Origin of the sequence: Janthinobacterium agaricidamnosum (assembly GCF_003667705.1) — a bacterium.
In the GTDB taxonomy this organism is placed as follows: Bacteria; Pseudomonadota; Gammaproteobacteria; order Burkholderiales; family Burkholderiaceae_D; genus Janthinobacterium.
The window spans coordinates 5,893,741-5,950,673 of record NZ_CP033019.1; the positions used below are offsets into that span (position 1 = coordinate 5,893,741).

General features: G+C 64.7%; 51 protein-coding genes (2 of these 51 only partly in view). 29 read left to right on the top strand and 22 right to left on the bottom strand.

The window, feature by feature from the left end; genetic code table 11:
* From D9M09_RS26600 to D9M09_RS26610, 3 genes are all read left to right on the top strand, one after another.
* A protein-coding gene (locus D9M09_RS26600) for a DUF808 domain-containing protein (protein ID WP_121670757.1) crosses the window boundary here: on the top strand, positions 1-651 show its 3' portion. It extends 297 nt beyond the left edge of the window; the window shows 651 of its 948 coding nt (coding positions 298-948); the start codon falls outside the window, past its left edge; its stop codon occupies positions 649-651.
* An 84-nt stretch (positions 652-735) separates the two neighbouring features.
* Positions 736-1,167, top strand: coding sequence for an inner membrane protein YiaA (gene yiaA, locus D9M09_RS26605; protein ID WP_121670758.1), 432 nt, complete (start codon positions 736-738; stop codon positions 1,165-1,167).
* A 72-nt stretch (positions 1,168-1,239) separates the two neighbouring features.
* The gene (locus D9M09_RS26610) at positions 1,240-3,321 is read left to right on the top strand and encodes an EAL domain-containing protein (protein ID WP_227742158.1); all 2,082 of its coding nucleotides are present in this window, start codon (positions 1,240-1,242) and stop codon (positions 3,319-3,321) included.
* A gap of 9 nt (positions 3,322-3,330) precedes the next feature.
* Here the strand turns inward: D9M09_RS26610 and D9M09_RS26615 are convergent, their stop codons facing one another.
* Complete coding sequence (locus D9M09_RS26615) at positions 3,331-4,548, bottom strand: hypothetical protein (protein WP_121670759.1); 1,218 nt, start codon at positions 4,546-4,548, stop codon at positions 3,331-3,333.
* Between the two features lie 264 nt (positions 4,549-4,812).
* On the opposite strand from D9M09_RS26615, the gene D9M09_RS26620 reads away from it, so the two are divergent.
* The 11 genes from D9M09_RS26620 (at position 4,813) to D9M09_RS26670 (ending at position 16,815) form a co-directional block, all read left to right on the top strand.
* The gene (locus D9M09_RS26620; RefSeq protein ID WP_070223242.1) at positions 4,813-6,471 is read left to right on the top strand and encodes a methyl-accepting chemotaxis protein; all 1,659 of its coding nucleotides are present in this window, start codon (positions 4,813-4,815) and stop codon (positions 6,469-6,471) included.
* A 25-nt stretch (positions 6,472-6,496) separates the two neighbouring features.
* Positions 6,497-7,945, top strand: a complete 1,449-nt coding sequence (gene hemN, locus D9M09_RS26625) for an oxygen-independent coproporphyrinogen III oxidase (protein WP_099408217.1) — start codon at positions 6,497-6,499, stop codon at positions 7,943-7,945.
* 9 nt (positions 7,946-7,954) lie between these two features.
* On the top strand, positions 7,955-8,725 hold the full coding sequence (locus D9M09_RS26630; protein ID WP_121670760.1) for a sulfite exporter TauE/SafE family protein: 771 nt from the start codon (positions 7,955-7,957) through the stop codon (positions 8,723-8,725).
* Between the two features lie 22 nt (positions 8,726-8,747).
* Positions 8,748-11,177 carry a heavy metal translocating P-type ATPase gene (locus D9M09_RS26635; RefSeq protein ID WP_070312676.1) on the top strand — a complete coding sequence of 810 codons (2,430 nt, stop codon included), beginning with the start codon at positions 8,748-8,750 and terminating at the stop codon, positions 11,175-11,177.
* A gap of 2 nt (positions 11,178-11,179) precedes the next feature.
* Positions 11,180-11,356, top strand: coding sequence for a cbb3-type cytochrome oxidase assembly protein CcoS (gene ccoS, locus D9M09_RS26640; RefSeq protein ID WP_046681774.1), 177 nt, complete (start codon positions 11,180-11,182; stop codon positions 11,354-11,356).
* A 228-nt stretch (positions 11,357-11,584) separates the two neighbouring features.
* Entirely contained in the window at positions 11,585-13,012 is a 1,428-nt protein-coding gene (gene ccoN / locus D9M09_RS26645) for a cytochrome-c oxidase, cbb3-type subunit I (RefSeq protein WP_046681775.1), read from the top strand.
* A 15-nt stretch (positions 13,013-13,027) separates the two neighbouring features.
* The gene (gene ccoO, locus D9M09_RS26650) at positions 13,028-13,642 is read left to right on the top strand and encodes a cytochrome-c oxidase, cbb3-type subunit II (RefSeq protein WP_070223252.1); all 615 of its coding nucleotides are present in this window, start codon (positions 13,028-13,030) and stop codon (positions 13,640-13,642) included.
* Between the two features lies 1 nt (position 13,643).
* Positions 13,644-13,844: a cbb3-type cytochrome oxidase subunit 3 gene (locus D9M09_RS26655; RefSeq protein ID WP_070223255.1), complete on the top strand. Its 201-nt coding sequence runs from the start codon at positions 13,644-13,646 to the stop codon at positions 13,842-13,844.
* On the top strand, positions 13,837-14,757 hold the full coding sequence (gene ccoP / locus D9M09_RS26660) for a cytochrome-c oxidase, cbb3-type subunit III (RefSeq protein WP_046681778.1): 921 nt from the start codon (positions 13,837-13,839) through the stop codon (positions 14,755-14,757). Before D9M09_RS26655 ends, ccoP begins: the two co-directional genes overlap by 8 nt.
* A 4-nt stretch (positions 14,758-14,761) precedes the next feature.
* Positions 14,762-16,144, top strand: coding sequence for a cytochrome c oxidase accessory protein CcoG (gene ccoG, locus D9M09_RS26665; protein ID WP_121670761.1), 1,383 nt, complete (start codon positions 14,762-14,764; stop codon positions 16,142-16,144).
* A gap of 146 nt (positions 16,145-16,290) precedes the next feature.
* Positions 16,291-16,815 (top strand): FixH family protein, encoded by a 525-nt coding sequence (locus D9M09_RS26670; protein ID WP_070223257.1) that lies wholly within the window; start codon positions 16,291-16,293, stop codon positions 16,813-16,815.
* Between the two features lie 126 nt (positions 16,816-16,941).
* Here the strand turns inward: D9M09_RS26670 and fnr are convergent, their stop codons facing one another.
* The gene (gene fnr / locus D9M09_RS26675; protein ID WP_070223259.1) at positions 16,942-17,700 is read right to left on the bottom strand and encodes a fumarate/nitrate reduction transcriptional regulator Fnr; all 759 of its coding nucleotides are present in this window, start codon (positions 17,698-17,700) and stop codon (positions 16,942-16,944) included.
* Positions 17,701-17,939: 239 nt separating this feature from the next.
* Here fnr and D9M09_RS26680 point away from each other — a divergent pair, with 239 nt between their 5' ends.
* Positions 17,940-21,014, top strand: coding sequence for a response regulator (locus D9M09_RS26680; protein WP_121670762.1), 3,075 nt, complete (start codon positions 17,940-17,942; stop codon positions 21,012-21,014).
* A gap of 78 nt (positions 21,015-21,092) precedes the next feature.
* Here the strand turns inward: D9M09_RS26680 and D9M09_RS26685 are convergent, their stop codons facing one another.
* The 4 genes from D9M09_RS26685 to modA are packed head-to-tail and all read right to left on the bottom strand — an operon-like array spanning position 21,093 to position 24,078.
* A complete protein-coding gene (locus D9M09_RS26685) occupies positions 21,093-21,860 on the bottom strand; it encodes a TOBE domain-containing protein (protein WP_070223263.1) in 768 nt (255 codons plus the stop codon).
* A 40-nt stretch (positions 21,861-21,900) separates the two neighbouring features.
* Positions 21,901-22,602 (bottom strand): ABC transporter ATP-binding protein, encoded by a 702-nt coding sequence (locus D9M09_RS26690; protein WP_121671254.1) that lies wholly within the window; start codon positions 22,600-22,602, stop codon positions 21,901-21,903.
* A 17-nt stretch (positions 22,603-22,619) separates the two neighbouring features.
* Complete coding sequence (modB, locus tag D9M09_RS26695) at positions 22,620-23,291, bottom strand: molybdate ABC transporter permease subunit (RefSeq protein WP_121670763.1); 672 nt, start codon at positions 23,289-23,291, stop codon at positions 22,620-22,622.
* Between the two features lie 16 nt (positions 23,292-23,307).
* Positions 23,308-24,078, bottom strand: coding sequence for a molybdate ABC transporter substrate-binding protein (modA, locus tag D9M09_RS26700; RefSeq protein WP_070223268.1), 771 nt, complete (start codon positions 24,076-24,078; stop codon positions 23,308-23,310).
* Between the two features lie 137 nt (positions 24,079-24,215).
* Here modA and D9M09_RS26705 point away from each other — a divergent pair, with 137 nt between their 5' ends.
* Together D9M09_RS26705 and D9M09_RS26710 are read left to right on the top strand one after the other, a co-directional pair.
* Positions 24,216-25,448 (top strand): putative DNA modification/repair radical SAM protein, encoded by a 1,233-nt coding sequence (locus tag D9M09_RS26705; RefSeq protein WP_070223270.1) that lies wholly within the window; start codon positions 24,216-24,218, stop codon positions 25,446-25,448.
* Positions 25,445-26,908, top strand: coding sequence for a UdgX family uracil-DNA binding protein (locus tag D9M09_RS26710; RefSeq protein WP_070223272.1), 1,464 nt, complete (start codon positions 25,445-25,447; stop codon positions 26,906-26,908). The genes D9M09_RS26705 and D9M09_RS26710 overlap by 4 nt, the downstream gene beginning before the upstream one ends.
* Here the strand turns inward: D9M09_RS26710 and D9M09_RS26715 are convergent.
* The 5 genes from D9M09_RS26715 to D9M09_RS26735 form a co-directional block, all read right to left on the bottom strand.
* On the bottom strand, positions 26,860-27,873 hold the full coding sequence (locus tag D9M09_RS26715; RefSeq protein WP_121670764.1) for a bile acid:sodium symporter family protein: 1,014 nt from the start codon (positions 27,871-27,873) through the stop codon (positions 26,860-26,862). The genes D9M09_RS26710 and D9M09_RS26715 overlap by 49 nt on opposite strands.
* Positions 27,874-28,074: 201 nt before the next feature.
* Positions 28,075-28,437 (bottom strand): BON domain-containing protein, encoded by a 363-nt coding sequence (locus tag D9M09_RS26720; protein ID WP_034752546.1) that lies wholly within the window; start codon positions 28,435-28,437, stop codon positions 28,075-28,077.
* Positions 28,438-28,704: 267 nt separating this feature from the next.
* Positions 28,705-30,072, bottom strand: a complete 1,368-nt coding sequence (locus D9M09_RS26725; protein ID WP_121670765.1) for a sigma 54-interacting transcriptional regulator — start codon at positions 30,070-30,072, stop codon at positions 28,705-28,707.
* Positions 30,069-30,611 carry a hypothetical protein gene (locus D9M09_RS26730; protein ID WP_240453491.1) on the bottom strand — a complete coding sequence of 181 codons (543 nt, stop codon included), beginning with the start codon at positions 30,609-30,611 and terminating at the stop codon, positions 30,069-30,071. Before D9M09_RS26730 ends, D9M09_RS26725 begins: the two co-directional genes overlap by 4 nt.
* Positions 30,608-32,020: a HAMP domain-containing sensor histidine kinase gene (locus tag D9M09_RS26735; protein ID WP_121670766.1), complete on the bottom strand. Its 1,413-nt coding sequence runs from the start codon at positions 32,018-32,020 to the stop codon at positions 30,608-30,610. Before D9M09_RS26735 ends, D9M09_RS26730 begins: the two co-directional genes overlap by 4 nt.
* Before the next feature lie 284 nt (positions 32,021-32,304).
* Between D9M09_RS26735 and D9M09_RS26740 the strand changes: the two genes are divergently transcribed.
* Positions 32,305-35,175 (top strand): insulinase family protein, encoded by a 2,871-nt coding sequence (locus D9M09_RS26740; protein WP_121670767.1) that lies wholly within the window; start codon positions 32,305-32,307, stop codon positions 35,173-35,175.
* A 124-nt stretch (positions 35,176-35,299) separates the two neighbouring features.
* On the opposite strand, the gene D9M09_RS26745 is transcribed toward D9M09_RS26740, so the two are convergent.
* The gene (locus D9M09_RS26745; RefSeq protein WP_070223284.1) at positions 35,300-35,704 is read right to left on the bottom strand and encodes a VOC family protein; all 405 of its coding nucleotides are present in this window, start codon (positions 35,702-35,704) and stop codon (positions 35,300-35,302) included.
* Between the two features lie 57 nt (positions 35,705-35,761).
* Positions 35,762-36,652: a helix-turn-helix domain-containing protein gene (locus D9M09_RS26750; protein ID WP_121670768.1), complete on the bottom strand. Its 891-nt coding sequence runs from the start codon at positions 36,650-36,652 to the stop codon at positions 35,762-35,764.
* Positions 36,653-36,781: 129 nt separating this feature from the next.
* Here D9M09_RS26750 and D9M09_RS26755 point away from each other — a divergent pair, with 129 nt between their 5' ends.
* Together D9M09_RS26755 and D9M09_RS26760 are read left to right on the top strand one after the other, a co-directional pair.
* Complete coding sequence (locus D9M09_RS26755; protein WP_121670769.1) at positions 36,782-37,825, top strand: methyltransferase domain-containing protein; 1,044 nt, start codon at positions 36,782-36,784, stop codon at positions 37,823-37,825.
* Positions 37,826-37,942: 117 nt separating this feature from the next.
* Positions 37,943-38,695 (top strand): SDR family oxidoreductase, encoded by a 753-nt coding sequence (locus tag D9M09_RS26760; RefSeq protein WP_121670770.1) that lies wholly within the window; start codon positions 37,943-37,945, stop codon positions 38,693-38,695.
* Here D9M09_RS26760 and D9M09_RS26765 read toward each other — a convergent pair.
* A complete protein-coding gene (locus D9M09_RS26765) occupies positions 38,692-39,591 on the bottom strand; it encodes a LysR substrate-binding domain-containing protein (RefSeq protein ID WP_070223293.1) in 900 nt (299 codons plus the stop codon). The two genes, D9M09_RS26760 and D9M09_RS26765, sit on opposite strands and share 4 nt — an antisense overlap.
* Before the next feature lie 112 nt (positions 39,592-39,703).
* Between D9M09_RS26765 and D9M09_RS26770 the strand changes: the two genes are divergently transcribed.
* Positions 39,704-40,969 carry an MFS transporter gene (locus D9M09_RS26770; RefSeq protein ID WP_099408201.1) on the top strand — a complete coding sequence of 422 codons (1,266 nt, stop codon included), beginning with the start codon at positions 39,704-39,706 and terminating at the stop codon, positions 40,967-40,969.
* On the opposite strand, the gene D9M09_RS26775 is transcribed toward D9M09_RS26770, so the two are convergent.
* A complete protein-coding gene (locus D9M09_RS26775; RefSeq protein WP_070223362.1) occupies positions 40,966-41,625 on the bottom strand; it encodes a helix-turn-helix transcriptional regulator in 660 nt (219 codons plus the stop codon). The genes D9M09_RS26770 and D9M09_RS26775 overlap by 4 nt on opposite strands.
* A gap of 125 nt (positions 41,626-41,750) precedes the next feature.
* Here D9M09_RS26775 and D9M09_RS26780 point away from each other — a divergent pair, with 125 nt between their 5' ends.
* From D9M09_RS26780 to D9M09_RS26800, 5 genes are all read left to right on the top strand, one after another.
* On the top strand, positions 41,751-42,233 hold the full coding sequence (locus D9M09_RS26780) for a DUF2165 family protein (RefSeq protein WP_070312690.1): 483 nt from the start codon (positions 41,751-41,753) through the stop codon (positions 42,231-42,233).
* 83 nt (positions 42,234-42,316) lie between these two features.
* A complete protein-coding gene (locus tag D9M09_RS26785) occupies positions 42,317-43,417 on the top strand; it encodes an efflux RND transporter periplasmic adaptor subunit (RefSeq protein ID WP_099408200.1) in 1,101 nt (366 codons plus the stop codon).
* 12 nt (positions 43,418-43,429) lie between these two features.
* Complete coding sequence (locus D9M09_RS26790) at positions 43,430-46,528, top strand: MexW/MexI family multidrug efflux RND transporter permease subunit (protein ID WP_099408199.1); 3,099 nt, start codon at positions 43,430-43,432, stop codon at positions 46,526-46,528.
* The gene (locus D9M09_RS26795) at positions 46,525-47,913 is read left to right on the top strand and encodes an efflux transporter outer membrane subunit (protein WP_121670771.1); all 1,389 of its coding nucleotides are present in this window, start codon (positions 46,525-46,527) and stop codon (positions 47,911-47,913) included. Before D9M09_RS26790 ends, D9M09_RS26795 begins: the two co-directional genes overlap by 4 nt.
* A gap of 25 nt (positions 47,914-47,938) precedes the next feature.
* Complete coding sequence (locus tag D9M09_RS26800) at positions 47,939-48,514, top strand: DUF1349 domain-containing protein (protein WP_121670772.1); 576 nt, start codon at positions 47,939-47,941, stop codon at positions 48,512-48,514.
* A 25-nt stretch (positions 48,515-48,539) separates the two neighbouring features.
* Here D9M09_RS26800 and D9M09_RS26805 read toward each other — a convergent pair whose 3' ends face one another.
* From D9M09_RS26805 to D9M09_RS26815, 3 genes are all read right to left on the bottom strand, one after another.
* Complete coding sequence (locus D9M09_RS26805; protein ID WP_099408196.1) at positions 48,540-48,884, bottom strand: hypothetical protein; 345 nt, start codon at positions 48,882-48,884, stop codon at positions 48,540-48,542.
* Positions 48,885-48,996: 112 nt separating this feature from the next.
* Positions 48,997-49,407 (bottom strand): DUF4440 domain-containing protein, encoded by a 411-nt coding sequence (locus D9M09_RS26810; RefSeq protein ID WP_121670773.1) that lies wholly within the window; start codon positions 49,405-49,407, stop codon positions 48,997-48,999.
* Positions 49,404-50,825: an MFS transporter gene (locus D9M09_RS26815; RefSeq protein WP_121670774.1), complete on the bottom strand. Its 1,422-nt coding sequence runs from the start codon at positions 50,823-50,825 to the stop codon at positions 49,404-49,406. Before D9M09_RS26815 ends, D9M09_RS26810 begins: the two co-directional genes overlap by 4 nt.
* A gap of 121 nt (positions 50,826-50,946) precedes the next feature.
* On the opposite strand from D9M09_RS26815, the gene D9M09_RS26820 reads away from it, so the two are divergent.
* Positions 50,947-51,849 (top strand): LysR family transcriptional regulator, encoded by a 903-nt coding sequence (locus D9M09_RS26820; RefSeq protein ID WP_121670775.1) that lies wholly within the window; start codon positions 50,947-50,949, stop codon positions 51,847-51,849.
* Positions 51,850-51,964: 115 nt separating this feature from the next.
* A complete protein-coding gene (locus D9M09_RS26825) occupies positions 51,965-52,798 on the top strand; it encodes a hypothetical protein (protein WP_162995800.1) in 834 nt (277 codons plus the stop codon).
* Between the two features lie 22 nt (positions 52,799-52,820).
* Here D9M09_RS26825 and D9M09_RS26830 read toward each other — a convergent pair whose 3' ends face one another.
* From D9M09_RS26830 to D9M09_RS26845, 4 genes are all read right to left on the bottom strand, one after another.
* Positions 52,821-53,876: a bifunctional nicotinamide-nucleotide adenylyltransferase/Nudix hydroxylase gene (locus tag D9M09_RS26830; protein ID WP_121670777.1), complete on the bottom strand. Its 1,056-nt coding sequence runs from the start codon at positions 53,874-53,876 to the stop codon at positions 52,821-52,823.
* On the bottom strand, positions 53,873-55,588 hold the full coding sequence (locus D9M09_RS26835; protein ID WP_121670778.1) for an NAD+ synthase: 1,716 nt from the start codon (positions 55,586-55,588) through the stop codon (positions 53,873-53,875). Before D9M09_RS26835 ends, D9M09_RS26830 begins: the two co-directional genes overlap by 4 nt.
* A 96-nt stretch (positions 55,589-55,684) precedes the next feature.
* Positions 55,685-56,200, bottom strand: a complete 516-nt coding sequence (locus D9M09_RS26840) for a ClbS/DfsB family four-helix bundle protein (protein ID WP_276208664.1) — start codon at positions 56,198-56,200, stop codon at positions 55,685-55,687.
* A complete protein-coding gene (locus D9M09_RS26845) occupies positions 56,197-56,841 on the bottom strand; it encodes an ArsR/SmtB family transcription factor (RefSeq protein WP_121670780.1) in 645 nt (214 codons plus the stop codon). Before D9M09_RS26845 ends, D9M09_RS26840 begins: the two co-directional genes overlap by 4 nt.
* A 63-nt stretch (positions 56,842-56,904) precedes the next feature.
* Between D9M09_RS26845 and D9M09_RS26850 the strand changes: the two genes are divergently transcribed.
* Positions 56,905-56,933 carry the 5' portion of a DUF2938 domain-containing protein gene (locus D9M09_RS26850; protein WP_070223321.1) on the top strand. It continues 460 nt past the right edge of the window, so the window shows 29 of its 489 coding nt (coding positions 1-29); the start codon lies at positions 56,905-56,907; its stop codon lies off the right edge, out of view.

Here is a 56,933-nt window from a genome sequence, read left to right on the forward strand (position 1 = left end):
TTCGAAGGTTTCGAAAAGATTGCCCACAAGTATTTGCATCCGGACGACAGCCACAAGGCCGAGCTGGCGCAGGCGCTGCGCGACCCGCAGGTCGACCTCGTCGCCCTGGAAAAGGACAAGATCAAGGGCGCCATCCGCACCGACTTCATTTTGTCGGCGGAAATCATCGTCATCGCGCTGGGCACCGTGGCCGCGGCCACCTTTGCCGAGCAGGTGGCCGTCGTCGTCGGCATTGCCATCATCATGACGGTGGGCGTGTACGGCCTGGTGGCCGGCATCGTCAAGCTCGATGACGCGGGCTTTTATTTGTCCGCGCGCAAGGGTGCAGGCGCGCTGATGGACGGCGTGCGCGGCTTGGGCCGCATGCTCGTGTCGGCGGCGCCGAAACTGATGAAATTCCTGTCCGTCGTGGGCACGCTGGCCATGTTCATGGTCGGCGGCGGCATCCTGACGCACGGCTGGCCGTGGGCCAGCGCGATGCTGCACCATGCGGAAGAAGCGGTGGGCAGCGTGGCCGGCATCGGCCCCGTGCTGGCCGCCGTCACGCCCAGCCTGATCAATGCGGTGGCCGGCCTGATCGCCGGCGGCCTGGTGCTGGCCGGCGTCACCGCCGTGTCCGCTTTGTTGCGCATGATCAAGCCAAGCAAATAAACTTTCTGGTCTGATGAGGCGGCAGGCGCATCCGTGCCTGCCGCCCCGGCCATGCCGACGGCGCCCGCTGCCCATGGAGACCTTATGCAGACTTCCCCCGCCCCACGCCCCAGCAGCGCCTTTATCGGCGCGTCCTGGGCGGCATTGCTGATCGGCATCGTCACTTACCTGTCCGGCCTGTGGAACGCCAGCATGCCCCTCAACGAGAAGGGCTATTACTTCACGATCCTCGTGTACGGCCTGTTCGCCGCCATCTCGCTGCAGAAATCCGTGCGCGACCGCGCCGAAGGCATCGCCGTGACGGGGATTTACTTTGGCCTGTGCTGGATTTCCGTGCTGCTGGCCTTGCTGCTGCTGACGGTGGGCCTGTGGAACGCCACCCTGCAAAACAGCGAAAAAGGGTTCTATGCCATGGCGTTTTTACTCAGCCTGTTCGCCGCTGTGGCCGTGCAAAAGAACGTGCGCGACGTGGCGCGCGCCACGCCGCTCGCACCGCAGGACGTGCCGGGAACTTAAACGCCACCGCCCCGTCTATCTCCGTATCCATGTCGGGAGGGGATGATGGGCGACCAGCAGAAACGTTTGCAGATGGCACTGGAGGCGGCGCACATGGCCATCTGGGATTCGCGCATCGTCGATGGCCAGGTCATCGACGGCACGGTCAGCTGGTCGGCCAAGGGCGCTGCCTTGCTGGGCCTGGAAGAACGCGCGCTGACGCAGCCATTTCGCGCCTTTCTCGACTGCGTGCACGCCAGCGACCGCGACAAGGTCATGACCGTGCTGCAGGACGGCGTGCGCCGGCGCGAAGGCTACGCCCTGCAATACCGCGTCGTCTGGCCCGACGGCAGCGAACATTGGCTGGCGGCCAAGGCGCAAATTTTCATGGATGCCGACGGGCATCCCGAACGCACCCTGGGCATCATCTGGGATATCACCGAGCACATGGAGCGCGAACTTCTGATCGCAGAAAGCAAGGAACTGGCCGAAGTGACGCTCAGCTCCATCGGCGATGGCGTCATCACCACCGATCCTCAGGGCAAGACGCGCTACCTGAACCGGGTGGCCGAGCAATTGACGGGCTGGAGCAACGAGCTGGCGCAGGGCCTGGACATCTGGGAAACCCTCAAGCTCGTCGATGAACACACGGGGGCGCCGCTCGAACACGTGGCCATCAAGTGCTTGCGCCAGCGCCAGGCCATCGGCATTTCCACGCATGCGCAGCTGGTCACGCGCGAAGGGCGGCATATCGCCGTGGAAGACTCGGCCGCGCCCATCTGGTCGCGCGACGGCGAGATCCTCGGTGCCGTCGTCGTGTTTCGCGACGTCAGCCACGAACGCAAGCTGAGCCAGCAGCTGTCGTGGCAAGCCACGCACGACGCCCTGACGGGCCTGATCAACCGGCGCGAATTCGAACATCTGGTGGCCGGCGCCCTGCACACGGCCAAGCAGGACGGCCACACACATGCGCTGCTGTACCTGGATCTGGACCAGTTCAAGGTCATCAACGACACCTGCGGCCACGGCGCCGGCGACGTGCTGCTGCAGCTGCTGGCCAAGATGCTGCAGGGGCGCATGCGCGACAGCGACATCCTGGCGCGCCTCGGCGGCGACGAACTGGGCGTGCTGCTGCCCCACTGCCCGCTCGATCACGCGCGGCAGATCGGCGAACAGCTGCGCCAGTCCATCCGCGATTTCCGCTTCGCCTGGGATAACCGCAGCTTCGAGCTGGGCGTGAGCATCGGCATCGTGGAAATCAACCAGGACAGCAAGTCCATGAGCGAGCTGCTGAGCGCTGCCGACCAGGCGTGCTACCTGGCCAAGGAGCAGGGCCGCAACCGCATCCATGTCTACCAGGAATCGGACGTCATGCTGGCGCAGCGGCACGGCGAAATGCTGTGGATTTCGCGTCTGAACGAAGCGTTCGCACACGATTATTTCCGCCTGTACGCCATGCCCATCGTGCACCTGCACGACCGCGAGGAACACCACGACGAAGTGCTGATCCGTATCCGCAACAGCAAGGGCGACCTGATACTGCCCGGCGCCTTCATTCCCGCCGCCGAACGCTACGACATGATGCTGCCCATCGACCGCTGGGTCATCCGCGCCGTCTGCGCGCATATCGAAAGCGTGCGCGACAGCCTGCCGCCGCTCGAGGCGCTGGCCGAAAGCCGGCGCCGCGCACCGGCCCTGTATTCCGTCAACCTGTCGGGCATGTCGCTGGCCGACACGGGCTTGCACGACTACATTACCGAGCAGTTCGTGCAATTCGCGATTGCGCCCGAACAGATCTGCTTTGAGATCACGGAAACGGCCGTCATCGCCAACCTGCCCAAGGCGCAAGTGTTCATGCGCCAGCTCAAGGCCATGGGCTGCCGCTTCTCGCTCGACGACTTCGGCAGCGGCTTTTCCTCGTTCGGCTACCTGAAGGCCCTGCCCGTCGACTATCTGAAGATCGACGGCGTCTTCGTGCGCGACATCGCCACCAACGCCATCAACCGCGCCATGGTCAAGGCCATCAATGAAGTGGGCCACGTGATGGGCCTGCAAACGGTGGCCGAATACGTGGAAGACGAAGCCACCCTGGCCGTCATCCGCGAGCTGGGCATCGACTATGCGCAAGGCTACGCCGTGGGCGGCCTGCGGCCGCTGACGGCGGGCGTGGATTAGCGGCCAGCTTCAGAGCTCGCAGGCCGGCGCCGCCGCCACGCACTGCGCATCGGGAAACGAGCGCACGCGGTAGCGCACCGGGTAGCAATCGATTTGCTCCATCAGGCCGCCGCCGATGGCTTGCGCCTCGTCCCACGCCAGCAGCTTGCTGCCGCTGCGCTCGCCATGCTCGTCGCGCACCTCGAGCGCCACGACATCGGTGCGCGGCAGCAAGGTATGCACGTCACGGGCCCAGCTGCTCACGGAAACGACGCGCTCGCCCGGCTGCCGTTCGATCAGCAGGCAGCTGGCGACGAAGACATCTTCGCCCGTGCTCGTGTTGAGTTGCTCCCACTCTTCCTTCTGCTGGTTGTAGAGATCGGCGCGCACGATCGTCTGGAAACGCCGCAGCGCCGTGGCGACGGCCGCATCGGCCGGTTCGCAGGCGACGATTTTCCCGTCCCGCACGCCATACAGGGCGGTCGAGACCTGCCGCCCCTCGTCGCGCGCCAGTTGATCGGCCAGAGCCACCATGGCCAGCTGTCCTGCCGCATGGTGCGACGACGCCAGCAGGAAGCGGCCGCGCGTGGGCACCATCACCAGCGGTTCGCCGCCTTCGCAGGCGCGGTACAGCAAGTCCGGCAGCAGCAGGCGCGAAGAATCATAGGCGTCGTTCCAGTCGCCCAGCAGCAAGCCGTTGCCCAACGCGACGAAACTGTGCGCCGTGCGGTCGCGCAAATTGTCCATGGCCGCCGCCAGCGCCTGTTCGAACGTCACGCCCCACTGCGCCAGCGTAGCCTGGCCGATGGTGGCCATATTCGCTTCCGTATCGTAGGCCAGCATGACGACCGCATCCTCGCTGAAGTCCTGGCAGGCAGTGGCAAATGCCGGACGCTGCGGCTCGGTCTGCGCCAGCAGGCGCAGATGGTCGCCCTGCCGGCGGCTGCGCAGTACGGGCATCAGGCTGGCGCGGGCGTCGGCAAAGCTGGATGGCACGCCGGGAGCCGAGTAGATGCTCAGGTAGTGCTGCACGACGTGTGCACGCTGCTTGCGAGGCGCGGCGCAATAGTCGCGGTAGGCATTGTCCAGATTGAAAACATGCCCGTCGTCGCTGCCCGACACGATGCGAAACTGTTCCCGTTCATAGCGGCTGTCGGATGCCAGGCCATCCTGGACGATCTGCCGCAGGACGAGCTGCGCAAAGGCATCGCGCGAGGGAGGGCTGCGGAAAAAATCGAATAAACCCATGGGTCTCCTGAATCCAAAGAAAGCCGCCAAGGCAAATAGTGCCAATTAGCAAAAGAAATAGCCAATTTGGCACTATAAACGAAAAGCTGCCGGGACGAAATGGGACTGGCTTGAGAGCTGCGGCAAATTACCCGAGCCAATCTGGAGGATTTTGATCTACATCAATAAATTTGCGCAGGCGACTCCTTACACTGATCTCCATTCTTGCAATCGTGCAAGTCTTACTTACCAATTGCTCATTTAACCGACCAGGAAGCCGCGACCATGCGACAAAATTTGCCAGTGACTAACCGTGAAGTCCTCGTCCAGGACGACCAGGCCATCGTGTCGAAAACGGATATGAACGGCAATATCGTCTACGTGAATCCGTACTTCAGCCAGGTCAGCGGCTTCAGCGAGGCAGAGCTGCTCGGTTCGCCCCAGAACATCGTGCGCCACCCGGACATGCCGGCCGAGGCGTTTGCCGACCTGTGGGCGTCGATCCAGGCCGGCACGCCGTGGACGGGCCTGGTCAAGAACCGCTGCAAGAACGGCGATTTTTACTGGGTGCGCGCCAACGTCACGCCCATCCGCGAAGCGGGCAAGACCATCGGCTACATGTCGGTGCGCGTGAAGGCCGACAAGGACCAGGTCAAGGCGGCCGAGGAAGCCTACGCGGCCATCCGCAACAAGGAAGGCGGCAACATCGTCATCAAGCATGGCCAGATCGTGCGCCCGGGCCTGGCGCACCTGCTGCACAACCTGACGCACATGTCGCTCAACCTGCGCATCTGGGCCGCCACCTCCATCGTCAACTGCCTGCAGCTGCTGGTGTGCATCATCAGCCTGTTCGCCAGCGGCGGCAAGATCACCAATTACGCCATCTTCGGCGCCACCCTGTTCGGTTTCCTGATCAACGTCTTCCTCTGGTACACCTTGCGCATGTCCGTGCTCAAGCCGCTGGGCAAGGCCCTGAACGGCGCGCGGGCCATTGCCGCCGGCGATCTGTCGGGCAGTTTTGAAACGGACAGCACGGATGAAATGGGCCAGCTGCTGCGCGCCCTGCAACAGATGAACAGCAACCTGATCGCCACCATCCGCGACGTGCGCATCAACGTGGAAACCATGGCCGTGGCCACCAAGCAAATCGCCGTCGGCAATATGGACCTGTCGGGCCGTACGGAATCGCAGGCGGCCAGCCTTGAAGAGACGGCGTCGAGCATCGAGGAATTCTCGTCGACCGTGAAACAGAACGCGGACAACTCGGTGCAGGCGAATGAACTGGCCGTGGCCGCCTCGAAAGTGGCGGTGCAGGGCGGCGAGATCGTTTCCGAAGTGATCACCACCATGGACGACATCAACACCTCGTCAAAGAAGATCGTCGACATCATCGGCCTGATCGAAGGCATCGCCTTCCAGACCAACATCCTGGCCCTGAACGCGGCCGTGGAAGCGGCGCGCGCCGGCGAGCAGGGCAGGGGCTTTGCCGTGGTGGCGGGCGAAGTGCGCAACCTGGCGCAGCGCTCGTCCGTGGCGGCCAAGGACATCAAGCAACTGATCGAAATTTCCGTCGGCAAGGTGGGCGCCGGCATGCTGCAGGTGAACCGCGCGGGCGCCACCATGGAGCAGGTGGTCAGCTCCGTCAAGCAGGTGACGGCGATCATGCAGGAAATTTCCATCGCCTCGCGCGAGCAAAGCATCGGCGTCGACCAGGTCAACCAGGCCATCGCCCACATGGACCAGGTGACGCAGCAGAACGCGGCCCTGGTGGAAGAAGCCGCCGCGGCCGCCACGCGCCTGGCGGAAGAAGCAGCCAGCCTGTCGCAAGCCGTGAGCCTGTTCAATTTCGGCAAGATGCCGCCACCGCGCCGCGTCGCCATGCCCGGCGGCAAGGGCGGCGCCGCGAACGCCGGCAAACCCGCCATGAAACGCCTGGCCGCCTAAACCTTTCAAGACATCAAAACACATCATGCCTACACTCCTCAGCAGTGCTTCCGCCGACCTGGACGCCGTCGTCGAATTCGACCCGGTCATCATCGGCAAGATGAGCCAGTCCGGCCCCCGCTACACGTCGTATCCGACCGCCGACCGTTTCAGTGCCGACTTTGGCTACGGCAATTTCCTCGAAGCGCTGGCCGCGCTGCGCATGCGCGGCGGCCGACGTCCGCTGTCGCTGTACGTGCACGTGCCGTTCTGCGACACCCTGTGCTACTACTGCGCCTGCAACAAGATCATCACGAAAGACCGCAGCAAGGCCGCCACCTACCTCAGCTACCTGAAACAGGAAATCGCCATGCAGGGCAAGCTGTTTGCCGGCATGAACCAGATCGAGCAATTGCACTTCGGCGGCGGCACGCCCACCTACCTGAGCGAAAAGCAGATGGACGAACTGATGGCGCACCTGCGCCAGCATTTCGAGTTCGCTGCCGATGAAGACGGCGAATATTCGATCGAGATCGACCCGCGCACCGTGTCGCGCGAGCGCGTGTTTTCCCTGCGTGCGCAAGGCTTTAATCGCATCAGCCTGGGCGTGCAGGATTTCGACGCGGACGTGCAAAAAGCCGTCAACCGCATCCAGCCGGAAGCGGAAACGGTGGCCATCATGCAGGCGGCGCGCGACGCCGGTTTCCGCTCGATCAGCATCGACCTGATCTACGGCCTGCCCAAGCAAAACCTGGACACGATGACGGAAACCTTGCGCAAGGTGATCAACGCCAGCCCCGACCGCATCGCCCTGTACCACTACGCGCACATGCCGCACCTGTTCAAGCCGCAGCGCCGCATCCTCGACGCCGACATGCCCGACAGCGCCACCAAGCTGGCCATGCTGGGCCTGTGCATCGCGCGCCTGACCGCCGCCGGCTATGTCTACATCGGCATGGACCATTTCGCCAAGCCGACGGACGACCTGGCCGTGGCGCAGCGCCAGGGCCGCTTGCACCGCAATTTCCAGGGCTATTCCACGCGCGCGGAAGCGGACCTGATCGCCTGCGGCGTGTCGGCCATCAGTTCCGTCGGCGCCGTCTACAGCCAGAATGAAAAGACGCTCGACGCGTACTATGAAAAGCTCGACGAAGGCGTGCTGCCGATCGCGCGCGGCATCAAGCTCGATACGGACGATTTATTACGCCGTATCATCATCCAGATGCTGATGTGCAATTTCGAATTGTCGATCGCCACCATCGAGCAGGCGCACCCCGTGAAATTCCGCAGCTACTTCGCCACGGAACTGGAAAAGCTGCGCGAACTGGCGCGTGACGGCTTGCTCGTCATCGAGGAAGACTGGCTGACGGTGACGCCGAAAGGGCGCTTGCTGATCCGCAATATCTGCATGGTTTTCGACCGCTACCTGACCATGGCGCGCGCCAACGCGGCGCCGGACGCGGTGCAGCCGCTGCGCTACTCGAAAACGGTGTAACACCGCCCGATGAACGCCCTCAGCCTCGTGCCCATGTTCCTGGTCGGCCTGGCCGGCAGCGTGCACTGCATCGGCATGTGCGGCGGCATCGTGGGCGCCCTGTCGATCAGCGGCGGTGCCGCTCCCGCGCCAGCGCGCCCCGTGATCGCCATCGCCGTGGCGCGCCCGGCATTGCAGACAACCGTGCAGGCCAATGTGCTGCGCGTGCTGGCCTACAACGGCGGGCGCATAGGCAGCTACATGCTGGCCGGCGCCCTGGCCGGCAGCCTGGCCGGCGCCGGCATGCTGCACATGGCGTCACTGCAAGTGGCCGGCTACTGGCTGGCCAACCTGATGCTGGTGGCGTTGGGCCTGTACCTGATGGATGCCTGGCGCGGCCTGGCCCGGCTGGAAGCGGCGGGCAACGTCGTCTGGCGCCGCGTGCGTCCCCTGCTGAAACCGCTGATGCCCATGGATACGCCGTTCAAGGCGCTGGCCGTGGGCGGCCTGTGGGGCTGGGTGCCGTGCGGCATGGTCTACAGCGCCCTGCTGACGGCCATGATGCAAGGTTCGGCATTGCGCGGCGCGGCCACGATGGCCGCCTTCGGCCTGGGCACCCTGCCCACGTTGCTGGGCATGGGACTGCTGGGCACGCGCCTGCGCACACAGATGCAGCGCCGCCCCGTGCGCATCGCCAGCGGCGTGCTGGTGCTGGGCTTTGGCTTGCTGGGCCTGCTGCGCGCCGCGAATGGCGTCTCGCTGGGCTGGCTCGACGCCCTGTGCGTCACGGGCCATCCATGAAAAGACGCATGAAAACAAACTTATGAATGCAGTTTTACAACCCTCCGCCTGCTTCCATTGCGGCTTGCCCGTGCCCAGCGGCTCGAGCTGGCACGTCACCATCGACGACGTGCCGCGCGCCATGTGCTGCCCCGGCTGCGAAGCGGTGGCGCAAACCATCGTCGACATCGGCCAGAGCGCCTACTACCGCGACCGCGACGAATACGCCGTCAACGCGGCTGACGCCACCATGGTGCCGCCCGAACTGCGTTTGTACAGCAATGACGACGCGCAATTCGCGCGCGACGCCAGCAGCTGCGAAGCGACCCTGTCTGTCGAAGGCATCCGCTGCGCCGCCTGCGTCTGGCTGATCGAACGTCAATTGACGCGCCTGCCAGGCGTGCAGGCGGCCAGCCTGAACGTCGCCACGGAGCGCCTGTACGTGCGCTGGAGCCGCGCGCAGTGCGAGCCGGGCGATATCCTGCAAGCCGTGCGGCAAGTCGGTTACACGGCCTATCCGTATGACGCCGTGCGCCATGGCGAACGCCTGCAAAAAGCCAGCAAGACGCTGGGCCGCCAGCTGTTCGTGGCCGGCCTGTCGATGATGCAGGTGATGATGTACGTGGCACCCGCCTACCTGGCGGCCGAAGACGGCACGCTGGACGACAATATGGCCAGCCTGATGCGCTGGGCCAGCCTGCTCTTGACCCTGCCCGCCATCTGCTATTCGGCCATGCCGTTTTTCCAGGGCGCCTGGGCCAGCCTGCGCGCGCGCACCCTGGGCATGGACGTGCCCGTGGCGCTGGGCATCCTGGCAGCGTTCTTCGGCAGCGTGGTGGCGACGTTTACGGGCCGCGGCGAGGTGTATTACGACTCGGCCACGATGTTCATCTTCCTGCTGCTGTGCAGCCGCTATTTCGAGCTGCAGGCGCGCCGCAAGGCTGCCTCGGCCCTCGAGCGCTTGCAGCACGCCTTGCCCGCGTCCGCCTCGCTGATGGCGGGCTTTCCCGACAACCGCGCCACCACCCTGGTGCCGGCCGGCAGCCTGGCCGTCGGTGACATCATCCTGGTCAAGCCGGGCGAGGCGATCGCCGCCGACAGCGTCATCATCGAAGGCACGAGCGCGCTCGATTTATCGCTGCTGACGGGCGAGAGCGCGGCGCAGCGCCGCAAACTGGGCGAGCGGGTGCCGGGCGGGGCCATCAACGCCAGCGCGGCGCTGATCTTGCGCGTACTGAAACCGGCGCGCGAAAGCACCTTGTCCGACCTGTTGAAACTGATCGAGCGGGCCGGCAGCGGCAAGCCGCAGATCGCGCAGTGGGCCGACAAGGTCGCCGCCTGGTTCGTGCTGGGCCTGCTGCTGTTTGCCGTCGCCGTGTTCGCCTTCTGGAGCTGGCACGACCCGTCGCAGGCGTGGCCCGTGGCCATCGCCGTGCTGGTCGTGTCGTGCCCGTGCGCGCTGTCTCTCGCCACGCCGACGGCGCTGGCGGCCGCCACCGACAGCCTGCTGCGGCGCGGCGTGCTGATCGTCCAGCCGCACGTGCTGGAAACCCTGCACCGCGCCACCCACATCGTCTTCGACAAGACGGGGACATTGACCCTGGGCCGGCCCGTGCTGAAACAGATCGAGGGCCTGGACGGCATGACGGAAGACGACTGTCTGCAGGTGGCCGCCGCGCTGGAGGCGGGCAGCGCCCATCCGCTGGCACAGGCGATCCTGGCAGCAGCGGGAGAAACACCGCGCACGCATGCGGAAAACCTGCAGGAAGTGCAGGGCCAGGGCCTCGAAGGCATCGTCGACGGCGTGCGCTACCGCCTGGGCAATGCGGCCTTTGTCGCCGCCATCGCGGGTCCGCCGCTGGGTGACACGGCCGTCGGCATGCAGGGCATGACGCCGCTGTACCTGGGCACGCAGGGGCGCTGGCTGACGCGTTTCCTGCTCAGCGACGCGCTGCGCCCGGAAGCGCGCGACGTGGTCGCGTATTTCCACCGGCACGGCAAGCAAGTCGTGCTGCTGAGCGGTGACCAGGAAGCGCTGACGCAAAGCGTGGCGGCGGAGCTGGGCATCGCCACGGCGTGCGGCGAATGCCTGCCCGATGAAAAGCTCGATTTCGTGCAGCAATTGCAGGCGACGGGCGCCGTGGTGGCGATGGTGGGCGACGGCATCAACGACGCCGCCGTGCTGAGCGGTGCCGACGTGTCCTTCGCCATGGGCTCCGGCGCCGCGCTGGCGCAAGCGCATGCGGACACGGTGCTGCTGTCGAGCCAATTGGTGTCCGTGCTCGACACGGCCAAGACGGCCGCGCGCAGCATGCGCATCATCCGCGAGAACCTGGGCTGGGCCACGCTGTACAATCTGACGGCCATCCCGGCCGCCGCGCTGGGCTTCTTGAACCCCTGGCTGTCCGGCGTCGGCATGGCTGCCAGCTCGGCGGTCGTCATCGCCAACGCCCTGCGCCTGCGGAAAGCCTGAACATGGAAGCACTGTATCTCCTCATCCCCCTGAGCGTCGTGGTCGTCTTCATCGCCCTGTGGGTGTATTTCACGGCCTCGGACAGCGGCCAGTTCGACGACCTCGTCGGACCGGGCCTGCGCGTGCTGCAGGATGACGACACGACGGTCAAGCCGGCGCCCGGCGAACCGCATCCCTGACCTCACCGCCCGGCCGGCGTCCCGCACGCCATGGCCGGCGCGTCTGCTCCACATGCCCTTTTTGCAGGGATCTTGTACGGCTTTTTTGATCGAAATATCACTTTATTTCGATGCCAGTTCGCTACGCTTATTTCATCCGGGGAATTTTGATCCACATCAAAGTTTTTTCGCGGTCAAACACTTACTCTCTGGCCACCATCATAAATAGTAATTCCAGGGAGAGTCTTTGTGGATCAATCGCTGAACTATAACTACAAGATCGTGAAGCAATTCGCGGTCGCTACTGTGGTATGGGGCATCATCGGCATGCTGGTTGGCGTTATCATCGCCGCTCAGCTGGCCTGGCCTGCCCTGAACCTCGACATACCATGGCTGACATACGGACGCTTGCGTCCGCTGCACACGAATGCGGTGATTTTCGCCTTCGGCATCTGCGGCCTGTTCGCCACCTCGTACTACGTCGTGCAACGCACCTGCCAGGTGCGCCTGTTTTCCGACAAACTGGCCGCCTTTACCTTCTGGGGCTGGCAAGCGGTAATCCTGTGCGCGGTCGTCAGCCTGCCCATGGGCCTGACCCGCGGCAAGGAATACGCCGAGCTGGAATGGCCTATCGCCATCCTCATCGCCGTCGTCTGGATCGCCTACGCCATCGTCTTCTTCGGCACCCTGATCAAGCGCAAGGTCAAGCACATCTACGTGGCGAACTGGTTCTTCGGCGCCTACATCCTGGCCGTGACGATTTTGCACGTGGTCAATGGCGCCGTCATGCCAGCCTCGTTCACCAAGTCGTATTCCGCGTATGCGGGCGTGCAGGACGCCATGATCCAGTGGTGGTACGGCCATAACGCGGTGGGCTTCATCCTGACCGCCGGCTACCTGGGCATGGTCTACTACTTCATCCCGAAACAGGCCGAGCGCCCCGTGTACTCGTACCGTCTGTCGATCGTCCACTTCTGGGCGCTGATCTTCACCTACATGTGGGCGGGCCCGCATCACCTGCACTACACGGCATTGCCTGACTGGACGCAATCGATCGGCATGGTCTTCTCGCTGGTCCTCCTGGCGCCAAGCTGGGGCGGCATGATCAACGGCATCATGACCCTGTCGGGCGCCTGGCACAAGCTGCGCACCGATCCGATCCTGAAATTCATGATCGTCTCGCTGTCGTTCTACGGCATCGCCACCTTCGAAGGTCCGATGATGTCGATCAAGACCATCAACTCGCTGTCGCACTACACCGACTGGACCGTTGCCCACGTGCATGCGGGCGCCCTGGGCTGGGTGGGCTTCATCACCATGGGTTCGATCTACTACCTGCTGCCGCGTCTGGCGGGCCGCACGCAGATGCACAGCACGCGCCTGGTCGACGTGCACTTCTGGGTGGCCACCATCGGCATCGTGCTGTACATCGCCGCAATGTGGATCGCCGGCGTGATGCAGGGCCTGATGTGGCGCGCGGTCAATCCGGACGGCACCCTGACCTACACCTTTGTCGAGAGCGTGAAAGCAACGTATCCGTACTACGTGGTGCGCGTGGCCGGCGGCCTGCTGTACCTGTCGGGTATGTGCATCATGGGCTACAACACCTGGATGACTCTGCGCGGCAGCAAACTCCCCGTCGCCCGCATTCCGGAACTGAACGCGGCGCACGCCTGATAGGAGCGAAAGCAAATGAAATTTTCACATGCATGGATTGAGAAAAACCCCTGGCTGCTGATCGCCCTGGTCACGGTGGTGATCAGCATCGGCGGCGCCGTCGAGATCGTCCCCCTGTTCTTCCAGAAGAGCACGACGGAGCCCGTCGCCGGCCTGAAGCCGTATTCGCCGCTGCGCCTGGCGGGCCGCGACATCTACGTGCGCGAAGGCTGCTACAACTGCCATTCGCAGATGGTGCGTCCGCTGCGCGCGGAAACGGAACGCTATGGCCACTATTCGGTCGCCGGCGAGTTCGTCTACGACCGTCCGTTCCAGTGGGGTTCCAAGCGCACGGGGCCGGACCTGGCCCGCGTGGGCGCCCGCTACAGCGACGAATGGCACCGCACGCACTTGAACAACCCGCGCGACGTGGTGCCCGAGTCGAACATGCCGGCCTACCCATGGCTGGCGAAGACCAAGCTGGTGCCTGACGACATCATGCCGAAGATGCGCGCCCTGAAACGCCTGGGCCAGCCGTACAGCGACGAAGAGATCGCCGCCGGCCCCGCGCAGCTGCAGGACAAGACGGAAGAAGACGCCCTGGTCGCCTATCTGCAAGGCCTCGGTACATTAATCAAAACAAGGAATTAGCATGGCAATCGAAAACCTGTTTGACAGCGCCAGCAGCGTCATGACGGTGGTTTCCTTTATGACATTCGTGGGCATCCTGTGGTGGACGTTCAGCCGCAGCAATGGCGACTTCGACGCGGCGGCACGCCTGCCGTTCGCCGACGAGGCGCTCGACTATCCGGCCGATGCCGCGCCGGCACAAGGGGAGCGCAACCATGGCTGACTTTACCAATGGCTTCTGGAATATCTACATCGTCGTGCTGTCCCTGCTGGGCATCATCGGCTGCGGCGTGCTGCTGTACTCGCAGTCGAAAGTGAAAGTGGCCGCCGGCGCCCCCGCCGACGGCACCACGGGCCACGTGTGGGACGAGGACTTGAAGGAACTCAATACGCCGATGCCGCGCTGGTGGATGTGGCTGTTCTACATCACCATCGTCTTCGCGCTGGCCTACCTGTTCCTGTACCCGGGCCTGGGCACCTACGCCGGCAGCCTGGGCTGGAAATCGACGGGCCAGTACGAGGAAGAGCTGAAGAAGGCGGAAGCCGACTACGGCCCCCTGTTCAACAAGTACCTGAGCCAGGACTTGAAGACGGTGGCCGCCGATCCGCAGGCGCAAGCCATCGGCCAGCGACTGTTCCTGACCTACTGCGCGCAGTGCCACGGTTCGGATGCCCGCGGCAACAAGGGCTTCCCCAACCTGACGGACAAGGACTGGCTGTATGGCGGTGATCCCGACATCATCAAGACCACCATCATGCACGGCCGCAATGGGCAGATGCCGCCGATGGGCGCCGCGCTCGGTTCCGAAAAAGATGTCGAGAACGTGGCCCATTACGTGCTGAGTCTGTCCGGTTCCACGTCGGACCCCGTCAAGTCCGTGCTGGGCAAGGCCAAGTTCGGCGCCTGCATGGCCTGTCACGGCGCCGATGCGAAGGGCAACCAGATGCTCGGCGCGCCTAACCTGACGGACAAGATCTGGCTGTACGGCGGCAGCGCCGATACCATCATGGAAACCGTGCGCAAGGGTCGCAACAACACCATGCCGGCCTTCAGCGACTTCCTCGGCGAATCCAAGGTACACGTGCTGTCGGCGTATGTCTGGAGCCTGTCGAATCCCCAGACGCCCGTGAAATGATGTAATGGAACCTCAAGTCATCAAGATGTATGCGGCCCGCGAGCAAATCTACCCTCGCGAGGCCAAAGGACGCTACGCTACCTGGCGATGGGTATGCGTATGGCTTACCCAGCTCGCGTTCTACGGCTTGCCGTGGTTGACCTGGAATGGCAGGCAAGCCCTGCTGTTCGATTTGACCACGCGCAAGTTCTACATTTTCGGCGTCGTGCTGTGGCCCCAGGATTTCATCTATCTGGCGGCCCTGCTGATCATCTGTGCGTATTTGTTATTCCTCGTCACGGCCATTGCCGGGCGGGTGTGGTGCGGGTTTTCTTGCCCGCAAACGGTATACACGGAAATCTTCCTGTGGGTCGAACGCCGCATCGAGGGCACGCGCAGCGCGCGCATGGCCCTCGACAAGCAGGGCCCCTCCGTGCGCAAGGCGTTCAAGAAGACGGCCAAGCACCTGGTATGGGGCGCCATCGCCCTGTGGACGGGCTTTACCTTTGTCGGCTACTTCACGCCGATCAAGGAACTGGCGCGCGAAGTGACCACCCTCAATTTCGGTCCCTGGGAATGGTTCTGGGTCTTGTTCTACAGTCTGGCAACCTACGGCAACGCGGGCTGGCTGCGCGAGCAGGTGTGCAAATACATGTGCCCCTACGCGCGCTTCCAGAGCGCCATGTTCGACCAGGACACGCTGATCATCACCTACGATGCCAAGCGCGGCGAACCACGCGGCGCCATGAGCAAGAAGGCCGGCAACAACGACAAGCTGGGCGACTGCATCGATTGCACCCTGTGCGTGCAGGTGTGTCCGACCGGTATCGATATCCGCAACGGCCTGCAGTATGAATGCATCGGCTGCGCCGCCTGCGTCGATGCCTGCAATACCGTGATGGACAAGGTCGAGCGGCCGCGTGGCCTGATACGCTACAGCACCGACCATGCGATGGAAAACAACTTCAATTCGAAGCAGATCCGCCAGCGCGCCATGCGCCCGCGCGTGCTGATCTACACGTCCATCCTGGCCCTGATCATCATCGCCGTGTGTACGTCGCTGGCCCTGCGCACGCCCCTGAAAATGGACGTGATCCGCGACCGCGGTTCGATGGGACGCGAGGTGGAAGACGGCATGATCGAAAACGTCTATCGTCTGCAGATCATGAACACCTCGGAGCAAAGCCAGCATTTCAAAATCAGCGCTTCCGGCTTGCCGGGTCTGACCTTGCTGACGCGCGACGAAGTGACCTTGCAGCCGACGGAAACGCTGGGCTGGCCGATCCGCCTGCGCGTGCCGCACGGCGTCGGCGAGAAGGGCTCGAACAAGATTGCGATCGAATTGCACTCGCTGGACGACCCGTCGCTGCATGTGCGCGAAAGCGCGGTGTTCATCGTGCCGCGGTGACGTTGATTTGGGGTCGGCCCCTCCGGGTCCGACCCCGTTATTTCGCCGTAGGGGTATCATCAATCATGCGTTAGGGTCACTTGATTTTCAACCCGGAAGCAAAAGCTGGAGTCGGACCCAAAGGGTCCACCCCCAAGGAGAACACAATGTCCGACAGTCTGAAACTGCAACCTCCCGTTGCCCCCTGGTACAAGCATCGCTGGCCATGGCTGCTGATGATCGGTCCCGGCCTGTCCGTGGTCGTCGGCAGCTTCATGGGCTATATCGCGTTTACGCAGCCCGATGCGCTGGTGGTGGGCGACTATTACAAGCAGGGCAAGGCGATCAACCAGGATTTGAAGCGCGACACGATCGCCAGCGACCTGGCCATGGATACGACCCTGTCGTATGACGTCGCTGCAGCGCGCCTGAGCGGCTCCGTGCACAGCTTCGGCAAGGCGTACCAGGGGCCTTTGCAGCTGCACCTGGCGCATGCGACCCTGCCGGAAAAGGATATCAAGCTGCTGGTGCAGCCCGATGCGGCCGGCAATTTTTCCGTGGCGCTGCCGATGCTCGAGCGCAGCCGCTGGCAAGTGCTGGTGGAAAACGACAAACGCGAGTGGCGCCTGTCCGGCATCTGGACCTGGCCCGTGCAACGCAGCATCGCGCTGCACGCGGATGAAGAGCTATAACGTACAGCGCCGGGAAAAAACCGTAGCGAGCGGCAGTGATTTGTGGCTGAGAAGCACAGCTGTGCTATAGCACAGCGAGCATCGCAGGCCGCAAAGCACGACGCGCAGTAGGTTTTGACGGTGCTGTTACTTGCAGACGTCGGTGCCGGCTGTAATAGCTTTTAACTTGGCCGGCTGCAAGATCTCGATCTCGCGGTTGGAAACGCGCAGCCAGCCTTCCTTCTTGAATTTCGACAATAAACGGCTGACGCTTTCGATGGTCAGGCCCAGGTAGTTGCCGATTTCCTCGCGCGACATGCGCAACTGAAATTTGCTGGCCGAATAGCCGCGCGCTTCATAGCGCGACGCCAGGTTGACGATAAAGGCGGCAAAACGCTGCGTCGCCTGCATGTTGCCCAGCAACAGCATGACACTTTGCTCGCGCGTGATTTCCTGGCTCATCATGCGGTGGAAATGGCGCAGCAGGGTCGGCATATTGCCCAGCAATTGTTCCAGGCTGGAAAACGGGATTTCACACACTTCACTGTCTTCCAGCGCCACCGCATTACAGTGGTGACGGTCGGCGCTGATGGCGTCCATGCCCAGCAGTTCGCCCGCCATCTGGAAACCCGTCACCTGCTCTTCGCCGCCCGGATTGATCTGGTAGGTCTTGAAGTGGCCCAGACGGATCGCATACAGGTTCTGGAACGAGTCGCCGATGCGGAACAGCGAAGCGCCGCGCACGATCTTGCGGCGGCGGCCGATGATCTGGTCCAGTCTGTCCATGTCGCCCACGTCGAGGCCCATCGGCAGACACAATTGATGCATGCTGCAGGTCGAGCATCGCGCACGCAACGCTTCCACGGTCACTGTGGGCGAGGTTGGAGTGAGTAGCGCTTCAGTCATGTCGGTACCTTTTAGAAAATGCAACAACAAGTTTACTGCATACAGGGTTGCCGTGTACCAATTTCACCGCAATTTCGCTGAATAAACGACGTTCCGACTTTAATTATATGGCAACATCGTCAAAAGCCCATGCGGAGAGGGCAATTTGCGTGGCGGCGCTTGCCAAGCTGGGGTATTGATAGGAAAATTCCTGACAGCATTATCTGCCGCCTGTGCCGCCCGGTACTGAAAAGGAAATCATGAAGCCTCTCGGCATCAAAGCAAAAGTCGCGCTGGCCACCAGCCTGACCTCGATCGCCATGATCGCGCTGGTCACCATGATCCAGGTGCAGCACATGCGCGACGATTTCACCAAGGTACTGTTGAGCCAGCAGTCGTCCCTGATCAGCCGCACCGCCGCCGAGCTCGACGACAAGCTGGGCATGCTGCTGCAGATCGTCACCCTGACGGCCCGGCAGCAGCCGCCGGAACTGATCGCCCAGCCCGCCCAATTGCGCGAATACTATTCGCGCCGCTCGATGCTGGTGCTGTTCGACGACGTGCTGGTGCTCGACGCGCACGGCGCCGTCGTGGCCGACATGCCGGAAGTGGCGGGGCGCGCCGGCATCAACGTCGCCGAGCGCGAGTATTTCCAGACCGTGCTGCGCACGCGCCAGCCCATGATCACCGAGCCGATGCTGGGCAAATCGAGCGGCATGCCCATCGTGCAGATGGTCGCGCCCGTGCTGGGCGCCGATGGCCAGGTGGCCGGCGTGGTGATCGGCGTGCTGCGCCTGTACAAGGATAACCTGCTGGGGAGGTTGCGCTCGGAAAAGATCGGCAAGAGCGGCTATTACTTCGTCCTCACGCGCGGCGCCGTGCCGCGCTATGTGCTGCATCCCGACACCAGCCGTTTGCTGCAGCCGCGCCTGCCGAACGCCAACCTGACGACCACCCGGCTGCTGAAGGACGATGGCGAAGGCACCATGGTCAGCACCAACAGCCGCGGCATCACGGCCGTCAACAGCTTCAAGCGCCTGAAATCCGTAAATTGGCTGCTGGCCGCCTCGCTGCCCCTCGACGACGCCTTCGAACCGTTCGACGGCGTGCTGTACCGGCTGGTGCTGTGGAGCATCCTCGCCTCGCTGCTGGCGGCAGCCGTGCTGGGCTGGGTCACCGTGCGCCTGCTCTCGCCGCTGGTGCGCCTGCGCGACACCCTGCAGGCGCTGCGCACCAGCGGCAGCCGTTTCACCCCCGTTCCCGTGCAGCAGCGCGACGAGATCGGCGAGCTGACGGAAGCGTTCAACGGCCTGATGAGCGAGCGCGACCGCCTGCAGCAGGAGCTCGAATCGCGCGCGGCGGAGCTGGAACAGGAGCGCGACCGGGCCGAGGCGGCCAACCGCGCGAAGAGCGATTTCGTGGCCAACATGAGCCATGAAATCCGCACGCCCCTCAATGCCGTGCTGGGCATGGTGTATTTGCTGGGCAATACCAAGCTCGATACGGAACAGCGCAAGTATCTGACCATGGTGCGCGTGGCGGGCCAGTCGCTGCTGGGCATCCTCAACGACGTGCTCGATTATTCGAAGATCGAGGCACGCCGCATGGAATTGTCGCCCGTCGAATTCGACCTCGACGAGGTCATGAACACGCTGGCCACGACGATGACGATGAATGCGGGCGAAAAGGAGCTGGAACTGGCGATTGCCGTCGAGCCCGACGTGCCGCGCCGCCTCATGGGCGACGCCCAGCGGCTGCAGCAAATTCTCGTCAACCTGGCCGGCAATGCGATCAAGTTCACCGAGAGCGGCGAAGTGGTGGTGGCCGTCAGCCTGGCCGAGAAAGACAAGGGCCGCGCCTGGCTGCGCTTCGAAGTGCGCGACACGGGCATCGGCATGACGGAGTTGCAGCAACAGCAGCTGTTTGCCGCGTTTTCGCAGGGCGACCAGAGCATCACGCGGCGCTTCGGCGGCACGGGCCTGGGCCTGGCCATCAGCAAGCAGCTGATCCACATGATGGGCGGCGACATCGCCGTCGCCAGCAGCGAAGGCAAGGGCAGCCGCTTCTGGTTCAGCGTGCCGTTCGAGATGCTGGCGCAGCCGGCCGAAACGCGGCGCACGCCGACCCTGGGCCAGCTGCGCCTGCTGGTGGCCGACGACAACCGCACCACGCGCGAACTGATCGTCAAGCTGATCGAGGCATGGGGCTGGCTGGCCGACGAAGTGGACTCCGGCTTTGCCGCTATCGAACTGTACCGCGAGCGCCTGGCGCAGCAGCAGCCGTACGACGTGGTGCTGGCCGACTGGCACATGCCCGTGATGGACGGCCTGGCCACGGCCAAGGCCATCCGCCAGGCAGCCAGCGGCCAGCGCCAGCCCATCGTGGTGATGGTCAACGCCTTCGCCCGCAACCACCTGGAGGAAATCTCCAGCGCGGCCGAGGCCGACGTCGTGCTGATGAAGCCCATCACGGGCTCGAGCCTGTTCGACGCCCTGCACCAGGCGCTGATTACCAAGCACGACGGCGGCGAGCAGCGCATGCTGCAGCAGCCGCTGGGCACGGAACTGGCCGGCGTGCATTTCCTGCTGGTGGAAGACAACCATTTGAACCAGGCCGTGGCGCGCGGCATCCTCGAACACATGGGCGCCACCCTCGACGTGGTGGGCGACGGCTTGCAGGCCGTGGAACGGCTGCGCACGGAAGCGCTGCGCTACGACATCGTGCTGATGGACATGCAGATGCCCGTCATGGACGGCTTCAGCGCCACCCACATCATCCGCACGGAACTACGCTTGAGCCTGCCCGTGATCGCCATGACGGCCGGCGTGCTGGCGTCCGAGCGCGAGCGCTGCATGACGGCCGGCATCAGCGATTTCATCGCCAAGCCCGTGGTGGTGGAAGAGATGATGGAAGTGATCCTGCGCCACCTGCCCAAGCGTCCGCCAGTGCAGACGGCCGGGCCGGCGCCCGTCGCCGATGAGGAAGTGTTTTCCATGGCGCCGCTGATGCGCGTGATGGGGCGCGACGCGAAGGGGCGCGGCGTGCTGCGGCGCATGGTGGAAGACGCGCTGAACAAGGGCATGACGCCCATGCGCGATGCCGAAACAGCCTTGCAGGCAGGCCGCCACAGCGACGTGGCGCGCATCCTGCACAGCGTGCGCGGCTCCGTCGGCACCCTGGGCACGAAACGCCTGATCCGCACCGCGTTCGCCACCGAGGAAGCCATCGATGCGGGCCGCCTCGACGAGGTGCCGGCGCTGCTGGCGCAGACGGCGCAGGAACTGGAGCAGGCGCTGGCGGCGGCGGCCGATTGGTTGTCCAGGCTGAAGGATTAAGCCTGCAACGTAAAACTGGGGTCTGCCCCCGGAACCTTGTCGGATTACGCGCTTGCGCGCTAATCCGACCTACCCCATTTACGCCGGCACGCCCAGGATCACGCTGGACGCCTTGAAAATCGCCGTCACACTGCTGCCGATCTCGATGCCCAGCTCGGTGCTGCTCTGGTTGGTGATGATGGCGGCGATGGTGCCGCCACGGGGCAAGTCCAGCACCACTTCCGTGTTGACGGCGCCCGTCTGCACGCGCGTCACCAGCCCGGCCAGCTGGTTGCGTGCGGAAAAGCGCGCGCCTGCGCTGTCGGCCACGAGGATGATCGACGATGCCTTGATCAGCGCAAACGCTTCCGCGCCCGGCACCAGGCCCAGGCTGGCGCTGCTGCCTTGCGTGACGATGGCCACGATGTGCTGGCCACCGGGCAATTCCAGCGTGACTTCGTCGTTGACGGCGCCCTGTTTCAGTTCGGCCACCTTGCCCAGGAATTGGTTGCGTGCCGTGGTTTTCATGGCCATTCTCCGTATGAGTAAAAGATCGTCGGCGATGCCTTCGGCCTGGCTGCCCAGCTGGCGCAGGTAGCGCGCATGCTCGCGCTCGATGATGCGGAAATTGTCGACCAGCTGGCGTCCCCGTTGCGTCAGCCGCGTGCCGCCGCCGCCCTTGCCGCCCGTCAGGCGTTCGACCAGCGGCTCGCCCGCCAGGTTATTCATCGCGTCGATGGCGTCCCAGGCCGCCTTGTAGCTCATCTTGACGAGCTTGGCCGCCTGCGTGATGGAGCCGCATTCGGCGATGGCGCCCAGCAATTCCACCCGACCGGCGCCACCCAGGTGCTCTCCGCCCACCGTCATCCATACCGAGCCTTGCAGGCCGATTTCCGCTGCCGCTGATTTATCCAATGCGCTCACCCAATGCCATGTGTTCTTCTCTGTTATCGATCTGTCCGTCGCGCAAGTACAGCACATGCTCGCCCAGGATGCGCGCATCTTCCGGATCATGGGTGATCAGGATCATGGGCACGTCCAAGCGCTGCTGCCACTGGCTCAGTTCCAGGCGCATTTTGACACGCAGGGCCGGATCGAGGGCGGCGAACGGCTCGTCGAGCAGCAGCGCGGCCGGCTCGGCCACGAGCGCCCTCGCCAGCGCCACCCGTTGGCGCTGGCCTCCGGACAACTCGTCGGGAAACTGGTGCGCCAGTTCCTGCAAGTGGAATGCGTCCAGCCAATGCTCGACCCTCTGCAATTTTTCGCGCGCACGCGGATTGAACCAGCCGCGCGCCAGGCCGAAGCCCACGTTCTGGCGCACCGTCAGATGCGGGAACAGCGCGTAGTCCTGGAACAGGTAGGCGACATTGCGCTGCTGCGGCGGCAAGTTGATGCCGGCGGCCGAGTCGAACAGCGTGCGCCCGTTCAGGCGGATATGGCCCGCATCCGGTGTAAACAGTCCGGCAATGGCTTTGAGGGTCATGCTCTTGCCGGCGCCGGACGGGCCATACATGGCGATGCGCTGGCTGCCTGAGGTGCATTGCACGTGCAGGTCGAAACGGCGTTTGCCGGAGCGCAAGGTAGCGCGAATGTCGAGGTCGAGTTGCATGGGCGTCATCATAGGCCTCATTTGTGCGCGACGCGCCCGGGCGCCAGGCGGCCAGCCGACAGCAGCACCACGATGCAGACTAGCGAGATAATCACGACCAGCGTATTGGCCACGTCATCCTGGCCCGCCTGCACGGCTTCATACACGGCGACGGATAAAGTCTGCGTCTTGCCGGGAATGCTGCCGGCCACCATCAGGGTGGCGCCGAATTCGCCGAGCGCGCGCACAAAGCCCAGCAGCACGCCGGCCAGGATGCCGCGCCAGGCCAGCGGCAAGGTGACGCGGAAGAAAATCGCCAGCTCCGAAATGCCCAGCACGCGGGCCGCCTGCTCCAGCTGGCCGTCAACCGCTTCGAAGGCGGCGCGCGCGGGCTTAAAGACGAGGGGAAAGGCGACCACCGTGGAAGCGATCACGGCGCCCTGCCACGTAAAGATCAGGTTGATGCCGAAGTTGTCCTGCAGCCAGATGCCCAGGGTGCCGCGCCGGCCCAGCAGCACCAGCAGGTAATAGCCGAGCACGGTGGGCGGCATCACCATCGGCAGGGTCAGCAGGGCGTCGAGCAGCTCGCGCCCCGGAAAACGCGTGCGCGCCAGCAGATAGCCCGTACCGATGCCGAGCAGCAAATTGAGCGCCGTGGCCCAGGCCGCAACTTTGAGCGACAGGGCCAGCGCGGTCCAGGCGATATCCATGTACAGTCTTTTTACTTTATGGCTTTTTAAACCCGTACTTGGCCAGGATGGCTTGCGCAGGTGCCGTCTGCAGGTAGCTGACGAAGCGCTTCGCTTCGGCGGCATTGCCGCTGCCCTTGATGGTGGCGATCGGGTACAGCACGGGCGCGTCGAGCGGCACGTCCAGCACCACGTTCACCTTGTCTTTCATGATGGCCGCGTCGGTGGCGTAGACAAAGCCCGCATCGACTTCGCCGCGCGCCACATAGTCGAGCGACTGGCGCACGTTTTGCGTGCCGATGGCTTTCGGCTGCACGGCTTCCCACAGCTTCGCCTTCTTCAGCGCGCCTTCCGAATAGCGGCCGACGGGCACGCTGGCCGGGTTGGCGATGGCCACGCGGGTCACGCCCTTGTGCGTCAGGTCGGCCAAAGCTTTGATGCCCAGCTTGCTATCGTGCGGCACGATCAGCACCAGGCTGTTGCCGACGAAGTCCATGCGGTCGGCCGGCAATACCAGGCCCTGCTTTTGCGCCGCATCCATGGTTTCCTGGTCGGCAGAGGCAAACACGTCGACGGGCGCGCCCTTGACGATCTGTTGCAGCAGCACGCCCGAGGCGGCAAAGTTCAGGGACACCTTGCTGCCCGGATACTGCGCCTCGTAGCTTTGCGCCGCATCCTTGAACGCGTTCGTCAGGCTGGCCGCGGCCGACACGACCACTTCGCCGGCAAGGGCGGAGGTAGCGGCAGTGGCGAGCAGGGTGACGCCAAGCAGGCGGGCGAGGGAGGTGAGGCGCAAGGTGAGGCACATGAGCGTATCCTGAATGAGAAAAGAACCAGGTCCGTAATATACACCGATATATAGCGTTCTGCCATTGCACAGATCAAGCCGGTACCAGGCCGATTCCCTGATATACTGTATATAAACACAGTATATCGAGGTGCACCATGGAATTGACGGACAAGCTGGAAATCCTGGCCGACGCGGCCAAGTACGATGCGTCCTGCGCCAGCAGCGGTGCGCCGAAGCGCGATTCCATCGGCAAGGACGGTTTTGGCGCCACCTCGGGCATGGGGATTTGCCACAGCTACACGCCGGACGGGCGCTGCGTCTCGCTGCTGAAGATACTGTTGACCAATTACTGCCTGTACGATTGCCAGTACTGCGTCAACCGCCGTACCTCGAACGTGCCGCGCGCGCGCTTTACGGTGGCCGAAGTGGTGAAACTGACCAGCGACTTTTACCTGCGCAACTACATCGACGGCCTGTTCCTCAGTTCCGGCATCATCCAGTCGGCCGACTACACGATGGAGCAACTGGTGCAGGTGGCGCGCGAGTTGCGCGAGGTGCACCAGTTCCGCGGCTACATCCACCTGAAAACCATCCCCGACGCCGATCCGGCCCTGATCGCGCTGGCGGGCCGCTATGCCGACCGGCTCAGCGTCAATATCGAATTGCCGACCCAGGACAGCGTGCAGAAACTGGCGCCGGAAAAGAGCGTGCACACAATCAAGCTGGCCATGGGCGCCATCCGCCGCAAGCTCGATGAAAAGGCCGAAGAACCGCGCTCGCCGCGCTTCGCGCCGGCCGGGCAAAGCACGCAGATGATCGTTGGCGCCGACGCCAGCGACGACCAGCAGATCCTCGCCACGGCCGAGACCCTGTACGGCAGCTATAAACTCAAGCGCGTGTACTACTCGGCCTTCAGCCCCATCCCCGACAGCCCGAAAAGCGTGCCGCTGGCGCCGCCGCCGATGCTGCGCGAACACCGGCTGTACCAGGCCGATTTCTTGCTGCGCAGCTATGGTTTCCAGGCCAGCGAACTGCTGCCCGCCAGCGGCGGCAACCTGGCGCTCGACATCGATCCGAAACTGGCGTGGGCGCTGGCGCACCGCGAACATTTTCCGCTGGACTTGAACCGCGCGGCGCAGCACATGATCGCGCGCGTGCCCGGCATCGGCCTGCGTAACGCGCAGCGCATCGTCGACCTGCGCCGTTTGCGGCAAGTGCGCTATGCCGACCTGTCGCGCCTGCGCTGCAGCATGAAAAAGATTGTCCCGTTCATCATCACGGCCGATTACTTTCCCGCACGCGACACCACCGCCTCGGAACAATTGCGCCGCGCCATGGCGGACGCACCGCAGCAATTGAACTTATGGCCGGAGCTGCAGGCAGCATGAGTACGTTCGTGCGGCTGGCGCAATCGTTCGACGCGTGGCGCGCGGCGGCGCGCGAACTGATCGCGCGCGGCGTGCCGCCTGCCGACGTGGCCTGGCAATCGCAGCCCGGCGACGGCGACCTGTTTTCCTCCACGCCAGAGGCCACGGATACCGGCGCGCCACCGCTGCGCCTGCCCCGCCAGCTGGTGGAACTGCTGGAGAGCGCCGCCTGTTTCAACGTGCATGACCGCTGGGCCTTCCTGTATCAGGTGCTGTGGCGCTGGCAGCAGGGCCAGCACGACGTGGTGTCCCCGGCCGACGCGGACGGCGCGCGCCTGCACGCCATGGTCAAGGCCGTGCACCGCGAGGAGCACGACATGCATGCCTACGTGCGCTTCCGCGAGCGGGCCGAAAGTGACGGCGCGCCCCGTTTTGTCGCCTGGTTCGAGCCCACGCACGAGGTGCTGCCGCAGGTGGCGCGCCACTTCGCGCGCCGCATGGGAAAGGCCAGCTGGATGATCGCCACGCCCGGCGCCAGCATGCTGTGGGATGGCGCCACCTTGCACGCGGGACCGGCCCTGCTGCGCGGCGCGGCCGACATCGACGATGCGGGCGAAGCGCTATGGCTGACGTACTACCGCAGCATCTTCAACCCCGCGCGCGTGAATGCGGACTTGCTGCACAGCCATATTCCCTCGCGTTTCTGGAAAAATTTACCCGAAGGCGCCATCGTGCCCGCCATGCTGAGCGGCGCGGCCAACGGCGAGCGGCGCACGGGCCAGACGGCCAGCGTGGGACAGCGGCAGGGCGCCGCCATGATCCCGATCAGCGCAGAGCGGGCCCAACCGGTGCGCGGGGCTGCCACAACACTGGACCAGTGCCGCCGCTGCGAACTGTGGCAGCATGCCACGCAAGCCGTGCCCGGCACAGGCCCGCACACCGCCCGCATCATGCTCGTCGGTGAACAGCCGGGCGACCAGGAAGACCTGGCCGGACTGCCCTTCGTCGGCCCGGCCGGTGCGCTGCTGGACAAAGCCATGCGGGAAGCTGGCATCGCGCGCGACAGCATCTATCTGACCAATGCCGTCAAGCATTTCAAGTGGGAACCGCGCGGCAAGCGCCGCCTGCACAAGACCCCGGCCCAGCGCGAGATCCTCGCCTGCCATGGCTGGCTGGAAGAAGAGATCGAACGTGGCAAACCACAGGTGATCGTGGCGCTGGGCAGCACGGCATTGAAATCCGTGCTGCAGGATGGCGCGGCCAGCATGACGCCGCTGATCGGCACGCCCATCGAACACGACGGGCGCTGGGTGGTGACCGTGTATCACCCGTCATATGTGCTGCGCGCACGGGACGAAGAGAGCCGGCGCCAGGCCTACGCGGTGATTGTCGATGGCTTGCGGCAGGCGCTGCGGCTACTGCAGGAGCCGCATCACGGCGTCGCCGCCGGCACTTCCTGCGCCTCATCGCGCCGCGCATAGCGCTGCGCAATCACGGCGCAGATCATCAATTGAATCTGGTGGAACAGCATCAGCGGCAAAATCACCATGCCCAGCGAGTGCGTGGCAAACAGTACCTTGGCCATCGGTACGCCGCTGGCCAGGCTTTTCTTCGAGCCACAGAAAACGATGGCGATTTCATCTTCCTTGCTAAAGCCCAGGCGGCGGCTGATGAACGTCATCAGGCCCAGGACCAGGGCCAGCAGCACGATGCTGAACAGGCCCAGGGCGACCAGGGTTTCCACCGAGATCGTGTGCCACAGGCCTTCGCTGACGGCTTCGCTGAAGGCCGTATAGACCACCAGCAAAATGGAGCCCTGGTCGACGAACTTGAGCATGGCCTTGTGGCGGTCGACCCAGCGGCCTATCCAGCGGCGCAGGAACTGGCCGGCCAGGAAGGGCAGCAGCAATTGCATGACAATCGATAAAACGGCGTCGACCGACGACTTGCTTTCCGCGCCTTTCGCCACCAGCAAACCCACGAGGATGGGCGCAAGAAAAATGCCGATGAAATTCGAGGCCGAGGCGCTGCAGATGGCGGCCGGCACGTTGCCGCGCGCCATGGCCGTCAGCGCGATCGACGATTGCACGGTCGATGGCAGCGCGCACAGGAACAGGATGCCCACGTACAGCTCAGGCGTGAGGAAGGTCAGCGCCAGCGGCCGCAGGGCCAGGCCCAGCAGGGGGAACAAAATGAACGTGCTGGCCAGCACCAGCAAATGCAGGCGCCAGTGCATGACGCCGGCCACCACGGCTTCGCGCGACAGCTTGGCGCCATGCAGGAAGAACAGGGCGCCGATGGCAACAGTGGTGATATTGCCGAAGACCACGGCCGTCTGGCCCGTGCAGGGCAGGAAGCTGGCCAGCGCCACGGTGACGAGCAGGGCGATGGTGAAGTTGTCGGGTTTCAGATTGCGCAGCAGGGCGGCGGAAGAAAAAGAAGACATGCGGTGGCCTGGTAGCGGCCCAGCCTTGCAACACTGCGCCATGGATGACAAAAAGCGCCGGAATCGGCGCCAGTGCTGGCTATTCTAACCCTATCGCCGGACTACCTGCCTGGAAGCAAGCGTGGCTTGTGGACACAATGGCACAAAAAAAATGCCCTGTCCGCAGACAGGGCAACCCGGAGTAAAGTACAGCGCGAGGGATTAACCGGCGGCTTTGACTTTCAGCTCGTTCTTGATTTCTTTCACGCCGCTCACGGAAGCGACGATCTGCACGACGCGGTCACCCGCTTCGGCGCTCGGTACATCGCCCGACAGGACGACCACACCTTGCTGGGTTGCTACCTTGACTGGCAGGGCAGCGGCTTGCGCATCGGCGCTCAGGGCGGCCTTGGCCGAGGAAGTGATGGTTTCATCAGGGACGGCAGCGGCGGCGTTGGCGGCCACGACGGTGTCAGCAGGAGCTTGTGCTTTTGGGGCGGAGTCAGCTGCATGCGAAGCGGTGATCGAGGCGCCCGACAGTACGATAGCGGCAACCAGGGTATTGAACAGTTTCGATGTTTGCATGGTAGTTCCTCTCAATGAAGTTAAAAGCTTCTTACTTGGATAAAGCAACACTTTGAAGCGTCACATCTACCCATACAGCAAGCACCGTGCCAGCTTTTAATTTCCCTTAAAAATCAAGTACTTATATTAAAATCCGATTTTTCCAGCCCATTTCCGCCGGATCCGGCCCGAAAAAGGGGGCTTTTTGTCGCCTGCCAGCGACAGCTTGTGGCAACAATATCAATGTTTCAGACTAAGACGCTGATTTTTAACGCTTTATTTTTGTCGCTAATCAGCGACAGGGTCGCCGTCGGCCCGGAACAGGGCCGGCGTCAGCTCGTATTTCTGCAATAAACGGTAGAACTCCGTGCGGTTGCGGTCAGCCAGGCGGGCCGCGTCGGCCACGTTGCCGTCCGTCAGGCGCAGCAGCTGGATCAGGTAGTCGCGCTCGAAGCGCTGCTTGGCTTCGTTATAGCTGAGCGCTTCGAGCGACGGCACGCGCAGGGCGCGCTGCACCAGCGACAAGGGCACCAGCGGCGCCGTGGCCAGCGCGCAGACTTGCTCGACGACATTGACCAGCTGGCGCACGTTGCCGGGCCATGGCGCCGCCACCAGGGCCGTGAGGGCGTCGGGCGCGAAGCCGTTCAGGGTTTTTTGGTACTTGGCCGCCAGTTTCTGCAGGAAATGGTTCGCCAGCAGGGCGATATCTTCGCGGCGCTCGGCCAGCGGCGGCAGGGTCAAGGTGACCACGTTGAGGCGGTAATACAGGTCTTCGCGGAATTGCCCTTCCGCCATGGCCACATCGAGGTCGCGGTGCGTGGCGGACAATAAGCGCACGTCGACGGGCCGCGTCTGGTCGGCGCCCACGGGCCGCACGGCCCGTTCCTGCAGTACGCGCAGCAATTTGACTTGCAGCGGCAGCGGCATGTCGCCGATCTCGTCCAGAAACAGGGTGCCGCCATCGGCCGCCTGAAACAAACCTTCGCGGTTGCCCACGGCGCCCGTAAACGAGCCTTTCACGTGGCCGAACAGTTCCGATTCCAGCAGTTGTTCGGGGATGGCGCCGCAGTTGACGGCGATGAACGGCGCCTTGGCGCGGCGGCTGGCGTTGTGCAGCGCGCGCGCCAGCAATTCCTTGCCCGTGCCGCTGGGACCGCGGATCAGGATGCTGGCGTCGGACCCCGCTACCAGCTTGGCTTCGGCCAGCAGCTCGGCCATCTGCGCACTGCGGCTGATCAGTTCGGCACGCCAGCTTTCATCGCCGGACGCGGGCGCCGGCATGACGGTGGACAAGTTGATGGCGTACGCCACCTTTTCCATCAGCAACTTTCCGTCGAACGGCTTCGTCAGGTAGGCAAACGCGCCACGCGCCGTCGCATCGACGGCATCGGGAATGGTGCCGTGCGCCGTGAGCAAAATGACGGGCAGGGCCGCGTGCTGACGGCGGATTTCATCGAACAGGGCCAGGCCGTCGCGGCCCGGCAATTGCACATCGGTAATAACCAGGGCCGGCAATTCCACGGCCAGGCGCGCCAGCGCCGCTTCCGCGCTGCCCACGGCCGTCACGCGGTAGTTGCCCGCCTTCAAGCGGATGGTCAGCAAACGCAACAGGTCGGGGTCGTCGTCGACCAATAAAATGTGGGCGTGCTCGCTCATTTCGCCGCTCCCGCGGCAGGGCGCACGGACAGGCTGCGCTCGATGTTTTTCAGTGCCTCGAGTTTTTCATTGAGCAAGTCGATGCGGCGCTGCGCGTCGCGCAGCTGCGTGTTGAGCTTGTCGATGCTGTCTTCCTGGCGGCGCAGTTCAGCGTACTGGCTGCCGAGCAATTGCGCCAGCGGCGCCAGCAGCTGCGCGTCCTTGCCCGTGGCCGTGGCCAGCGGTTCCAGCAACGCTTGCGCGCGGGCCAGATCGCCGGGGCCGCGCACGGTCGCCTGCAGCATGGCGCGGCGTAGCGTGTTGTGCGGCGCATGATCGGCTTTCGTCAGGTCCAGCTGCGCTTTCGCCAGTTCCGACGGCGTCATCAGGCGCAAGGCACTCTGATACGCGAGCAGTTCGGCCAGCTGGGGGTCGGCCACGACCACCACGCGCGGCGGCGTCTGCACCAGCACGGGCGTCTGGGTGGGGGGCTTGGCGGCGCAAGCGCCCAACAGCAGCGCACAGGCGGCCATGCCGGCCAGGGAAGTTCTCGTCATCATAAGGGCAGTTCTATCCGAAAATGCGCGCCAGCCTGGCGCGGTAAAAGAGTGACGCTGCCATCGTGGGCGGCGATATATTCGCGCACGATGGACAGGCCGATGCCATTGCCGTTGCGCGCGCCGGCCGCCTGGCGCACTCCCTGGTAAAACGGTTCAAAAATACGCGCGGCATCCTCGGGCGCCACGCCGGCCCCCTCGTCGATGCAATCGATGCGCACACGGCCGCCTTCGCAAGCCAGGCTGAAACGCACGGTGCCGCCCTCCGGGCTGAAGCGCACGGCATTCGACAGCAGGTTCGCCAGGGCGGTGGCCAGCTTGTCGCGGTCGGCCTGCACGATCAGGGACTCGCCCTGCACCTCGACCGTCAAACGGCGCGCCAGCCATTGCAGGCGCTGCGCGGCCACCACATCTTGCAGCAAGACCAGCAAGTCGACCTTGCTGTGCGCCAGATGCTGGGCGTCAAAAGCGGCGGTATTGTAGCGCAGCAAGTCTTCGATCTGGGTTTGCAGCGACGCCGTGTTTTGCTGCAGGATGCCGGCGATTTCGCGCTGGCTGTCGCTGAGCTTGCCGGCCACCTCGTCTTCCAGCAAGGCCACGCCTTCGCGCAGGGCAGCCAGCGGCGTCTTCAGCTCATGCGAGATGTGGCGCAGAAAACGTTCCTTGTCGGCATCGAGGTCCGCCAGGCGCTGGCGCAGCCAATCCAGCTGCTGGCCCAGGCGGCGCGTGTCGGCCGGGCCGCCGACGACGATGGGCTGGTCGTAGCGCTTCTCGCCCAGGCGCTCGATGGCCGTCTCGATGCGGCGCAGCGGACGCGAGAGTAAAAAACCGAAGCAGGTGGCCAGCACGGCCGCCAGCAGCACGGCGCCGCCCACCAGCAGGCCCAGCAGGCGGCGCTGGCGCTCCAGCTCGGCCAGCAGCGCGTCATTGCGGCTGCCGATTTCCGTCTTGCTTTCGCGCGCCAGGCTGTCATTGATCTGCGTCATGCGGGCAAACGCGCGGTACACGACGGCGTGGCCATCGCGTTTGCGGCGTTTTCCAGCTTGCAACACTTCCCACGCCGATTGCGCCTGCACCGTCCATTCGTCGGCCAGCTGGGGGGCGAATTCGGGCGTGGCGCGGTTCAGCACTTGCAGTGCCGCCGTCGCTTCCTCGCGCGCCGCCGCGTAGCGCTCGCGGAACACGGGGTCGTCCAGCACGAGGAACTGGCGCGCGCTGCGCTCCATGGCCAGGGTGCGCTCGGACAGGCGCTGCGACTGTTCCGTCAGTGCAATCGCCTGCGCCGCCGTCTCGCGCCCCAGCCGGGCCAGGTGCTCCAGGGTCAGCAGGGCTTGCACGGAAGTAGCCGTCAAGATACCCGTCGTCAAAATGAAGGCGGCAAATAACAGTTGGCGAAAGGAAAGTCGGGACAAGGTAGGCGCCTTCGGTTCAGTCTGGAGTGCAAAAGGCGCATGGTACGCTAAGCCCCCATCCCGGGGCGCCACCTGTCCAAAAATAGTTTATTTTGCAACATTGTTGCTTTTCCGGCGAACAAGCGGGGCCCGGCGGCGGCGCACGAATACTCCTAGTACAATAGGGAAAAACTTCACGCAGGCATCAAAGTAGCCCACGGCCCTGGCATTGCGCCACTTTGCCCCCACATGTGATGCAGCCCCACCGACACTCCGAATCACCTACCGAAGAGATCCCATACCGCATGAGCACATTTGAAAAAGTCAGCAGCAACTTCATTCCAGTCTTGCAGGCAACCATCGAGCAATATGTCGAGCCAGCAACGGGCATGCGCCATATCCACATGCATACCGAGCAGGCTGAGATGGTGTTCCTGGTGGCATTTCCCACTGTGCCGGAAGTGAGCGACGGACGCGCCCACATCCTCGAGCACCTGGCCCTGTGCGGTTCGTCGCGCTACCCGGTGCGCGACCCGTTCTTCTCGATGCTGCGCCGCTCGACGGCCACCTTCATGAATGCGATGACCTATCCGGACCGCACCGTGTACCCGTTCGCCAGCACCGACCGCAAGGATTTCTTCAACCTGCTCGACGTGTACCTCGACGCCGCCTTCTTCCCGAATCTCGATTACCTGAATTTCCGCCAGGAAGGCTGGCGCCATGCCTTCGAAGGCGACAAGCTCGTGTACCAGGGCATCGTCTTCAATGAAATGAAGGGCGCCTTCAACAGCCCCATGCGCGCACTCGACAGCGGCATCGCCAGCGCCTTGCTCAAGGGCACGACGTATGAAGTGGAATCGGGCGGCGATCCGCTGAATATCCCCGAGCTGACGCATGCCATGCTGAAAGAATTCCACGCCAGTCACTACCATCCTTCGCAAGCCGTGATCATGACCGCCGGCAATATCGAAGCGTCGGCCGTGCAGGAGCAGGTCGCCGAGCGCGTGCTGTCCAAGCTCAGCGGCTTTAGCCCGCGCCGCCTGCCGCAGCTGGCCCCCGCGTGGACGGCGCCGCAGGAAAATGTGGTGAAAATTCCGTCGCAGGAAGCGCGCGACGATGAATTCGGCCTGCAATTTGCCTGGCTGATGGGCGAATCGAGCGACCCCATCGCCTACTACCACGCGCATTTGCTGTCGCATGGCTTGCTCGGCGAATCGTCGGCGCCCGTCATGCGCGCCATGGAATCGGCCGGCTATGGCCGCCCATCGGACATGAATGGCCGCGACGCGGGCATCCGCCAGATGGTGTTCCACATCGGCATGGAAGGTTTGACCAAAGAACAGATCGCCGACGCGCACCAGCGCATCTGGGCCGCGCTGGAAGAAACGGCGGAAGAGGGCATTCCCGCCGCCGTGCTGCACGCGGCCTTGCGCGACATCAAATACAGCCAGCGCGAAATCAGCAGCGGCCGCATGCCTTACGGCCTGGGCCGTTTGCTGCACGCCTTGCCGCTGGCCATGTACGACGGCAACGTGATGGACGCCTTCGACAATGCGGCCATCCTGGAAACGCTGGAGCAGCAGATCGACGACCCGGCCTTCTTCAAGCAGCTGGTGCGCGAGCTGATCGCCAACCCGACCCGTTTGACGACGCACGTGGTGCCCGATGCCGCCTATTTCACGGACCGCGCCGCGCAGGAAGACGCCAGGCTGGCCGCCCTGCAGGCGAAGCTGACGGATGCCGAGCGCGAGCACATCGTGGCCGAGTCGGCCGCGCTGGAAGCGCATCAGCAACTGCCGTCGAATTCGGAAGTGCTGCCGCGCATCCGCCCGGGCGACGTCAGCGCCGCGCCGCGCCCGGCCCTGCCGATTCCGCCGGCAGTCGATGGCGCCGTGGCGTTCAGTATCGCCTCAAACGGCATCAGCTATGCCAACGTGCTGTACGACGTATCGGGCCTGCCGGAAGCGTCGTGGCCATGGCTGCGCCTGTACACGGACCTGGCGCCGGAACTGGGCGTGGGCGACATGTCGTTCGATGACGCCAGCGCCTGGCGCCAGAGCATGGTGCCGTCGTTCCACATCGGCCTGGAAGCCATTCCCCGCCCGCAGCAGGCGATGCGCGTGGAATTGTCGTTCTCGGCGAGCGGCTTGCGCGAAGAACACGCGGCGATCGCCGCCGTGCTGTCGGCCTGGATCGCCAAGCCACGCTTCGATGAAGAAGAGCGCCTGGCGTTCCTGATCGAAAGCCTGGTGCAGGACAAACTCTCCAGCCTGGCCGAATCGGGCAACCGCTACGCCATGCTGGCCTCGGCAGCGCCGCTGTCGCCGACGCGCCGCTTCGACGACATCGTCGGCGGCCCGGCAGCATTGCCGTTCTACCGCCGTTTGCAGCAGCTGAGCAAAACGTCGGCAGGCTTGCAGGAAATCGCGCGCGAACTCGACACCCTGCACGCGCACATCATCGCCCAGCAGCCGACCGTGCTGTGCGCGGGCCTGGAGCAGGATGGCATCACGCTGGCACGTCTGCTCGAGTTGCCAGCCGCCAGCAAAGATGCGGCCGCGCCAGCCGTTGCCGCCGCTCCGGCTGCCTTGCCACTGGCCAACACGGCCCTGCATGCGACGAGCCAGATCAACCATTGCTTCGTTTCCTGGCCCGTGCCCGGCGTGCATAATCCCGATGCTTCGGCCCTGGCCGTGGCCGCCGAGCTGATGACCAACCAGGTGCTGCATACGGCCCTGCGCGAAAAAGGCGGCGCGTATGGCGGCAGCGCCAGCTACGCGGCCGGCGCCGGCACATTCACGCTGAGCTCCTACCGCGATCCGCGCCTGGCCGGCACGTTCGCCGACTTCGGCACGACGCTCGACCAGATCCTCGACGGCGATTTCTCGCAAGAGCAGGTGGAAGAAGCCATCATCTGCGTCATCAAGGGCCTCGACAAGCCGCACTCGCCGTACGCGGAAGCGCTGACGGCGTGGAACATGCAGCAGCGGGGCACGACGGAAGCCGTGCGCCAGCAGTTCCGTACCGGCGTGCTCAATTGCACCCTGGCACAGATCAAGGACGTCACGCGCACCTGGCTGAAAAACGGCCAGCAAAGCCGCGCCGCGTTTGCGGGCAATACGACGCAAGACCTGGCCGGCCTGGACGTGGTCGATCTGCTGGCGCTGGCTTCCTAAGCTGGCCGGTGACGTCGGATTACGCGCGGCGTTGCCGCGCTAATCCGACCTACCCGATCTGCCTGAGCCGTAGCGTAGTGTCGGATTAGCGGCGGCACGCCGCGTAATCCGACACCACCACCGATCAGCCAGGTACGGCGCCTGCTTCCATGTACATCAATTCCCACTGATGCCCATCGGGGTCCTGGAAACTGTGGCCATACATGAAGCCGAAATCGATCGGCTCCTTGTAGATGCTGCCGCCCGCCTGGACGGCTTTCGCCACCAGCGCATCGACTTCGCCCCGGCTCTCGGCCGATAAACACACGAGCACTTCCGTCGCCACCTTGGTGTCGCACAGCTGCTTGGGCGTGAATTGCTTGAATTTGTCGTGCGTCAACAGCATCACGAAGATATCGTCGGCAACGATCATGCACGTCGCCGTTTCATCCGTGAAATGGGCATTGAAACTGAAGCCCAGCGCCGTGAAAAACGCCACGGAGCGTTCCAGCGACTGGACGGGCAGATTGACAAAGATTTTGCGGGCCATCATGTCTCCTTGTGGGTCGTAGTTATGGATGCTGCCCACCGATTCTACACCGGCTTTTTACGCGCCCGCGCGTCCCACAGTCTTCGGCGCGTAGCCGAAATAGCGGCTGAAGGCGGCACTGAAATTGGCCGGGTGACGGTAGCCCGTTTGCCAGCCCGCCTGCGCCACCTGGCAACCATTTTCCAGCAGTAACTTTGCCCGCTGCATGCGCAGCGCCAGCAGGGTGCGCTGGGGGCTGTCGTTGTAGCGGTAGCGCCATCCCTGCTTGAGCTTGAACAAACTCAAGCCCGCTTGCGCGCACAGGTAATCGAGCGTGAGTGCCTGCGCCATCTGCTCCTGCATCAGCGCGTAGACGCGTTCCAATTTGACGATGTCGGCCTCGGACCAGCGCGGTACAAGAACGGGCGCAGGCCGCAGTCCCCGCAGCTGTTCCGCCAGGATACTGAGCACGCTGATATGCACGGCCAGCGGGTCCGTCGCGCGCAGCAGCGAGCGGGCGTGCAGGGTAGCGGCCGCCGTGGTGGCCGCATGCGCCAGCTGGCGCGCGCCGCCGTGGGGCAGCAGAGATGCCAATCCCTCCGGCCAGTAGCGCGCCAGCGCGTCTTCATCGACCAGCACGCGCAACTGCGCCGCCCGTTGATGCGCCTCGAAACGGCGCTCGCCGCTGACGTGGCGAAACACCGTCATCGTCGTATGGCCGCCCTGGAAGCGCAATTGTTCGCCATCGCGCGTGGCGTAGGCGGACGCGCCTTCCAGGCCGATGGTGATCACCATGCCGCCCCCGTCGTCATGCTGCGATTGCTCGACGAGCGCAAGCCGTGGCCGGTAGTCGGAATGCACGAGCAGCAAACCCTGGTCGACCTGGCGCTGGTCGGCGCGGCACTCTTTCAACCCCGGGTCCAGCTGGCGCCGCGTCCAGCCTGCCGCTTCCCTCTCCTGTCCCCTCATCGCTCCTCCCCGTTTTCCCGCGCGCCGTCCCGCATACGAAATACGCCGCCGCGCATACAAATGCAAATGATAATTATTCTCATTGTTGCATAAAATGATGCTGATGCCCACCTCGCCGAAAGGAAGATCATGTCATTCGATACGCAACACGCCTTGCAACCGTACTGGGACCTGGCCGTCGCGCCCGTCCAGGCCGATGGACTGGCCGCCGCCCTGGAACTGGGTATTTTCGAGGTGCTGGCAACGCCGCACACGCCGGCGCAACTGGCGGACGTCCTGTCGCTACATGGGCCGCACACGGCCTTGCTGCTGGAATTGCTTTGGAGCATGCAGGTGCTGGAGCGCGATGGGGCCGATGCGGATACGGATGCGAACGCACTACGCTACCGCTGCACGGCCACCACCTTGCAGTATTTCTGCCGCGACGCTGTTGCCTTTTGCGGCGACGCCTGGCTGTACCGGCTGCACGCGCTGCGCCATTTCGCCACACAGCTCAACACCCTGGTGCGCGACGGCGGAAAAGTAACGCCCTACAGCACGGCGAGCGGGGTCAACTGGGCCGCCGCCGCGCAGCAGCAGATCGGCCAGGAGCAGCGCGCCGTCACCATGCGCGCCGCCCTGTGCGTGATGCAGCGCGTCGCCCCGTTTGCGGACGGCAACACGCCGCTGCGCCTGCTCGACGCGGGCGGCGGTCCCGGCTGGGTGGCCATTGCGCTGGCGCAAGCCCATGCGGGCGTGCACGGCTGCGTTTTCGACTGGCCGGAAACGGTGGCCGTGGCGGCCGCGAACATCGCCCATGCGCAACTATCCGACCGCCTGGAGACCCTGGGCGGCGACCTGGACAGCGACGATATCGGCGGCGGCTACGACCTCATCTGGTGCTCGTCCGTGCTGCATTTCGTGCCAGACATGGCGGCTGCCTTGCGCAAGATGCAGGCAGCCTTGAAGCCAGGTGGCGTGCTCGTCTGCATACAGGCGGAAATCGCGGCGGCGCCGGGCGACGCGGCGCGCGTGCTGCCGTATTACTTGCCAATGCGCATGCTGGGCCGCACGGTGACACGGCACGGTGAATTGGCGCAGCTGCTGCGCGACACGGGCTGGCGGCAAGTGGAGCAATATGGCGCCAGCGATTTTCCCATGGCCCCCGTGCAGGTGCTGATTGCTCGTGCCTAACAATTACCATTTGGTAATTATCTTTTTTATAGCAAAAAAGGACGCAAATGCGCTAAGCTGTGCCGGCATTGATCGATGTCATCCGCAGCACTGTGCTGCCTTCACAAGGAACCCATCATGAGTCAAGCTATTGCAGGGAAAGTCGTCCTCATCACCGGTGCCAGCAGCGGCCTGGGCGAAGCCACCGCGCGCCATCTGGCCGCGTTGGGCGCCTGCGTCGTGCTCGGTGCGCGCCGCATGGATTTGCTCAATACCATCGCCGAGGAAATCACGGCCGCCGGCGGCCAGGCCGCCATTGCCCAGACCGACGTCACTCAGGCGGGCGACCTGAAGCGCTTGGTCGACACGGCCCTGGCCGTGTTCGGCAAAGTCGATGTGATGATCAACAATGCGGGGCTGATGGCCATCGCGCCGATGAGCGCCTTGCAAGTCGACGAGTGGAACAACATGATCGATATCAACATCAAAGGCGTGTTGAACGGCATCGCCGCCGTCCTGCCGCATTTCCAGGCGCAAAACAGCGGCCACTTCATCAATATCTCGTCGGTGGCGGGACAAAAAGTCTTCAGCCCAGGCGGCACCGTCTACAGCGGCACCAAGTTTGCCGTCAGCGCCATTTCGGAAGGCTTGCGCCACGAGCTGGCGGCCAGCGGCGGCACCATCCGCACCACCGTCATTGCGCCGGGCGCCGTCGACACGGAGTTGAGCCAGGGCAGCAGCCACGCCGAGAGCGCCAAGGCCGTCAAGGAGTTCTACCAGATCGCCATTCCCGCCGATGCCGTGGCGCGCGCCATCGCGTATGCGATCGAGCAGCCGGCCGAGGTGGCTATCAATGAGATCGTGCTGCGCCCGACGGCGCAGGCGTTTTAAGCGGCATCCTGTTGCAGCGATTCGATGATCAAGCCGGCCAGGCGCTCGACGGGCGGCCTGGACACGCTTGAGGCGCGCAGCAATTCCAGCGACAGCGGAGGCAGGGCGGGCAAGCCCGCTTCCACGTGATCGAGCGCGCGCACGGTCGAGGGCAAGCCCAGGCCCGTGCGCACCGTCACGCCCAGCCCGGCCGCCGCCGCCGCCCACAGTCCCGCCAGGCTAGGACTGGTAAACGCCGTGCGCCAGGCGATGCCGGCCCCATCGAGCGCCTGCGTGGCGCAGCGCTGGAACAGGCATTCGCGGTCGAACGTAATGAGCGGCAAAGGCTCGCCCGACTCGGGGCGCCAGGCCAGGCTGGACGAGGCGATCCAGCGCATGGACGGTTCGGCAATATGCTGGCGCTGCTGCTGCGGATATTCGGCCACGTCGGCGATACAGGCGCCGCCCCACAGCAGGGCCAGGTCCAGCTGGCCCATGGCCAGCCCTTCCATCAAGGCCGTGTTGCGCGCCACGTGCGCCTCGATGCGCACTTTCGGATGCGCGCGGGCAAAACGCCCCAGCACGTCGGGCAGCAAGGCTTCGCCAAAATCCTCCTGCAAGCCCAGCCGAATCCACCCTTCCAGCTCCGCCCCGCGCAAGGCGACGGCCGCCTCATCGTTGAGTTCCAGCAGGCGGCGCGCATAGCCGAGCAGCACGTCGCCGGCCGGCGTCAGCGCCAGGCCTCGGCCATCCTTGCGGAACAGGGGCATGCCCGCCTGCTCCTCGAGTTTCTTCAGCTGCGCGCTGACGGCCGAGGTGGAGCGGCCCACCTTGTCGGCCGCGCGGGCAAAGCTGCCCAGCTCGATGCCAGCCACATAGCTGCGCAGAAAGGCGATGTCGAAATTAAGCAGGCTCATGGCGTGGCGGTGATCGTCCGGTTTTATGGGATGGTGTAGCACAAATTATCTGATATTCAGAATGATCGTAGCGCGCCACACTGTCAGGGTCAACCACTTTTCTCTCCCTGCCATGAGCACCCGTTGCCAAGCCATTCCTGTTCCTGTCCCCGTCACCGCGCCCGTGCTGGGCGACGCCCACCGCTGGAAAGTACTCGCCGTCGGCGTGGCGGCCAATGCCAGCTTTTCCGCCGCCGCCAACGGCATGCCCACCACGGCCATCTGGCTGCGCAGCGGCTATCACCTGAGCAATACAGAACTGGGGGTGGCGCTGGGCGCCATGGGCCTGGGCGTGGCCCTGACCGAATTGCCATGGGGCATCGCCACCGACCGCTGGGGCGACCGTCCCGTGCTGCTGACCGGCTTGCTGGGCACCATGCTGGCGCTGCTGGCCTTGCTGCTGTGGATTACGCCCGCTGGCGGGTCCGTGCCGCCGTTATGGGCGCTGGCGGCGGGGCTGGCCCTGGTCGGCGTGCTGGGCGGCAGCGTGAACGGCGCCAGCGGCCGCGCCGTGATGCGCTGGTTCGGCCCCGGCGAACGGGGTTTTGCCATGAGCATCCGCCAGACGGCCGTGCCGCTGGGCGGCGGCCTCGGCGCCCTCATCCTGCCCAGCCTGGCATCGCGCTACGGCTTCATGCCCGTGTTTGGCGCCCTGGCCCTCGTATGCGGCCTGTCGGCGTTTTTTACGTGGCGCTGGATGCATGAACCCGATTTCTCTGCCGAGGCCGCCAAGGGGCCGCACAATGCGTCCAAAAGCCTGTCCGGGATCAAGCCACTGCCACCGTTACGCAATCGAAAGGTCTGGCGCATGGTGGCCGCCATCGGCTTGCTGTGCGTGCCCCAGTTTGCCGTGCTCAGCTACGCCACCGTCTTCCTGCACGACCATGGCGGCCTGGGCCTGGCGGCCATCACGGCCGTGATGGTGGCCCTGCAGGCGGGCGCCATGGTGATGCGCATCTGGAGCGGACGCCATACGGACCGCCACGCGAACCGGCCCGCCTACCTGCGCGGCTCGGCCCTGGTGGCGCTGGCTGCATTCATTTTGCTGGGATGCATCGCCTGGCTGGAGGCGCCGGGCTGGCTGCTGATGGCCGCCGTGGTGCTCGCCGGCATCGCCGTGTCCGCCTGGCATGGCGTGGCCTACACGGAGCTGGCCACGGAAGCGGGCGGCGCCAACGCGGGCACGGCCCTGGGCATGGCGAACACGGCCGTCTACGTGGGGCTGTTCCTCACGCCGATGGCCATCCCGCACCTGCTGGCGGCCAGCAACTGGCCCGTCGTATGGTGGCTGGCGGGACTGGTGGCGCTACTGACCTGGCCGCTGTTTCCGAAGCCTTAAGAAAGCGGCGAAATCCGGTAAACGCAGCGCATCGCGTTCGCCAGCACGTGCTGCTCGCGCACGATGCTGGCGCTTGGCCCCACCACTTCCTGGAACAGCTGCAGTTCGGAGCGGCAAAAGCCCTGGCAGGTGCGCGCCGCGGCGCAGATGGGGCAGTGGTCTTCGATCAGCAGCCAGTCGTCGCCGTCCGCTTCCACGCGCGCCATATACCCCTCTTCATCGCGCACGGCGGCCAATTGCTGCAGCCGCGTGGGCAAGTCCGGCGCCGAACACGCCAAGGCGTACGCGCTGCGGCTTTCCTCTTCGCGCTGCGTGATCAGTTTATCCAGCCCCGCCTCGCCGAACAGCTGGCGCACGGAACCGATCAGCTTGATCGTCAGTTGCGCATGCGTGTCGGGAAAGCGCGCATTGCCCGCTTCCGTCAAGACCCAGTTCTGGCGCGGCCGTCCCGCGCCCGCCTGCGCTTCCTGGCGTCCTTCGATCAGGCCTGCCGCCACCAGCTTTTGCACTTGCTGGCGCGCCGCCTCGCCCGTCATGTCCAGGGTCTTGGCCAGGGTCGCCGTGGAGACGGGTCCCTTGGTCTTGATGAAATACAGGATGCGCTCCGTCGTTTGCGGCGCTTCGCTATTATCCAAACGTTTACTTGTGTAATTCATTTCGCTCAACTATCATGGGGCCAGTTAACCAACTAATTGCTTGCATAATAGGCCGGTAGCTCCCCGCTGTCGAGGAGTTTCCACGCCTGCATGCCGGCAAGGTACTCTTTTGACAGGATTTTCCCATGCAACTGTCTCACTCCATCTGGCTGTTTCACGCCATCCTCGCTACCGGCCTGGCCTCCTGGCTCACCCTGGCCGCCATCAACAACCTGCACGCCTTCCACGGCTCCGTCTGGGCCATCGGCAACACCATGCGCATGGACCCGCTGCGCCAGGACCCGACCATCCAGACGCCGCTGCTGCGCCGCGCGCTCACCTCGTTGACCTTGCACAGGCTCTCGCTGGGCGTGGTGCTGGCGCTGCAACTGCTGGCCGCCATCGCCGCCTGGACGGGCGTGGCGCTGTTGTTCGGCGGCGGCCTGGCTGCTGGCTTGCCCTGGCTGAACCTGGCCTTGTGCGCCATGGCCGCCTTTTTGCTGCTGATGCACCTGGGCGGCCTGTGGTTCGGCTACTGGATCGCGCAGGAAGGCTTGCAGACGACGCACCTGGTGCTGCTGCTGTGGACCATAGCCCTGTTTGTACTCTTCAACGCGCAGCGGACCTGACCAGCCTCCGCTGCGCCTCTTCTTCCCTTTGTACTTTTCCCTCTTTGTACTTTTCCCTTTGTACTGCTGTAAAGGACTTCATCATGAATACGAAAATCGTCGGCGCCTCCGCGCTGGCCATCGCCCTGGCCGTCGTGGGCGCCGCGCTATACCCCCGCGCCGACTCGCATGCGGCCGATGCCGCCGCTTACCCGGCCACCAAGGTGGCGCTGGTCCCTGTCGTGCTGGGCACGCAGGAACGCTTTTTTGCCGGCGTGGGCGAACTGGAAGCGGCGCGGCAAGTACAAGTGGCCGCCGAAACGGGCGGCCGGATCACGCAGATCCGCTTCGAATCGGGGCAAACCGTGACGGCCGGCGCCGTGCTGGTACAGCTCAATGACGCCCAAGAACAGGCAATGCTGCTGCGCCAGCGCGCGCAGCTGAAAAACGCGGAAAGCAGCCATGCGCGCACGCTGCAGATGGTCAAGGAAAAGGCGGCCACGCAGGAGCAGCTCGACACTGCGCTGGCCGCGCGCGACGCGGCCCTGGGCGACGTGCGCCAGACGGAAGCGCTGATCGCGCAAAAGACCATCCGCGCCCCGTTCGCGGGGCAGCTGGGCATCCGCAAGGTGCACGCGGGCCAGTACCTGAATGCGGCCGACACGGTGGCCAGCCTGATCGACACGAAGTCGCTGCTGGTGAACTTCGCCCTAGATGAGCAGAGCAGCGCCAAGCTGGCGCCGGGCCAGGCCGTGCAAGTGCTGGTGGACGCCTATCCGGGCGACGTTTTTACAGCGAAGATCAACGCCATCGACCCGCTGATCGCCCGCTCGCGCATGGTGCAGGTACAGGCGGCGCTCTCCAATCCGCGCGGCGCCCTGAAAGCGGGCATGTACGCGAATGTGCGCGTGGCGCGCGAGGCGGGCCAGCAGCTGACGGTGCCGGAAACGGCCGTGACCTACAGCGCGTATGGCGACACGGTGTTTGTCGCGCAGCAGGAGGGCAAACAGCCGCTCACCGTCAAGCGCGTGGGCGTCAAACTGGGCGAGCGGGCAGGGGGCCGTGTCGCCATCCTGGACGGTTTGCGCGAAGGGCAGCGTGTGGTCGCTTCGGGCCAGCTGAAACTGGCCGACGGCATGGCCGTGCAAGCCGTGGCCAATACCCTGGACGAGGCCAAGCGCGCCGCGCCCAAGGCCGGTTCCTAAGGAGCGCACACAATGAAATTTACCGATTTATTCGTGCGCCGCCCCGTGCTGGCGCTGGTGATCAGTACCCTGATTTTGATGCTGGGCGTGGTCGCCATCCTGCAGCTGCCGATCCGCCAGTATCCGATGCTCGAATCATCGACCATCACGGTGAAAACCACGTATCCGGGCGCCTCGGCAGAACTGATGCAGGGTTTTGTCACGCAGCCGATCGCGCAAGCCGTGTCGTCGGTGGAAGGCATCGATTATCTGACCTCGTCCTCCGTGCAAGGCAGCAGCACGGTCACCGTGCGCATGGAATTGAACCGCGATTCCACCCAGGCGCTGACGGAAGTGATGGCCAAGGTCAACCAGGTGCGCTACAAGCTGCCCGAAGGCGCTTTTGACCCCGTCATCGAGCGCTCGGCCGGCGATTCCTCGGCCGTCGCCTATGTGGGCTTTGCCAGCGAGAGCGTCTCGGCGCCCGCACTGACGGACTATCTGGCGCGCGTGGTGCAGCCGATGTTCGCCACCATCGACGGCGTGGCCAAGGTCGACGTGTACGGCGGCCAGCAGCTGGCCATGCGTTTGTGGATCGACCCGGCAAAATTAGCGGCGCGCGGCTTGACGGCAGCCGACGTGGCCGACGCCGTGCGGCGCAATAACTACCAGGCGGCGCCGGGCAAGGTGAAAGGACAATTCGTCGTCTCCAACATCAGCGTCAACACGGATCTGACCAGCGTGGCCGAGTTCCGCGACATGGTCATCCGCAAGGGCGGCGATGAAAAAGACAGCGCATCGCTCGTGCGCCTGAAAGACGTGGGCACGGTGGAGCTGGGTGCGGCCGCGACGGAAACGAGCGGCATCATGGATGGCGTGCCGGCCGTGTACCTGGGCCTGTCGCCCACGCCGGGCGGCAACCCGCTGGTGATCGTCGACGGCATCAAGAAACTGCTGCCCGAGATCCAGAAAACCCTGCCGCCCGGCGTGAAAGTGGAGCTGGCGTTCGAGACGGCGCGCTTCATCCAGTCGTCCATCGAGGAGGTGGCGCACACCCTGCTCGAAGCGCTTCTCATTGTCGTCATCGTCATCTATCTGTGCATGGGTTCCCTGCGCTCCGTGCTGATTCCCGTCGTGACGATTCCGCTGTCGATGCTGGGCGCGGCGGCGCTGATGCTGGCCTTCGGCTTCAGCATCAATCTGCTCACCCTGCTGGCGATGGTGCTGGCCGTGGGCCTGGTGGTCGACGACGCCATCGTCGTGGTGGAAAACGTGCACCGGCATATCGAGGAAGGCAAGACGCCCGTGGCCGCCGCGCTGGTCGGTGCGCGCGAAGTGGCCGGCCCCGTGATCGCCATGACGATCACGCTGGCGGCCGTGTATGCGCCCATCGGCATGATGGGGGGCCTCACGGGCGCGCTGTTCAAGGAATTCGCGCTCACTTTGGCCGGCGCCGTGGTGGTGTCGGGCGTGGTGGCATTGACCTTGTCGCCCGTGATGAGCTCATTGCTGCTGCAGCCGAAACAATCGGAAGGGCGCATGGCGCGCGCCGCCGAGCATTTCTTCGAAGGTTTGACCAGCCGCTATGCGCGCCTGCTGGACCGCTCGCTGCACCACCGCTGGCTGAGTGCCGGTTTCGCCGCGCTGGTGATGGTGAGTCTGCCGTTCCTGTACCTGCTGCCGCAGCGCGAACTGGCGCCGGCGGAAGACCAGGCCAGCGTGTTGACGGCGATCAAGGCGCCGCAGCACGCCAACCTCGATTACGTCGAGCGCTTTTCGTACAAGCTCGATGCCATCTACAAGCATATCCCCGAAACGCACTCGCGCTGGATCATCAACGGCGGCGAAGGTCCGGCATCGAGCATCGGCGGCATCAACCTGACGCCGTGGGCCGAACGCGCGCGCAACGCGGCCGTCATCCAGGCGGAATTGCAGCACGCCGTGGGCGACGTGGAAGGCACCAGCATCTTCGCCTTCCAGCTAGCGCCCTTGCCCGGATCGAGCGGCGGCTTGCCCGTGCAGATGGTGCTGCGCAGCGCGCAGGATTACGCCACCCTGTTCCGCACCATGGAAGACGTCAAGCAGCGCGCGCGCGACAGCGGCCTGTTTGCCGTCGTCGACAGCGACCTCGATTACAACAACCCCGTGGTGAAAGTGCGCGTGGACCGCTCGAAGGCGAACAGCCTGGGCATCCGCATGCAGGACATCGGCGAATCGCTGGCCGTGCTGGTGGGCGAAAATTATTTGAACCGCTTCGGCATGGATGGCCGCGCCTATGACGTCATCGCGCAAAGCCCGCGCGAACAGCGACTCACGGCGCAAGCCCTGACGCAGCAGTACGTGCGCGCCGACGATGGCAGCCTGCTGCCCCTGTCCGCCGTCGTCTCGGTGAGCGAACAGATCGAGCCGAACATGCTGACGCAGTTCAATCAGCAAAACGCGGCCACCTTCCAGGGCGTGCCGGCGCCCGGCGTGACCCTGGGCGACGCCGTCGCCTTCCTCGATGGCGTGGCGAAAACCCTGCCGCCCGGCTTCAGCTACGACTGGCAATCAGATGCGCGCCAGTTCGCCACGGAAGGCAATGCCCTTCTGCTGGCCTTCCTGGCGGCCGTCGTCGTGATTTACCTGGTGCTGGCGGCCCAGTACGAAAGCCTGACGGACCCGCTGATTATCCTGATCACCGTGCCCCTGTCGATTTGCGGCGCCCTGATTCCGCTGGCGCTCGGCTACGCCACCGTCAACATCTACACGCAGATCGGCCTGGTGACCCTGATCGGCTTGATCAGCAAGCACGGCATCCTGATGGTGGAATTTGCCAACGAATTGCAGGTGCATGAACAGCTCGACCGCATCACGGCCATCCGCAAGGCGGCGCAGATCCGCCTGCGCCCGATCTTGATGACGACGGCCGCCATGGTGGTGGGCCTCGTGCCGCTGCTGTTCGCTTCCGGCGCGGGTGCCAACAGCCGCTTCGGCCTCGGTGTCGTGATCGTCTCGGGCATGTTGATCGGCACCTTCTTCACCCTGTTCGTGCTGCCCACCGTGTACACCTTTCTGGCCCGCCGCCACACGGCCGACCATGCCACGCCGCGCGCCCGCGACCTGTCGCAGGCGCTGAAGGAATCCGTATGAAAAATTACCGCTATCTTATTGCCCTTTTCCCCGTGCTGGCCGGCTGCGCCGTCAGCCCCGCCTACGTCATGCCGGGCACGCCCGCCATCACCCTGGCCAGCCCGCAGCAAGCGCAATTCGCAGCTGGCACGGGCGCCGTCAGCGAGGCCGCTTGGTGGACGTTTTTCGATGATGCACGGCTGTCGCAGCTGATCGCCAGCGCGCTCGAACACAACCTCGATATCGCCCAGGCGCAGGCCAACCTGCTGGCCGCGCGCGCCGTCTTCGACGAACGTCGGCTCGACGAACTGCCCACTGTCACGGGCCAGGCCGGCTGGCAGCGCACGGTGCAGCAAAACACGCCCGACAGCCGCACCGCCAGCGCCAGCACGCGCGTGGGATTCGACGCGCAATGGGAGATCGACCTGTTCGGCCGCCTGGCGCACATGAGCCGTTCGGCGCAGGCGCGCGCCGATGCGGCGCAGGCGGACTTGCGGCAAGTGCGGCTGACGATCGCCGCCGAGGTGGCGCGCAATTATTACGAGGCGCTGGGCTACCAGCAAAACCTGGCGCTGACGCAGGCGCAGGTGCAAAGCTGGCGCGACACGGTGGCATTGATCGACGCGCGCATCCGTGCCGGCAGCGGCTTGCCGGAAGAACGCCACAACGCACTGGCCAACCTGGCGCGCAGCGAGGCGGCATTGCCACCGTTGCAGGCGGGCCTGCGCCAGGCGCAGTACCGGCTCGATGTGCTGAGCGGGCAAGTGCCTGGCGCCATCGCGCTGGCCACCAAGCCCCAGCAACAGGCGCCGCTGGCGGGCCAGCTGCCGCTCGGCGACGTGAATCAGTTGATCAAGCAGCGTCCCGACGTGGTGCGCGCCGAGCGCCTGCTGGCCGCGTCCAGCGAAGACGTGGGTGCCGCCACGGCCGACCTGTATCCGCGCCTGAGCCTCGGCGGCTTTCTGGGCTTCTTCGCACTGCGCGGCAGCGGCGTGTTCGACGGCGGCGCGCGCGCTTTCGAGGTGGCACCCTCCGTCAGCTATCCGGCCTTCCGCCTGGGCAGCGTCAGGGCACGCTTGCGCGGCACGCAGGCCGAGGCGCAGGGCGCCCTGGCGCGCTATGAACACACGATGTTATTGGCGCAGGAAGACGTGGAAAACGCCGTCACGCAGCTGGCGGAAAACCAGACGCGATTGGCCTCCCTGCTGGAATCGGCGCGCCACGGCAACGCGGCCCTCGGCATCGCCAGCACGCGCTATGCGGGCGGCGGTGGCAGCTATCAGGCCGTGCTGGAAAACCAGCGCGCCTTGTACGATATCCGGCGCGAAGCGCTGCTGGCGGAGACGGCGTCCTACATCGATGCGATTGCCCTGTACAAGGCGCTGGGATGGGGGCAAACTATGTAGCATTTTTCGATCAGGAGGAAATCCGATGTTCACGCAAGGCAGCTGGCTCAATCCACCGGAAAACTGGTCCGCCGACGCCGCGCAGCTGCGCGTGACGACGGATGCGAACACGGATTTCTGGCGCAAGACCTCGTATGGTTTTATCCGCGACAGCGGCCACTTTTTCGGCACGGAAGTCGATGGCGATTTCACGGCGCAGCTGCACGTGGCCGCGCAGTACGCGGCGCTGTACGACCAGGCCGGCATGATGGTGCGCATCGACGAGCAACACTGGATCAAATGCGGCGTCGAATTTTCCGACGGCCAGCTGCTGTTGAGCACCGTGCTGACGGTGGATAAATCGGATTGGGCCGTCAGCATCGCGCCCGCCATGCCGGACGGTTTCTGGCTGCGCGTGACGGTGGAAAAGGGCGTCATCCGGGTGCAGTATTCGACCGATGGCAAGCTGTGGCCGCTGCTGCGCCTGGCGCCGTTTCCCGAGGCCAGCCACTACCGCGTGGGGCCCATGTGCTGCACGCCGGAACGCGGTGGCCTGGAAGTGGTTTTTTCGCAGTTTTCCACCGGTCCTGCGCTGCAAAAAGCGTTGCATGATTTAAGCTGATTTTCCAGCATAAAATCACGGCTGTTTATTCGTGCTGGTTGAGCGAGCGGTGCACGTCTTTCGACTCGTTGCGCCCCGGCCTGTCATCGGCCAGCTTGCCCGCTTCGCTGTGCGGCTGCTGGGCCACGCCCTTGACGTGGTCGCGGTGTTCCGGCTGTCCCAGGCCAGGCAGGTTTTCCTGCTCCACGACATCTGGCGGGCTCTGTGGCGTAATCACATTGTTCGCCCAGTGGCCACTGGCGACATTGCCGCTGGCGGGCTTGCCGCCGCCCTGGTTGGCATAGGCGTCGCCATCCGCTTGCGCGGCAGCGGTCTTGTCCATGCCGCTATTGCGGGCCTGGTCTGCGGGCTTCGAGGGGGTATCGTTCATTGCGCTTCTCCTGCCAATAGTCGATAAAATCCCATCTTGAGCCGATAATTCCTACTGCGCAGCCAGCGCGCGGCTAGTCTTCCTGTAGGAAAATGCCGCGCGCGGTGCCGCTTTACGCGGCCGCCGGCGCCACCCACGTCTCGTGCAAATGGCGCCACAGCAGGGCGCCGCTGGCCGTTTTTTCATACACGACGGTGGACCAGCGCTCGGTGTTTTCCGCGCCGGGCAGCGACTGGAATTCGCGGTAGGACACGGTGGCGCCGGCCGCACTTTCCTGTATCAGAACGAGATCCGAAATGCGCATCTGCAAGCCCGGACGGCTGCCGCCGGCGGCGCGGAAAAACGCCGCCAGGCCAGCGCCGTCGAGCCGCATCCCGCCCGGTGACACCATCGTGAAACCGGATGAAAAACGCGCGAGCAAACCGGCGCAATGTTCGGGTGCCGTGGCTTCGCCGGCGAGCCACTCGCGGATCAGCACATGCGTGGATAAGACGTCGTCAAAATAAAGATTTGTAGCATTCATTTTTTGCTTGCTCCATGGTGATGTAAAAGGTCGAGAACGGCGCGGTTATCGATGCGCAGGCACAGCGCCAAAGGCAGCACGCACGCGCTGGCGGCCAAGGCAAAGCACCAGTGAAACACCTGCGCCGCGCGCGCATGCAGGGCGGGGTCGTCCAGCGATGCGATACCGTGCGCCGCCAGCAAGCCATTGAGCAGTACGCTGAGCAGCGCTACGCCCAGGCAAAAGCCCAGCTGGCGGTTGATATTCCACACGGCGCTGGCCTGGCTCAGCTGCGCGTCCGGTGTGCGCAAAAACGCCGTGCTTTGCGCCGTGCTGCTGCACAAGCCGCCGCCAAAACCCATCACGGCATACGCGCCGGCCAGCCAGAATAATTGATCTGCAGAGTCCACCCGCAGCAGCATCAGCATGCCCGCCGCCTGCAGCAGGGCGCCCGCGATGAACAGCGGCTGCGGCCCCACGCGGCGGTAGCTTTTGCCGGTGAGCGAAATGGCCGCAAACGAGGCCAGCGCCCACGGCAGCATCAAGGCGCCCGCCGTCGATGCCGGCATGCCCAGCACGCCCTGCAGATACAGCATGGCCAACAGGCTCACGCCCATGAAGACGCCCGGCACCAGCAGATACATCAGCATGGCAATGCGCAGCAGCGGCTCGGCGGCCAGGCGCAGGTTGAGCAGCGGCGTCGACTTGCGCAGCGCGCCGCGCACGTAGGCCCACGCGCAGGCGGCGCCCAGCGCCAGCACGCCGGCGCCGGTCAGCAACTCGCCCGGCGTACCGAGCATGGTCAAGCCCAGCAGCAGCAGCAAAATCGCCGTGCTGCCCGCCAGCAGGCCGCCCACGTCGAGACGGGGCACGGCCGCGCGCGGCGGATCGGGACGCAGCCAGCAGGCGGCCAGCAGCAGCGCCAGCGCCGCGAACGGCACGTTCAGGTAGAAAATCGCCCGCCACGACAGGCTGTCGACGATCACGCCACCCAGTGCGGGCGACAGCGCGGGCGCCAGCAAGCCCACCAGCATGATGACGGAGGACAGGCCGGGGCGCTCGGCAGGTTGATATAGCTGGTAGGTCATGCTTTGCCCCAGCGGAATGAGCAGGCCGCCACCGAGGCCCTGCACGCAGCGCCAGGCGATCAGCGCCTCAATCGAGGGCGCCAGGCCGGCGCCGATGCTCGCGCATAAAAAAGTTAGCAACGATGCCATGAACACGGTTTTGCTGCCATAATAGGCAGCCAGCCAGGCGCTGGCCGGGATGACGATGGTCAGGCCGAGGATGTAGGCGGTGCTGATCCAGGCCAGCTGCGCCACCGAGGCGTGCAGGGCATGGCCGATGTCGGGGTAGGCGACGCTGGTGATGAACATGTTGATCAGGTCGACGAAAAACCCCAGCAGATAGATGGCCGCCACTTTTTTGCGATAGTCCATGGTGCTCCAAATGGCAAACGGCCAGCTTAAGCGCCCATCGTCATTTGCGTAACGGGCCAGCGCCGATTACACTGTCAAACCTATTTTGACAAAGCCCCGCAACCCGCATCTCTTCTTATTTATGATCAGTCTTGACCGCCTGGGTATTTTCATTGCCATCGTCGATGCCGGTTCGCTGACGGCCGCCGCCGCCGTGCTGGGCCAGAGCAAGGCCGTCGTCAGTTTTAATTTGAAACAGCTGGAGGCGGAGCTGGGCGTGTCGCTGCTCACGCGCAGCACGCGCAGCCTGGCGCTGACGGACGTGGGGCGGCGCTTTTACGAGGATTGCCAGCGCGTGCTGAGCGAAGCGCATGGCGCCATCGAGACGGCGCGCCAGGGCCAGCAAGGCTTACGCGGCACCCTGCGCCTGACCACCACCGTCGAATACGGCAGCCGCATGGTGATCCCCGCGCTGATCGCCTTTGCCGCCGCCCACCCGCAGCTGCAGATCCAGCATTCGTCGTCGTCGTCGCACGAAGATCTGATCTCGGGCCGCTATGACCTGGCCATCCGCATGGGTTCCCTCAACGATTCGAGTTACCGCGCCGCGCTGATCGAGCCGTACGCGATCTGGCCCGTCGCCTCGCCCGCCTACCTGGCCAGCCGGCCCGGCACGAAGATCGCCACCTTGGACGACTTGCAGCGCGCGCGCTGGCTGGCGCACAGCCGCCTGGCCTCGCCGCTGCGCTGGGACGTGCAGACACCCGACGGCCCCGCCGCCTTCGCCGTGCAGGACGACGCCGCCATCCATTCCGACTCCGCCTCGGCGCTGCTGGGCTTTGCCCTGGGCGGCTGCGGCGTGGCCCTGCTGCCGCAGTGGCTGGTGGAAGCGGAGGTGCGCGCGGGACGCCTGCGCCGTCTGCTGCCCGACGTCGTCTTCCCGGAACAGGGCGTGTATGCCGTGTATCCGAACACCCAGCATATTGCGGAAAAGGTGCGCGCCTTTATCGACTTTTTGCGCGCGTTCGTGGGCACGCCCGACTGAGATTTCAATTCGTCAATATTTGATGAGGTCAACGATTTCCAAGGGGCAAACGGGCGCCCCTTTCGGTGTGTACGGCCTACACTGAAGGGACGTTGTTCATCGAATGGAGACCATCATGGCACATACATTGGCAGCAGTTTTCGCCGTGCGCGACATGGCCGAGCGCGCCCGGCACGACCTGATCACGGCGGGATTTCCCAGCGCCAACATCCGCCTGCACGATGCGGGCAGCGACGAATTTTCCGCCACGGAAAATATCCGCCGCGACGACAGCGACAGCCTGCTCGACAACATCAAGCATTTCTTCACGGACCTGTTCGGCAGCCACGCCGACCGCCACATCTATGCGGAAGCCGTGCGACGCGGGCATGTCGTGCTGACCCTGGAAGGAGCAAGCGACGCCGATATCCAGCGCGCCACCGACCTCGTCGAGCGCTACGCGCCGCTCGACATCGATGCGCACGCTGAGCACTGGCGCGCCGGCGGCTGGCAAGGCGCGCCGCAAGACGACAGCGCGAGGCGCCAGGGCGCCAGCATGCAGTCCGGCGCGCCATCGCAGCAAGGCACGTCCGCCGGCAATATGAACGAGGCGCCAGGGTCGCAGCAGTTTGCCAGCGACATGGCGTCGCCGCCGCCGTCGTCCGGCGCGGGCGCCAACGTGCGCCGCTATCCCGGCGCCGATAACCTGCCCGGCACCAGCTACGACGACGAGCAGTACTACCGCAGCCACTGGAGCGCCACCTATGTCGCCACCGGCGCGCGCTTCGAGGACTACGATCCCGCCTACCGCTATGGCCATTCCATGGCCAACAGCGACAGCTACCGGGGCCGTCCATGGGACGAGGTGGAAGCGGACCTGCGTTCCACGTGGGAGCACACGTATCCCCAGTCGGCGTGGGACAACTTCAAGGCGGCCATCAAGCATGGCTGGGAACGCATGACGTCCTGACGCGCTGAGGGGTTTGCGCCCCTCAGCGCCCCTCTTGCGTGAGCTTGAGGAAGTGGTTCAGGATGTGGAAGTGGTCTTCGAAGAATTGCTCTTCCATGGCCGGCAGCGACGCCACGGGCACCCACTGCGCCAGCGCCGCATCGTCGGCCGCCGTCACGGCCGGCAACTGGCGCGTCTTCAGGTCGAAATAATGCGCGTGCGTGATGGTACGCCCGCGCTGGCTGCGGTCCGGGTGGTCGAACACGGCCACGCCCACCAGCGCCTCGACGAGGGTGGGCGCCAGCACGCCCAGCTGGGTTTCTTCCGCCAGCTCGCGCAGTGCCCCCTGCAACAGCCGTTCGCGCGGCTCCAGAAAGCCGCCCGGCAAGGCCCACAGGCCCTTGCCCGGATAGCCGCCGCGGCGCACGAGCAGCACGTGGCCGCCCGTCTGCACCAGCGCATCGACGGTCGTGAAGATGGGCGCATACGGCGCCACTTTCCAACGCGCCTTGTACGCTTCGATGGCACGGTATTCCTGCACCAGCGGCGCATACCACGGCAGCAAGGTCCACGCTTTCAGATACTGGCCGATGGCCGCCGGCAGCAGCTGCGCCACGGCGCTCAGCGACACGTCGACGTCTTCCGCCTCGAACAGCACGTTGCGGATGGCCGTCGCGCCGATCGGTGCGCCAGGATCGATCTCCAGATTCAATAGCTGCCAGTGCGGAAAGTGGTGCAGGTAATAACTGGTGGCGTCCTTGAAGCAGGCCACCAGGGCGATGCGCTGCGCTGCGGGCACGGCGCCCGCCACGGCGCGCCGCACGGCGTCGGCCCACAGTCCATCGTCGTAGTAATCGCGCACGGCCACGTAATGCACGCGCGCGCGCTGCGCCTCGGGCAGGGTGGCGGCGATCATGGCGGCCCGCTCCTGCCACGTAAACGGGTTCTTCGGGCTGCGCGCATGGAAGGCGGAACCGAGCACCACCACCACTTGCGCGGCCGTCGTCAGCGCCTTTTGCAGCAAGCCGGCATGGCCATTGTGAAAAGGCTGGAAACGGCCGATCAGGATGGCCGCGTCGGCGCAATAGGATAAGGTCATGCGTCGTCTCCGGTCGGGTAGTGGGCGGCGATCGGCAATTGACGCCCGCTGCCAAAGGCGCGCGAACGCACGCGGATGATGGGCGCCGCCTGGCGCCGTTTGTATTCGTTGCGGGCGACCATGCCGAGGATGCGCGTCACGAGCGCGCGCCCCTCGTCCGTCTCGCGCAGCTGGTCGACCAGGGTCAGCGCCTGCGCGCTTTCGGCCGCCGGCAAACGCCGTCCCTCGATATGCCACTTCAGAATTTCATCGAGCACCGGGTATGGCGGCAAGCTGTCGGTGTCGCGCTGGCCCGGCGCCAGCTCCGCCGACGGCGGTTTCTCCAGCACGGCCACAGGAATCAGTTCGCGCCCGGCGCTGGCGTTGAGGTGGCGCGACAGGGCGAACACCTCCGTTTTATACAGGTCGCCAATCAAGCCCAGTCCCCCATTCGTGTCGCCGTACAGGGTGCAGTAACCGACCGAGATTTCGCTCTTGTTGCCGGTGGTGAGCAGCAGGGCGCCGAACGCGTTCGAGTACTCCATCAATATCGTGCCGCGCACCCGCGCCTGCAGGTTTTCCAGCGGCAGTCCCTGCAGCTTGCCGTCGAAGGCCCCCGCGTAGCCGGCTTCGTACTGCGCCACGATGTCGCGGATCGGGTGCGTGGACAGGGCGATGCCGAGGTTGGCGCACAGGGCGACGGAGTCGGTGACGGAGCCGGCGCTGGAAAAGACGGACGGCATGGTGATCGCCACCACGTTATCGGCACCGAGCGCCTCGACGGCCAGGGCCAGGGTCAGCGCCGAATCGATGCCGCCCGAGCAGCCGACGACGACTTGCGTAAAGCGGCAGCGGCGCGCATAGTCGCGCAGGCCGAGCACGATCTGGCGCCGCGCAAATTCCACGGCGCGGATGCCGTCCGGGTCCGGCACGGGAAACGCCGCGCCGTCCTTCTGCGCGAAACGCCCATCGGCAAAACGCAGCAGCTGGAAATCCTCGACGAAGCGGGCCGCCTCGAATTGCACGCCGACGCTGGGCGAGATGGCGAACGAGGCGCCGTCGAACACGAGCTGATCCTGGCCGCCCACCTGGTTGACGAACAGCAGGGGCAGGTGCACGCGCTGGCAGGCGGCGCCAAACACGGCGTGGCGCTGCGCGCGCTTGCCGATGTCGGACGGGCTCGCGTTGATACTGACGATGAGATCGGGCCGCGCCGCATGCAGGGCCTCGAACGGGTTGACAGCGTAGGCGCGGCCGTCGTCGTTCCAGCCATCCTCGCAAATCATGAAACCGACCTTGCAGCCGGCGATATCGAGGGTGCAGGCGCCGGGCGGGCCCGGCTCGAAATGGCGGCCCTCGTCGAAGATGCCGTAGGTCGGCAGCAGCTGCTTGTAGTATTCGGCCACGATATGCCCGTCGCGGATGGCCAGCAAGGCGTTGTACAGGGGCTTGCCGACGCCGGGGTTGGGCCGCGCCGTGCCGATGACGGTGACCAGCGCCGGCCAGCGCGTGGACGCTTGCAGCAGCTTGTTCAGCGCCTGCTGCAGGCCGCGCAGGAAGGCGGCATCTTCGAACAGGTCGCCCGGGTAGTACGCGCACAGCGACAGTTCGGGGCACACGAGCAAGTCGGCGCCATCGCTGCTGGCGCGGGCCATGCGCGCGGTGATGGCGGCGACATTGGCGTCGAAGTCGCCCACGGTGGGATTCATCTGGGCGAGGGCGATGGTCAGCATGGTGATCCTTCAATTGGTTCCGCTTGAAACCACTATCCTGCCTGAAAAGTTTTCTGAGCGTACTGATGCAATCGTGCAAGCCTGCCGATCCAGTCCCTACAAAGTCTTCAGCCAGGCCCGCAAGCGCGTGCGCGCATTCGCATACGGCGACGCCGTATTGAACTGGATCATGCGCCCCATCGTGTAATGCGTGTACCAGGGCTGGCTATACAATTGCGCATCGTCATGCGCATCGATCAGCGCCAGCAGCTGGTCTTTCGCCTGTTCCAGGCGCTGCAGCAAGTCGTCCATGCCCAGTTCAGCATAGTCGGCATAAAAGCGCTGCGCCAGTTTTCCCAGAGCGTTCCACGTGAAACCTTCGGCGGGAAAGGCGATATCCTCGATGCGATTGCCGTCGCGCAGCTGGGCGTGCCAGTGCAAGACCAGCTCGTTCCAGCCCACCAGATAGGCAAGCAGATCACACACGCTCATGCGCGTGCCTTTCACTTGCCCCTCCAGCACGGGATCGCGCGCCAAGGCCGGCGGCACGCGTGCCAGCTCCTGCATCAGCTTGGCGTACGTGCTGTTGATGGCGTCGACCAGTTCCTGCTTGCTGTTCGGAATCGCCATCATGCCGCCTTCACGACAGGCAAGCCGGCCGCCTGCCAGGCGTCGTAGCCGCTGCCCAAACGGCGCGCCTGCAAGCCGTGCTGGCGCAGGGCCGCCACGGCTTGCACGGACAGCACGCAGTACGGGCCGCGGCAGTAGGCGGCGATCTCCGCGTTCGCGGGCAATTCGCCCAGGCGGCGCTGCAAGTCGTCAAACGGAATATTGATCGCGCCGGGCAAGTGGCCGGCGGCAAATTCCTGCGCGGGCCGCACGTCGAGCACGGTGATGCTGGCTTCCTGCATGCGTTCCCGCAGTTCGTCGCCCGTGATCGCTTCCACATGGTCGCCCCGGCCCAGCGCCTGCAACTCGCTGCGCTGGTGCTGCGCATACACGTCCAGCGCAGCGAGCAACTGCATGACAGGGCCGTTGCCGAGCCGGTACAGCACCCGCTTGCCGTCGCGCCGCGCCTGCACGAAACCGGCGCGCCGCAACTGTTGCAAATGCTGCGAGGTATTCGCCACGGACAAGCCCGTCAACTCCACCAGTTGCTCCACCGCATACTCGCCGTGCGCGATCTGCTCGAGCAGGCGCAAGCGCGGCGCGCTGCCTAAAATATGGGCAAACCCGGCGGAACCGGCAAGCAATTCAATATCGGCATTTTTCATTGACACGATGCTAGCACCCTTATAACATTCAAGCAATCAATTGAATGTTATAAGGGAGACACGATGCAAATACTCTGGCTCGATGCCCTGGC

Bases quoted from the DNA above. Each gene is read 5' to 3' on its own strand.
- yiaA (WP_121670758.1), top strand. From the start codon at position 736: ATGCAGACTTCCCCCGCCCCACGCCCCAGCAGCGCCTTTATCGGCGCG.
- D9M09_RS26610 (WP_227742158.1), top strand. From the start codon at position 1,240: ATGGCACTGGAGGCGGCGCACATGGCCATCTGGGATTCGCGCATCGTC.
- D9M09_RS26615 (WP_121670759.1), bottom strand. From the start codon at position 4,548: ATGGGTTTATTCGATTTTTTCCGCAGCCCTCCCTCGCGCGATGCCTTT.
- D9M09_RS26620 (WP_070223242.1), top strand. From the start codon at position 4,813: ATGCGACAAAATTTGCCAGTGACTAACCGTGAAGTCCTCGTCCAGGAC.
- hemN (WP_099408217.1), top strand. From the start codon at position 6,497: ATGCCTACACTCCTCAGCAGTGCTTCCGCCGACCTGGACGCCGTCGTC.
- D9M09_RS26630 (WP_121670760.1), top strand. From the start codon at position 7,955: ATGAACGCCCTCAGCCTCGTGCCCATGTTCCTGGTCGGCCTGGCCGGC.
- D9M09_RS26635 (WP_070312676.1), top strand. From the start codon at position 8,748: ATGAATGCAGTTTTACAACCCTCCGCCTGCTTCCATTGCGGCTTGCCC.
- ccoS (WP_046681774.1), top strand. From the start codon at position 11,180: ATGGAAGCACTGTATCTCCTCATCCCCCTGAGCGTCGTGGTCGTCTTC.
- ccoO (WP_070223252.1), top strand. From the start codon at position 13,028: ATGAAATTTTCACATGCATGGATTGAGAAAAACCCCTGGCTGCTGATC.
- D9M09_RS26655 (WP_070223255.1), top strand. From the start codon at position 13,644: ATGGCAATCGAAAACCTGTTTGACAGCGCCAGCAGCGTCATGACGGTG.
- ccoP (WP_046681778.1), top strand. From the start codon at position 13,837: ATGGCTGACTTTACCAATGGCTTCTGGAATATCTACATCGTCGTGCTG.
- ccoG (WP_121670761.1), top strand. From the start codon at position 14,762: ATGGAACCTCAAGTCATCAAGATGTATGCGGCCCGCGAGCAAATCTAC.
- D9M09_RS26670 (WP_070223257.1), top strand. From the start codon at position 16,291: ATGTCCGACAGTCTGAAACTGCAACCTCCCGTTGCCCCCTGGTACAAG.
- fnr (WP_070223259.1), bottom strand. From the start codon at position 17,700: ATGACTGAAGCGCTACTCACTCCAACCTCGCCCACAGTGACCGTGGAA.
- D9M09_RS26680 (WP_121670762.1), top strand. From the start codon at position 17,940: ATGAAGCCTCTCGGCATCAAAGCAAAAGTCGCGCTGGCCACCAGCCTG.
- D9M09_RS26685 (WP_070223263.1), bottom strand. From the start codon at position 21,860: ATGACGGTGGGCGGAGAGCACCTGGGTGGCGCCGGTCGGGTGGAATTG.
- D9M09_RS26690 (WP_121671254.1), bottom strand. From the start codon at position 22,602: ATGCAACTCGACCTCGACATTCGCGCTACCTTGCGCTCCGGCAAACGC.
- modB (WP_121670763.1), bottom strand. From the start codon at position 23,291: ATGGATATCGCCTGGACCGCGCTGGCCCTGTCGCTCAAAGTTGCGGCC.
- modA (WP_070223268.1), bottom strand. From the start codon at position 24,078: ATGTGCCTCACCTTGCGCCTCACCTCCCTCGCCCGCCTGCTTGGCGTC.
- D9M09_RS26705 (WP_070223270.1), top strand. From the start codon at position 24,216: ATGGAATTGACGGACAAGCTGGAAATCCTGGCCGACGCGGCCAAGTAC.
- D9M09_RS26710 (WP_070223272.1), top strand. From the start codon at position 25,445: ATGAGTACGTTCGTGCGGCTGGCGCAATCGTTCGACGCGTGGCGCGCG.
- D9M09_RS26715 (WP_121670764.1), bottom strand. From the start codon at position 27,873: ATGTCTTCTTTTTCTTCCGCCGCCCTGCTGCGCAATCTGAAACCCGAC.
- D9M09_RS26720 (WP_034752546.1), bottom strand. From the start codon at position 28,437: ATGCAAACATCGAAACTGTTCAATACCCTGGTTGCCGCTATCGTACTG.
- D9M09_RS26725 (WP_121670765.1), bottom strand. From the start codon at position 30,072: ATGAGCGAGCACGCCCACATTTTATTGGTCGACGACGACCCCGACCTG.
- D9M09_RS26730 (WP_240453491.1), bottom strand. From the start codon at position 30,611: ATGATGACGAGAACTTCCCTGGCCGGCATGGCCGCCTGTGCGCTGCTG.
- D9M09_RS26740 (WP_121670767.1), top strand. From the start codon at position 32,305: ATGAGCACATTTGAAAAAGTCAGCAGCAACTTCATTCCAGTCTTGCAG.
- D9M09_RS26745 (WP_070223284.1), bottom strand. From the start codon at position 35,704: ATGGCCCGCAAAATCTTTGTCAATCTGCCCGTCCAGTCGCTGGAACGC.
- D9M09_RS26750 (WP_121670768.1), bottom strand. From the start codon at position 36,652: ATGAGGGGACAGGAGAGGGAAGCGGCAGGCTGGACGCGGCGCCAGCTG.
- D9M09_RS26755 (WP_121670769.1), top strand. From the start codon at position 36,782: ATGTCATTCGATACGCAACACGCCTTGCAACCGTACTGGGACCTGGCC.
- D9M09_RS26760 (WP_121670770.1), top strand. From the start codon at position 37,943: ATGAGTCAAGCTATTGCAGGGAAAGTCGTCCTCATCACCGGTGCCAGC.
- D9M09_RS26765 (WP_070223293.1), bottom strand. From the start codon at position 39,591: ATGAGCCTGCTTAATTTCGACATCGCCTTTCTGCGCAGCTATGTGGCT.
- D9M09_RS26770 (WP_099408201.1), top strand. From the start codon at position 39,704: ATGAGCACCCGTTGCCAAGCCATTCCTGTTCCTGTCCCCGTCACCGCG.
- D9M09_RS26775 (WP_070223362.1), bottom strand. From the start codon at position 41,625: ATGAATTACACAAGTAAACGTTTGGATAATAGCGAAGCGCCGCAAACG.
- D9M09_RS26780 (WP_070312690.1), top strand. From the start codon at position 41,751: ATGCAACTGTCTCACTCCATCTGGCTGTTTCACGCCATCCTCGCTACC.
- D9M09_RS26785 (WP_099408200.1), top strand. From the start codon at position 42,317: ATGAATACGAAAATCGTCGGCGCCTCCGCGCTGGCCATCGCCCTGGCC.
- D9M09_RS26790 (WP_099408199.1), top strand. From the start codon at position 43,430: ATGAAATTTACCGATTTATTCGTGCGCCGCCCCGTGCTGGCGCTGGTG.
- D9M09_RS26795 (WP_121670771.1), top strand. From the start codon at position 46,525: ATGAAAAATTACCGCTATCTTATTGCCCTTTTCCCCGTGCTGGCCGGC.
- D9M09_RS26800 (WP_121670772.1), top strand. From the start codon at position 47,939: ATGTTCACGCAAGGCAGCTGGCTCAATCCACCGGAAAACTGGTCCGCC.
- D9M09_RS26805 (WP_099408196.1), bottom strand. From the start codon at position 48,884: ATGAACGATACCCCCTCGAAGCCCGCAGACCAGGCCCGCAATAGCGGC.
- D9M09_RS26810 (WP_121670773.1), bottom strand. From the start codon at position 49,407: ATGAATGCTACAAATCTTTATTTTGACGACGTCTTATCCACGCATGTG.
- D9M09_RS26815 (WP_121670774.1), bottom strand. From the start codon at position 50,825: ATGGACTATCGCAAAAAAGTGGCGGCCATCTATCTGCTGGGGTTTTTC.
- D9M09_RS26820 (WP_121670775.1), top strand. From the start codon at position 50,947: ATGATCAGTCTTGACCGCCTGGGTATTTTCATTGCCATCGTCGATGCC.
- D9M09_RS26825 (WP_162995800.1), top strand. From the start codon at position 51,965: ATGGCACATACATTGGCAGCAGTTTTCGCCGTGCGCGACATGGCCGAG.
- D9M09_RS26830 (WP_121670777.1), bottom strand. From the start codon at position 53,876: ATGACCTTATCCTATTGCGCCGACGCGGCCATCCTGATCGGCCGTTTC.
- D9M09_RS26835 (WP_121670778.1), bottom strand. From the start codon at position 55,588: ATGCTGACCATCGCCCTCGCCCAGATGAATCCCACCGTGGGCGACTTC.
- D9M09_RS26840 (WP_276208664.1), bottom strand. From the start codon at position 56,200: ATGATGGCGATTCCGAACAGCAAGCAGGAACTGGTCGACGCCATCAAC.
- D9M09_RS26845 (WP_121670780.1), bottom strand. From the start codon at position 56,841: ATGAAAAATGCCGATATTGAATTGCTTGCCGGTTCCGCCGGGTTTGCC.